The sequence below is a fragment of the Streptomyces sp. NPDC031225 genome (genome assembly GCF_055570355.1).
Genome location: NZ_JBVIHJ010000034.1, coordinates 1 through 42,033, shown reverse-complemented (window position 1 = coordinate 42,033; position 42,033 = coordinate 1). Strand labels below are relative to the sequence as shown.

Here is a 42,033-nt window from a genome sequence, read left to right as displayed (position 1 = left end):
TCACCCGCGCCCGCAGGAATAGCCCTACTGCCCCGCCCCCCCCCCCCTCCCCCCCCCCCCCCCCCCCCCCCCCCCCCCCCCCCCTTCCCCTTCCCCCCCCCCCCCCCCCCCCCCCCCCCCCACCGCCGACCCCGACGAGCGGCGGCTGGGCCGCACGCCCGTCGCAGCCGCCAGACAGAACGGACCGGCAGCCATGACAAGCGAGGCGATCGCCGTCGTCGAGGCGTACTTCGAGGCCTTCGGCACGCGCGACATGGAGCGCGTCCTGTCCCACTTCGCACCCGAGGCGACCTGGACGATTCCGGGCGATCAGGCCCTGACCCCCTGGGCCGGGAGCCGCACCGGTCCGCAGGAGATCCGGCAGTCCCTCACCGCATTCTTCGCCGCCGTCGAGCCACTCTCATTCGAGCTGGGCACCGCGGTGGAGGCCGACGGACAGGTCTTTGCACCGGGCCGGTACACCTCCCGGTTCCACCCCTCAGGACAGGTACTCGGAAGCGAGATGATCATGCGCTTCACCGTCGCCGACGGAATGATCAACGACTATCGCGTTTTCGAGGACTCCCTCAGCGTCACCCGCACCTACCTCGGTGAGCCGCTCACCACAACTCCCACCTGACCACGAGTCTTCCGGCACCCTCCATCACAGCGGCACCGCCTCATGCCCTGCTTGGCCTCCGGAGTTCCCGCATGTCCGCCCCGCTCGCCGCCCCCTCGACCGGAGAACACCGATGACGCAATGGACGAACGACGAGCTCGACCGCATCGCCGCGGCCGACGAGCTGGAGATGGCGCCGCGCCGCGGTGACAACACACTGCGAGGTCCGGTGCCGATCTGGGTCGTCCGCGCCGGCGACGACCTGTACGTCCGCTCCTTCCGCGGGACGGACGGCGGCTGGTGGCGCACGGCCCGCGCCGGCCACGAAGGGCACATCCGCTCCGGCGGCGTCGACAAGGACGTCACCTTCGTCCACGTGGCGGACTCCGAGATCAACGACCGCGTCGACACCGCATACCGGAACAAGTACGGCCGTTTCGGCGGCACATACGTCAACCCCATGGTCGCGGCGCGCGCCACGACACTGCGACTGGTGCCCCGATGACCAGGACGATCCCGGTGGAAGCCGCTCAGCCACCACCCACAGCCAGTCCCGCACAGGAGTAAGCACCATGCTCGGTCTCGAACTCGTCGTCGTCCTGGGTGCGGCCGTGCTGGTGGGCAACGTTCTGGGGCAGCGCCTCCGCGTCGCGCCGCCCGTCGTGCTGCTCGTCGTGGGCGCGCTCATCGGTCTCGTCCCGGCCGTCCGCCAGACCCAACTCCCGCCCGAAGTGGTGTTGTTGCTCTTCCTTCCCGTGTTGCTGTACTGGGAGAGCCTGACCACGTCGATGCGGGAGATTCGTACGAACCTGCGCGGCATCGTCCTGCTGAGCACGGTCCTGGTGATCCTCACCGCAGGGGCCGTGGCGGTCGCCGGGCACGCGCTGGGGCTGCCGTGGGGACCGGCGTGGGCTCTGGGCGCGGCCGTCGCTCCCACCGACGCCACAGCGGTCGGCGCGCTGGCCGGCTCTCTCCCCCGACGTCAGATCACCGTGCTGCGCGCGGAAAGCCTCGTCAACGACGGCACCGCACTGGTCATCTACGGCCTGGCGGTCGGTATCACCGTCGGCGAGGAGCACCTCACCCTTCCGCACGTCGGAGCGCTGTTCCTGCTGGCCTACGGCGGCGGGGCCGCGGTCGGAGTGGCGGTCGCCTGGGTCAACATGAACCTGCGGCGCCGGCTGGACGATCCCCTGCTGGGCAATCTCGTCATGATTCTGGCCCCGTTCACGGCGTATCTGCTGGCCGAACAGATCCATGCCTCCGGCGTCCTCGCGGTCGTCGTGAGCGGACTGATCATGGCCCAGGTGGCTCCGAGCCTCATCCGCGCCGATCACCGCCGCCAGGCACTGGCCTTCTGGCCACTGGCCACGTTCATCATCAACGGCGCGCTGTTCGTCCTGGTCGGGGTGGAACTGCAATACGCACTCCGTCACCTGAGCCGCTCCGACCTCCAGGATGCCCTGATCGCGATCGGAGCGATCAGCGTGGTCCTGGTCGCGGTCCGGTTCGCGTTCCTGTTCTCGTCCGCCTACCTGATCCGCGTGATCGACCGGCGTCCCGAGCAGCGGCTGCGGAGAATGAGTGACCGGGCCCGCGTGGTCAGCGGGTTGGCCGGCTTCCGGGGCGCGGTGTCGCTGGCCGTGGCGCTCTCCGTACCGGAGACCCTCGACTCGGGTGCGCCGTTCCCCGGCCGAGCGTTCATTGTCTTCGTCACCTCGGGCGTCATCGTGGTGACCCTCGTGGTGCAGGGGCTGCTGCTGCCGGGTGTGGTGCGCTGGGCCCGGCTGCCGCGCGACACGTCCGTCGACGAGGAGCAGGTCCTCGCCGAGACCACAGCCACCGAGGAAGCCATCAAGGCGCTGCCCCGGCTCGCGGCCGAACTGGGCACCACCCCCAAGGTCATGGAGTGGCTGCGCCAGGAGTACGAGGCCAACCTGGCGACCGCACGAGCAAGGGGCGCCGGCACCCACGACGATCCCGCGCTGCTCCACAACCGCCACTACACCGACCTCCGCCTCGCCCTCATCGCCACAAAGCGTGCGACTGTCGTCCGCCTGCGCGACGAGTCGCAGATCGACGACACCGTGCTCCGCCGGCTCCAGGCAACCCTGGACAACGAGGAGGTCCGGTTGGCCGGAGGCGAGCAGGTGGAGTAGGCCGATTGCGGTGTTTGCCTTGACGACGCGATCCCCACGAGAAGGAATCCCGCTGCCATGTCCTCCAGTCTCATCGATGTCCACGCCCATCTGCTTCCCGACTTCTACGTCCAGCAGGCGACGGCGGCCGGCCACGCCCACCCCGACGGCATGGGCGGCTGGCCGTCATGGTCCGTGCAAGCCCATCTCGATCTGATGGACCGCAATGACATCGAGACCGCGATGCTCTCCATGTCCTCCCCCGGTGTGCACTTCGGCGACGACAAGGCAGCCCGCCTCCTTGCCCGGCGCGTCAACGAGTACACCGCCGAACTGACCCGGGACCACCCGGGCCGTTTCGGCAATTTCGTGTCGCTTCCGCTGCCGGATGTCGACGGTGCGCTGGAGGAGATCGCCTTCTCCTTCGACGAACTCGACGCCGACGGCGTGGCGTTGCTGACTCACACCCACGGGGTGTACCTGGGCGACCAGCGCCTGGACCCGGTGTTCGCCGAGCTCGACCGGCGGCGGGCCGTGGTCTTCCTGCACCCCACCTCCCCCGTGTGCTGGGAACAGTCGGCGCTCGGCAGACCGCGTCCGATGGTCGAGTACATCTTCGACACGGCCCGCACCGTCACGGACCTGGTGATGGCGGGCGTCCTGACGCGTCACCCGAACATGCGGGTGATCGTCCCGCACTGCGGCGGCTCGATTCCCGTCCTGGCCGACCGCATCAACGAGTTCATGAGCCTGTTCCTGCATGCGCGGCAGCCGCCCAGCCCCGACGCGGTGCAGCAACTCCGCGGCCTGTACTACGACATGGCGGGCACAGCGTTCCCACGCCAGGTCCCCGCACTGCTGAAGCTCGTCGGCCCTGACCGCGTGCTCTTCGGCAGCGACTACTGCTGGACGCCTGCGCCGCTGGCCGACGCCCACATCGCGGCGATCGACGCGGCCGAACCACCGGCGCAGGACACGACATGGCGATCGCTCACGACCGAGAACGCCAAGCGCCTGTTTCCGCGCACAACGCGGTGAACGGAAGTACGCCGGCCCCCAGCGCGATCACACTCCTGACGTGGCCTGCACGATGGCCACCACCAGAGCTGCGACCAAGCCGTCACGACGAACTCCGCGGTCAGGCTGAGGCACGGTCGTCCCGCTCTGTACAAAAGCCGGCGCGCCCGACGCGCTAAGGAAAAGCAACTCGCGACGAATCCGGATGCGGCGGCGGCCCGCCCACGGCCTGGAGCCCACCCACCGGTATTGCCAGCAACGAGGAGGAACAATGCACACCCGAACACTCGGACGCGACCTGCATGTCTCCGCCATCGGTCTCGGGGTCATGGGAATGTCCCAGAGCTACGGCCCCAACCCCGGCGATCGCACCGACATGATCGCCGTACTGCGTGGCGCCGTCGACCGCGGAGTCACGTTCTTCGACACCGCGGAGGTGTACGGCCCCTACGTCAACGAAGAGCTCCTCGGAGAAGCCCTCGCTCCAGTGCGGGAGCAGGCAGTGATCGCCACCAAGTTCGGATTCCGCATCGAGAACGGCGCCTCCGCCGGACTCAACAGCCGGCCCGAGCAGATCCGCGCCGTCGCGACGGCCTCCCTGAAACGGCTCAGGGTCGAAACGCTCGACCTGTTCTACCAGCACCGCGTTGATCCGGATGTGCCGATCGAAGACGTCGCCGGAACCGTGGGGGAGCTCGTGCAGGAAGGCAAGGTGCGCTGCTTCGGGCTTTCGGAAGCCAGTGCAAGGACCATCCGCCGCGCCCACTCGGTCCACCCGGTGACGGCAGTACAGAGCGAGTACTCGCTGTGGACACGGGACCCCGAGCATGAGGTTCTGCCGACCTGCTCGGAACTCGGCATCGGATTCGTACCCTTCAGCCCGCTCGGCAAGGGGTTCCTGACCGGGACTGTGGACGCCACCACTCCCTTCACCGCCGACGACGTCCGCACGAACATTCCACGGTTCACAGCCGAGAACCGGGCGACGAACCAAGCCCTCGTCGACCACGTCACACGGCTTGCGCAGGCCAAGGACGCCACACCGGGCCAGGTCGCGCTCGCCTGGCTGCTCGCGCAGCATCCGTCGATCGTTCCGATCCCCGGAACCCGGCGCACCGCACGCATCGAGGAGAACATCGGCGCGACCCAACTGCCCCTCTCCGCCGACGAACTGGCCGACCTCAACGAACTCGCCAGCCGCATAGGGGTACAGGGAAACCGCTACAACGAGCACCACATGTCCCTGGTCGACAAGTAGCTCGGCCTGTCCACTCCGCCAAGCCGCTTTCCTGCACCGCTCCTTCTCCCGGCCCACCCAGTGGCCAGGTTCTCGGCGAACAGTTCGCTGAGGGCGGTCGAAAAGCTGTCGCGGCACACCACCAGTGCGACTCCGCGCCGAGCGTGTTCCAGTCCCCTGCCGGAAGCCTTCGTAGCGACGACCCTGCACCAGCCAAACCCGCATCCGCCCCCCTTCCCCTTCCCCTTCCCTCGACCATTGAGGAACCCCTTCATGCGCATCGACACGCACGCGCACGTCTACCCCAGCGACTACCTGGACTTCCTGGCCGACTCCGGCGTCACCACCACCCGCGGGCAGCGCGGGCTCGGGGCCGACGACACAGACAAGGAACTCGAGGCCCGCTTCTCCCTGATGGACCAGGCCGGTGTGGACAGGCAGGTGATCTCCGCCTCCCCGCTGACGGGCGCACTGCCGGATCCGGATCACGCCACGGCGGCCGCACGCATGATCAACGACCGGTACGTCGACCTGGTGGACCGCCACCCCGACCGCTTCCTGGCCTTCGTCGTGCTTCCTCTCCCGCACGTCGACGCGGCCCTGGCCGAACTCGACCGCGTCCTCGACGCGCCGGGGGTGGTGGGCGTGGCCCTGACCACCTCGGCCGCGGGCCGGGCCCTGACCGACCCGGCCTTCGCACCGGTGTGGCAGGAACTCGACCGCCGCGGCACCGTGATGTACCTCCACCCCGCCGGCGACGGCGTCGCCTCGCCGCAGATCACCGACCACAACCTCACCTGGATGGTCGGCGCGCCCGTGGAGGACACCGTCGTAGCGGCCCAGCTCATCACCCGTGGGTTCATCACGCGCTATCCCCGTGTGCGCATCCTCAACTCCCACTTCGGCGGCGCGTTGCCCATGCTGCTGGAACGGTGGGACAACCTTGCCCGCTTCGAGGCACCTGATGCTCTTCTCCCGCCGAGCCAGGCGGCGCGCCGGATGTGGTACGACACCGTCGCCCACAGTTCCCAGGCGGCACTGCGAGCCGCGGTCCAGGCGGTCGGTGCGGACCGACTCGTGCTGGGCAGCGACTTCCCGTACCAGGGTGGCGAGCACTACCTCGACACCGTCGCCTACATCGAACGGGCCGGCCTCGACGCAGAGGACACCCAGGGCATCCTGGCCGGCAACGCCGAAGCGCTTCTTGGACTGGCCTGATCCTCGGGGGGCTGTCGAGACCATCCGGGCCGACAGGACAGCTGTGGCCGGATGTCGGGACGGGATAGGGGTGGGACCGGCGGACGCCGGGGGTCAGCTGGAGGCGGGAGTCCGGCCGGCTCCGGGGATGTCTGCCTGCGGTAGCCGCAAGGTGAACGTTGCTCCCTTGCCCAGCCCGTCGGATTCCGCGGTGATGTCTCCTCCGTGGGCCCGGGCGATGCCACGGGCGATGGTCAGTCCGATGCCGCTGCCGCCGACGGCAGCGGGTCTGCCGGGATGTTCGAGGCGCTCGAAGCGGTGGAAGATGCGCTCTAGGTCGTGTTCAGCGATGCCGATGCCGTCGTCCACAACGCGGACGATCACGTGGTGCCCGGGCGACGGTTCAGCGTGAACGGAGAGCGCCACTTGCCCGTGCGGATCGGACGCGGCCAGTGCGTTGCCGAGCTGGTTCACCAGGACCTGGGTGATCCGGTCCGGGTCGCAGAAGGCGACGACGGGTCCGTCTGCTTCAACGATGAGGGTGACCTTCTGGTCGTCGTACTGGGGGCGCAGTCGCTCGGCTGTGCTCCGAGCCAGCATGGCCACGTCGGTGGACTTGCGGTGGAGATCGAAGGCACCTTCCTCCGAGCGTGACAGGCTGGAGAGATCACCGGCAAGGCGCTGCAGCCGGTCGAGGTCATCGGCGAGGGAGGCGAACATCGCCTCGTCGGGGGTGAAGATGCCGTCGGCGATGCCCTCGATCTGGCCGCGAAGAATGGTGATCGGGGTGCGCATCTCGTGGGCGACCTCAGAGATCAGCCGGGCGCGGCGGCGCTCGGTGTCGGCGAGGGCGGCCGCCAGCGTGTTGACGTCTTGGACCAGCGCTGCCAGGTCCGGCTCACTGGGGAGTTCGAGAACATCGTCGTAGTGTCCTTCGGCCAGTCGGCGCGTGGCGGCGCGCACCCTGTCGAGCGGACGCAGCAGAAACCGGGACAGGGCGACGGACGCCGAGAAGGCCGCGGCCCCTCCGAACAGAAGGCCGACCTGCAGGACCACGTCGCCTTCGATGTCGTCGAATCCGAGCCACACCTCGATCAGCGCGCTGATCGCCGCCATGGCCGCCAGCGCCAGGAGCAGCACCATGACGTGCGAGAGCACCAGCCGGTTGCGCAGCGACAGACGCTCCTTGATCCGTCGCAGCCGCACACGAGACCGGTGGTAGGCCGGAAAGTTGGAGGCAGGCATGCGTCGGTGTCCTTCCTGGCCGCTAGGCAGGGCTCCCGATGAACCGGTAGCCGATGGTGCGGACGGTCCCCACGAACCGAGGTGCGCCCGCATCGTCGCCCAGTGCGCGCCGCAGAGTGCGGATGTGCACGTCCACGACGCGCTCGTCACCGAAGAAGTCATCGCCCCACACCTGGGCCAGCAGACCGCGCCGAGTGAAGACCCGCCCGGGGGAACGCGCCATCGCGAACAGGAGATCGAAGTCGAGGGCGGAAAGCTCCACCGTTCGATCGGCATCGACCAGGACGGTCCGTGTCTCGGGATCGACCGTCAGTCCCTGGAAGCGCAGCACCCCGTCCTCGGGGTCCGCCTCCGACCGGCTGTCGGTGCGGCGCAGGATGGCGCGTACGCGCAGTGCCAGTTCGCGGGGGCTGAACGGCTTGGTGACGTAGTCGTCGCTGCCGGTGGTGAAGCCGATCAGCCGGTCGACCTCCTCGTCGCGGGCGGTCAGCATGATCACCGGAATCTGGCTCGCCTCCCGGATGCGGCGCAGGACCTGGAATCCGTCCAGTCCCGGAAGCATCACGTCGAGCACCACGAGGTCCGGCCGGTCGCGGGTGACCGCCTGCAGGGCGGACGGCCCGTCCGCGGCTTCGACGACGTGGAACCCGTCCGCCTCAAGGTAGCCGCGCACGGTCATGCGGATCTTGGGCTCGTCATCGACGACCAGAACCCGCTGCGTACTCATCGTCCTCGCTTCCATCGCCGAGGTGGGAGGGGGACGGCCGCTTTGGCCGCGGGGTGACCGGCAGCATCAAGGCAGAGGGATCGAATGCGGCCAGCGTACGGTGTCCGTCGCGGCCGGCGACGGGGTGAGGGCTGGTCTCCGCTTGATCAGGACCAGCGTGGGAAGGGGATCGCGGTGCCTCGGCTGACCTTCCACCGCACCCCGCTCCGTCCCGCGGGCCTCCCCCGTCAACCGGCCCCGGCATTTTGCGCAGGTCCCCGCCCGCGCCCCTGGGCGGGGCAGCGGCGGGGTGGGCCGCGGTGGGAGCGCGGTTCAGCGCGAACCGGCGCGGCGTATACGTGCCTTCAGCTTCGGGAACTGCTCAAGCGCGTTGGTCCGTTCGAGCGCGATCCGCTCGCGCCGACTGTAGATCTCGTCGACGGTCGGTTCGGGGTCGCCCGCCTTGAGGAGCGGCAGGCTGCCCTTGAGGAAGGGCATCGTCTCGACGTTGTCGGCCGCGTAGAGGTGGCGGGTCGCCGGCCAGTCGCTGCCGAACATGATGTGGTCGGCGGGCACTAGGGACGACAGCGGCTGCAACTGCGCGGCGGTGAACGCCTGTGCGTTGTCGAAGAACAGCCGCTTGATGTAGGTGAGGGGGCCTTCCGGCAGCACCTCGTTGAACGGCGGGAAGGCGGAGTGCCGGGTCGCGAGCCGGTAGGCCAGGAACGGCAGTGCCCCGCCGCTGTGGGTGAAGTGCCAGCGGATGTTCGGGTAGTCCCGCAGGACGCCGTTGTAGATGAGGCTCGTCATCGCACGGGTCGCGTCGAAGGTGTACTCGAAGACGTTGTTGCCGGCTGGGATGTCGGGGCCGAAGCAGAGCTTGGGAGCCGGGTTGTTCTCCGGACCCGTCGGGTGGACGTAGACGTAGGCACCGCGGTCATTGAGGATCTCGTACAGCGGCGCGAAGGACGGATCCCCCAGGTAGGTGCCCTTGTAGTTGGTGAGCAGGCAGATGCCGTCGAGATCCAGTTCGCCGAGCGCGCGGTCCACCTCGGCCACGGAGCCCTCGATGTCAGGCATCGGGGTGACCGCGAAGATCCCGAACCGGTCACCGCGGGTCTGCACGAGGTCGCGGGCGTAGTTGTTGACCGCGCGGGCGGTGGCGCGCCGGTCGTCGACCGGTCCGACGGTGACCTGGAGGTCGCCGAACGACAGGACGCTGGCCTGGATCCGGTACTGGTCCATGAAGGCCAGGTGCCGGTCGACCGACCACGGACCGTACGCCCCGGTGATCGCGCCGAGGAGGCCGTAGCGCTTCAGGTAGTCGTTGTACACGTCCGGGGAGTAGTGCGCGTGGGTGTCGATACGCCAGTTGCCCTTCGGCAGTCCCGGACCGGCCGATGCCGACTCGGGACTGGCCATGGCAGCGGGCACCGTGGCCGCAGCCGCCGTGACGAGCGCCGCGGCCGACGCCCCTTCAATCATCCTTCGACGCGAGATGTTCCGTCGCAGGTTCATTTCGGGTACTCCACTTCGCTCTGTGTGCGAGTCAGGTCGTATGTGCGTGCGTCACGGTGCTGTCGCCAGGCCGGCACGGCTCCAGGCCGAACGGGGAGCGCAAGCGGCCAAGTCGTTTCTCGGCCGGGCGGGTTGCCGCCAACAGATCGGTCCAGCGCTCAGGCGTGGGCACCGGCCGGCAGTCGGCTTCGGAGCGGCTGCGAGCAAACGTGGCCGAGACCGCTGCCGAACAGGCCGGCGGTTTCTTCATGCAGCGCCTCGTCGCCGGCCTCGGGCCCAGCCTGGTCCACGTGCTGGCCGGCCCAAGCCGAAGGAACGTGCCGCACAGCAGGGTGATCAACGTTGTCCATCGGCGGGACGAGGAGTACGTGCATGACCGTCAGACAACAGGCGGCCCATAAAGCACCTACCACTCAGCGCATGAAGCTTCTATGAAGCCAATCGGCGGCCGTGCAGGCTGCGAGTGTTGCCCCGCTGCGGCGGCGAGTCTCACTCGGCAACGGTGGCGAGACCGGCGGACACGAATACGCCTCGGTGACCGCTCCTGGGCATCCTGCGCCGTCGAAGGCATCTGCGAAGGCGAATGACGACCGCTGAGGAGATGGCGGCGAGCGCCGTCACACCGCCTCGACGGCGCCCGCCTCGCCGCGGACGACATCCCGCAGACGCTTCTTGTCGATCTTCCCGACCTTTGTCAGCGGCAACTCGTCCACGACCAGCAGGTCTTCGGGGAGCTTGTATCGCGCCACCTGCATCGCGGTGAGGGCGGCACGGACCGACTCGAGGCTCAGGTGAGTCCCCGGCTCGACGACCACGACCGCGCACACCCGCTCCCCCAGGTCGGGGTCGGCCTTCGCGACGGCCGCGACGCGGGCGACACCGGGCAGGCGGTAGATGAGGTTCTCGACCTCCTCGGCGGAGATCTTCTCGCCGCCCCGGTTGATGAGGTCCTTGTCCCGTCCCTCGACGACGAGATTGCCCGACGGGTGCAGCCGGACGACGTCACCGGTGCGGTACCAGCCGTCTGGGGTGAACGCACGGGCGTTGTGCTCGGCGGCCCGGTAGTAGCCGCGCGGGGTGTACGGCCCGCGGGTGAGCATGGCGCCCATCTCGCCGGGCGGGACCGGGGCGTCGGAGGCGTCGACGACGAGGATCTCGTCGTCCGGGCACATGGGGCGCCCCTGCGTCTCGATCTTGATGTCGTCGGGGTCGTCGGGGCGTGTGTAGTTCAGCAGCCCCTCCGCCATGCCGAACACCTGCTGGAGTGTGCCGCCGAGCACGGGTTCGGCGCGGCGGGCGATCTCCGGCGCGAGGCGGGCGCCCCCCACCTGCAACAGCCGTAGTGCGGGCGGGGCGGGGTGGCGGCCGGAGGCCACCGCGTCGATCCAGCGCTGGACGACGGCCGGCACAGCGGCGGTGGCCGTCACGCCCTCGGCGGCCATCAGCGGCAGCACCTTGCCGGGTTCCGGGGTCCGGGCCAGGACGACCCGGCCGCCGTTCATGAGGGTGCCCAGGATGCCGGGGCAGGCCAGGGGGAAGTTGTGTCCGGCAGGCAGTGCCACCAGGTAGACGGAATCGGAGTCGAGGCCGCAGACCTCGGCGCTGCGCCGCGCGTTGTACTCGTAGTCGTCATGGGTGCGGGTGATGAGCTTCGGCAGTCCGGTCGTGCCGCCGGAGAGCAGGAAGACGGCGATGTCGCCGCTGTCTGGGGCGATCCGGTCGAGCCGGGCCCGTGCGGCGACCGGGTCGTCGGCCGGTTCGGCCAGGGCGCGCAGATCCGTGGCGTCGGTGCCGGCCCTGCCACCCGCGACGAGCAACAGCCGTACGCTCGGGGTGTCTTCGGCGATCTCCCGGCCCAGGGCCTGGTGGTCGAAGTCGCCGATTCGGTCCGGTACGGCGATCGAGGTGACCTCGGCATGTGCGGCCAGGTAGCGCAGTTCGTGACCGCGGTGGGCGGGCATCGCCATCACGGGAGCGATTCCGGCCCGCAGACAGGCAAGGGCGAGTGTGACGAACTCCCACCCGTTGGGCAGCTGGATGAGCATCGCGTCACCGGGGTTGAGACCACTGTCCAGCAGACGGCATGCCAATCCATCGGCCCGGTCGACGAGTTGACGGTACGTCAGGCGTATGTCGCCATCCACGACGGCCACTGTGTCGCCGTAGGTCTCGGCCCATTCGTGGAGGTACGAGCCGAGCGGCCTGCCACGCCAGTACCCGGCCTCGCGGTAGCGGTCGGCCGCCTCCTTGGGCCAGGGCACGAATCCCTCACGCGTCATCGGATCCTCCTTGATCCCGGGGGTCACGCAGCAGCAGTACGGCGTCGAGCGCGACGACATCGCCGTCGGGCAGGACGCGCAAAGGGTTGATCTCGCACTCGGCCACGGCGTTGTCGGCGGCGAGGGAGGCGAGGGCCAGCAGCACGTGGGCGAGTCGCGCACGGTCGACCGGCGTGGCGCCCCGCGCGCCGAGAAACATCGCGCGGGTGGCGAGTTCGTCGAGCATGGCGTGCGCCTCGTGCGCGGACAGGGGCGCGAGGCGCAGGGAGACGTCGCCCAGGATTTCGGCGGCTGTTCCCCCGGCGCCCAGAGCCAGCACGGGGCCGAAGACCGGGTCGCGGCGTACGCCGACGATGAGTTCGGGTCCTGCGGGGGCCATCTGTTCGACCAGCAGCGCGGGGCTCGCGGGCATGCGGGCGAGGGCGTCGTCGAGCTCCTCGTGCATGCGGATGCCGACTCGGACCCCGCCGACCTCCGTCTTGTGCAGGATCTCCGCGTCGAGGATCTTCACGACGACCGGCCCGCCGAGCTCGTCGAGGGCCGCGTGCGCCGCGGCGGGGTCGGCGCACACGCGCCGTACGGGCGTACGGATGCCCAGGTCCGCGAGGACGTCCTTGGCGGTGTGTTCGTCGACCGGGCCCGGCGGCAGGGTGGGTGTGTCGGAGGCCGCGACGACGTTGGCCTCAAGGCGGGTGCGGGCGGCCGCGTCCTCGACGAGCGCGCGCACCATGACCGATCCGGAGGCCGGTGTGGCCGCGCAGGGAATGCCGGCTTCGCCGAGTTCTCGGCGGGTCCGCCGCGCCTGCTCCACGGGTCCGCCGACGACGGCGACGAGCGGGGTGGCCGTGCGGGCGGCGGCCAGCACGGCCGGGAGGTCCACGACGGTGGGTTCCAGCAGCCCGTACACGGCGGTGACGTCAATGCCGGGATCCTCCGAGACCCGCTCCACGACCTGCGTGAGCGCGGGCGAGGGGCGGCCGGTGTCGACGGGGTTGTTCAGGTAGGTGAGGGCCGGGAGCAGCTCGCGCAGCTCCTTCACCGTCCGCTCGATCAGGGGCGGGACCTGGATGCCGTGGGAGCGCAGGTCGTCCGTGAGCAGCAGTCCGGGTCCGGCCTGGGCGGTGACCACGCCGATGCCGGGGCGTGGGTTGGCCGGGAGCCGTACGCGGCTGAGCGCGGTGACGGCGTCGACGAGGTCGCGTTCGTCGTCGACGAGGACGGCTCCGGCCTGGCGCAGGGCCGTCCTGGTCACGCGCCAGGAGGTGGCCAGGGCGCCGGTGTGGGAGCGGGCGAAGTCGCCGATGTCGCTGCGGCCCACGACCAGGGCCACCACGGGGACACGATCGGTCAGGCGGCGTACCGCTTCGGTGAGGCGGCGGCCTTCCGCGGCGGTCTCCACGTGCAGGGCGACGGCGCGTACGCCGTCGTCCTCGGCGAGGTGGTTCAGCACGTCGGCCTGGGTGACGTCCAGGCTGTTGCCGAGGCCGATGCCGAGGCGTAGGCCGACGCCGGCCTCGGCGAGGGCGAAGGCCAGCGCGTGGTTCACCCCGCCGCTGGCAGCCACTACCGCCACCGGACCCGGTTCCAGGTCGGCCACACCCGGGACGAAACTGGCGGTGAGATGTCGGTGGGGGGCGAGGAAGCCCGAGGTGTTCGGTCCGAGGACACGGATGCCGGTGTCCCGCACCACCTCGGCCAGGGCCTGTTGGTGCAGCGCACCGTCGCCGCCCGCTTCGGCGAAGCCGCCGGCGCACACCAGGGCGGCACGGGCTCCCGCGCCGGCCGCGTCGCGGACGGCTCCGGCGGTGGCGGCGGCCGGGATACAGGTCACCACCAGATCGGGTGCGATGCCGTGGGCCGCGGCGGCGTCGGCGACGGTCGGGAAGAAGCCCCGGTCGGGATCAGGCCGGCCGGCGTTGACCTTCAGCACCGGTCCGGGGAACGAGGCGAGGGAGTCGGTCATCGCCGCGCCGAGCTTTCCGGGTGTGGCGGAGGCACCGAGCACGGCGATGGCCCGGGGGGCGAACAGCGGTTCCAGGGCAGTCACTTGGCGCCTCCGACGAGGTCGGTCCGGCCGGACAGCAAGAGCGTGGTCGCGGTGTCGTCGTCGTAGGGGCCGATGACCGCGGCGGGCAGGCCGTGCGCGAGCCTGGCCTCCTCGGCGACGAGCACACGGGTCAGCGTCGTACCGCCGCGTACGCCGATGAGCGGGGCGCCTGCCTCTGCCGCCTCCCGCACCTGGTCGAGGGCGAGCGGCATTCCCTCCTCGGTGTCCGGGGCGTCGATCCACACGCCCGCGCTCGACGGCTCACCGCTGAAGGGGAGCATCGGGATCGCTGTACCGTCGGCCCCGGTCAGGAGATCGTCGCCGGCCGTGACACGGCGTGAGGGAAGCCGGAAAGGCCCGCCACTGAACGGTGTCTCCAAGGGCGGTGTCCCGTGGTGTTGCCGCCACCATCCGTCGACGCGGTCCACGTACGCCGTGTCGCGCACGACGAGTTTGCCGCGCGGGATGCTGCGGGTGAGGAAGTGGAAGGCGAACTGTGTCGGGTCGTCGAGCGTCCGGACGTAGCGTCCGAAGTGCTCCCACCAGGACAGGCTGGGCCGCGCCGAGTTCTGGATCCTCTCGACCTTGGGTCGGCGGCGCGACTCGTAGGCCTCCAGTGCCTCCGGCACGCTGTGCGGCGCCCCTTTCAGGGCTTCGGCGAGGGCGACGGCGTCCTCCATGGCCATCTTGGTGCCGGACCCGACGGAGAAGTGGGCGGTGTGCGCCGCGTCGCCCAGCAGTACCCACTTCCCGTGCCGCCACGAACTGGCTTTGCGGGTGGCGAAGTTGGCCCAGCGGGAGTTGTTGCCGACCAGCGGATGTCCGTCGATCTGTTCGCGGAAGAGGTCTTCCAGGTAGCTCTTGGTCTTCTCGTCGCTCGTGCCCGGTGGGGTCGACGGATCGAAGACGTCGAGTCCGGCCCTGGCCCAGGAGTCGGCGTCGGTCTCGACGATGAAGGTGCTCAGGGAGTCGCTGATGGGGTAGGCGTGGGCGGCGAAGACACCGTGGGGGCCGTCCTGGTGGACGAAGGTGAGCCCGTCGAACATGTAAGTGGTGCCGAACCAGATGAACTTCGCGCTCGCCACCTCGGCGGTCGGTCCGAAGTCGTCGGCGAACAGGGTGCGGAAGCGGCTGTTGGCGCCGTCACAGACGACGACCAGGTCGAAGTCGTCCAGTTCGGCGCGATCACGGACCTCGTGCTGGAAGCGCATCTGGACGCCCTCGGCGCGGGCTCGTTCCTGCAGCAGGCTCAGCAGCGTCTTACGAATGACCGCCGCCATGCCCATGCCTCCGACGCGTTCCCGGGCGCCGTGTACCCGCACCTCGATGTCGTCCCAGTGCCTGCCGTGCTTGTCCAGTGCCTCGCTGAGTACGGGATCGGCGGCGTCGATGGCGTCGAGGGTGGCGTCGGAGAAGACCACCCCGAAGCCGAACGTGTCGTCGGGACGGTTGCGTTCGAACACCACGACCTCGGCTCCGGGCAGGCTCCGTTTCAGCAGTGTGGCGAAGAACAGCCCTCCGGGTCCCGCACCGATGCAGGCAACTTTCATGATCTTTCCTTCGCGCTCACAGCCACGCGGGCAGTTGGGGTACGGAACAGCCGTCGGCGGGGTGCAGGGGGCCGGGCACGGGACGCCCGGTCGCGTAGGCGGCCAGTCTGGTCAGGTCACCGCTCACCACGACGGGCTCCGCGCCGCCGGGCGCTCCCAGGAGCCAGGTGCGGTCGGCGTCCTCGGCCCGCAGTTCGACGGGAGGACAGTCGGGGCGGGCCCGGAAGGAGGCACTCACGTCGTCGAGGAGCGCGTCGCACACCTCGTGCGGCACATCGTCGAAGGTGGAGTCGATGTCCAGGTCGACGGCGTGGACCCACACCTCACGCACCCGCATCCAGGCCACCTGGGAGGCGGGCACCTCACGCCCTCGCGCGGTGCGGACCGTCGCCGCCCAGCACTCGTCGGGCAGTGCGGCGAGTTCCGCGGCAAGCCGGCCGTCGGCCGCGAACAGTGCCGCCCGTAGTTCTGCGGCCGGCCGCCGGGCGCCCTCCTCTATCTCACGCGCCCGCTGGTCCCCACTGGCGTACATGGGCGTCTCGACACCGGTCCGCGCCCAGGTCAGCAGGTTGACGAGCGCGTCGGCGTTGCGGGCGACATGGGCGACGAGGTGGGCCCTGCTCCAGCCCGGCAGGTACGAGGCCCTGGTGAATCCCGGGCCGGTCAGCCGGTGCACGGCGGCTTCGAAGGCCACCGTGCCCTTGGCCGCCTGCTCCAGCATCACTGCCGGGCGTGCGCTCACCGAGTCTCCCGGCGGCAGGTGTTGCGGGTCTCGCCGATGCCCTCGATCCGGGTGACGAGGCGCGTACCGTCCTGCAGATAGCGGGCCGGCTTGCGGGCGTGGCCGACCCCGCCCGGAGTACCGGTGGCGATGACGTCGCCGGGCACAAGGGTGACGATCTCGGACAGGTACGCGACGAGAGTGGCCGGGTCGAAGACGAGGTCACCGGTGTCGGCCTTCTGGACCGTGTCGCCGTCGACCTCACAGGTCAGGCTCATGCCCTGGGCGGACGCCGCGGGGTCGTCGGCCGTGACCAGCCAGGGTCCGATGGGGGTGGTGGCCTCGAAGGTCTTGCCCTGGTCCCACTGGGTGGTGCGGTACTGCCAGTCGCGGGCGGTCACGTCGTTGAGCACGGTGTACCCGGCGATCGCGGCCCGTGCCTGCTCCGTGTCGGCGTGCCGGACCTCGGCCCCGATGACGACGCCCAGTTCGGCTTCCCAGTCCATCTGTGTGGAGGCGGCGGGCAGGGTCACGTCGTCGTAGGCGCCGACCAGCGCTCGCGCGAACTTGGAGAAGAGTGTGGGGTGCGAGGGGAGCTCGCGGCCCATCTCCAGTATGTGGGTGCGGTAGTTGAGACCGACGCACACAACCTTCTCCGGCGCGACAACGACTGGGGCGTAGTCCAGGGCACCTTCGTAGGTGTCACCGTCAGCCTCCGCGGCGCGCGCCGCCCAGTCGGTGTGGCGCAGGAAGGCCACCAGGTCGTTCTCGCCGAGGTCCACGGCCTTGTCCTCGTCGACGCGGACGGCGCGTGTGGTGCCGTTGACACGGATGGTGGCGAGCTTCACTGCTGTTCTCCTCGGGAGGTGCGGGCGAGGCCCAGGGCCTCGTAGACGGGCTCGTCGCTGAAACGGAAGAGGTCGACCTGGGTACGGGCGGACAGCGAGACCTCACACCAGGACGGGACGACGAACAGGTCCCCCTTGGCGATCTCGAAGACCTTGTCGCCCACCGTGGCGATTGCCTCGCCCTCGAACACCTGCCAGACCGCGGAGCCGACGGTGCGTACCGGGACGGTCCGGGTACCGGCCCGCAGTCGGCGCATCTCGGTGCGCATCGTGACCAGGGCGTCCCTGCCGGTGGTGGGGTTCGAGAAGCGGATCCCGGCGTGCCCGGGCTCGATCACGCCGGGAACGCCTTCCTCCTCCAGTTCCAGCTGGGCGGTCAGGGCGGCGTCGGTGTGTTCCCAGCGGTAGGCGTTCAGCGGGGAGTTGGGCTGGTCGGGCCGGCTGATCGGGCGCAGTCCGGGCTGTCCCCACAGCCGTTCGCCGCGCGATCGCTCGGGGGTTTCGCGGGTGGACAGCTCATCCGGGCCGAACTCGAAGAAGCCGCCGTCGAGTTTGGAGACGAGCGGGATGTCGAGGCCGTCGAGCCAGGCCATCGGCTCGTCGGTGACGTTCTGGTGCTCGTGGAAGGCCCAGCTCGGCGTGAGCAGCAGGTCACCGCGGCGCATCGCCACCGCGTCCCCGTCGACGTTGGTCCACACGCCTTCGCCTTCGAGCACGAACCGGAAGGCTCCCTGGCTGTGCCGGTGCGAGGGGGCGACCTCGCGCGGGCCCAGGTACTGGATCGCGGTCCACAGGGTCGGAGTGGCGTAAGGAAGGCCCGGAAGTCCGGGGTTGGACAGGGCCATGGCACGGCGCTCGCCGCCACGACCCACCGGTACGAGTTCTCCGGAACGCTGCGCGATGGGCAGCAGGTCCGTCCACCGCCACAGGTGTGGCACCACTGCGGGCTGCGGCGACATCGGCATGAGGTCGTCCACCTGGGTCCACAGCGGGATCAGACCCGCGTCCTCGAAGTCCGCGTACAGCTCGTCGAGCAGCTTGCGCTCGGTCTGTTCGCTGGTGGTATCGGTCACGGAAACCTCCACGTCGTGTGTTCGGCGACCGCCGTAACAAGCGCGCATCCTGCGGCGCTGTTTCCTGACGTTACGCCGACGTTTCCCCTCATCGGAATCCTTGAAGGGTAGGATTCCGCTATGGAGAATTCAGTGGAGCGTTCGCCCGGCCCGTCGTATCCGGTGAGCGCCGCCGGCAACGCCCTGCGCGTCGTACGGCTGCTGCACGAGCTCGACGAGCTGCGGGTGATGGACGTCGCGGACCGGCTCGGTGTCGCGCGCTCGACCGCGCACCGGATCCTGGCGATGCTGGTCTTCGAGGGATTCGCCGTGCAGGACCGCCACAAGGTGTACCGGCCGGGGCCGGCTTTGCAGGCGATCAGGGGAAGCCAGGCGGCCCCTCCTCCGGACCTGATCACCATCGCCCACCCTCACCTGCGACGACTGGCGGACGCCGTCCGGGAAACGACCCACCTGATGGTGCTCGAGGGCAACGGCAGCCGCTTCCTGGACGGCGTTGAGGGCTCCCAGGCGCTGCGCGTCAGTTACCGCACCGGCACACTCCTGCCCGCCCACGTGACCTCGGGCGGCAAGGCCCTGCTCGCGGCACTGACCCCTGACCGGCTCCGAGCCCTCTACCCCAACGGACTCCCTGCCGACGGGGCCAAAGCCCCCAAGGACTTCGAGAGCCTGCTGAACGAGCTGGTGTCCGTGCGTCGCCACGGCTACGCCCTCAACTTTCAGGAGAGCGAGCGCGGAGTGCACGCCGTCGGCGCGTGTGTGCGGGACCGCACCGGCGCCGCAGTGGCCGCCGTGGTCGTGGCGGCCCCGTCCGTCCGCTGCACCCGTGCACGGCTCGCTGAATTGTCCCAGCCTCTCCTCATAACCGCGCGGGACATCGGTCAGGGACTGTGAACGGCAGCGGCGCACGCCACCTCAACCCACAGGGTGGCGCGCGCCGTAGCGGTCTTCGAGGAATGCCACACGACCTCTTCGAAGGGTGTCCTGCTGAACGCGCGGTTGCAGTTGTTCGCCAGGGCGGCCCCGTCCGGCACTGCCCTGCTCGCCCACCGCGCGCGACTGCTGGTCATCGACAGGGATGAGACCCCGTCAGAGCTTGCGCACGATCTTTGCTCACAGTCCCAGAATGCGGTCGGCGTTGCCGTGCGCGATGCGTGCGAGGTCGGCCGGTGCGTGCGGTGCCGAACGCAGGAACTTCACTGCCTCGGCACTGGACTCGAACGGGTAGTCGATGGAAAACAGCACCCGGTCAGCGCCAACGGCATGGACGGCTCCCAGCAGCGCGGCATGCGACATGACTCCGCTGGTCGTGACGTACACGTTGTTGCGCAGGTAGTACGAGGGCAGGTGCCGCAACCGGTGCTCGGCGGGCACCTGGTCGTAGCGACTGTCGAGCCGGGCCATCTGGAACGGCAGCAGCTCACCCATGTGCCCCAGCATCACCGACGCACGCGGGAACTGGTCGAACACCCCGCCGTAGATCAAACGCAGCGCATGGGCACCCGTCGTCGCAGTCCAGCCCCACGACGGCCCCACCAGCACCGGATACCCGTCAAAGACACGCCAGTTGTCGGCCGGGATCACAGCCGGGTGCAGATACAGCGTCACGCCAAGACGCTCCAGCTCCGCCCACACCGGCCTGAACTGCGGCTCGTCCAGGTAGTGACCGCGCACATGGTCGTTGTACAGCACACCCTTGAGCCCGAGTTCCTCCACCGCCCGGCGCAGCTCCACGACCGCGGCCTTGGGATCCTGCAACGGAAGGACCGCGAAACCCGCGAACCGCTTCGGATTTGCGGCCACCGCCTTGGCCAGGAAGTCGTTGACCCGCCGCGCGACAGCCACCGCCTCCGCCGGATCCTCGATCACTTCCAGACCCGGCGTCGAATACGACAGGACCTGGACATCGACGCCGTTGGCATCCATGTCCGCAAGCCGCAGCTCGGTCAGATCATCCAGACGCCGGAACCACTCCTGCTTGATCGCCTCCGGCGCGTGCAGGCGCTGACGGATCGCCGCCTCCTGCCGGATAGCTCCAGGAATGGAGAACGCCTCTTCCACGGCCACAATGCGCATCTTCTTCTCCCTTTTGGCGTTCCGATGGTCCTTCGAGCCGCCGACCGTCGCAGAGACACGGCCACCGGGCGCCGCCTCGGCAGCGAACGCGGGCTGTCCCGAGGCGAGACCGCCGACCACGGCGGCTCCTCCGGCAGCGGTAGTCGCGGCGATAAATCTTCGCCGGGTGGACCCGGCAGGAGGCTTGGTGCGGTGCTCGGCGGGCGGAGTCTTTGCTTGGAAGGAACGGTCGTCGGGCATGTCCACTCTCCCTTTGGGGTGCGCGGGTGATCGCCAGGGTCACGCCAATGGCTGTCGCGCTCCGCGAGGGTGCGCGTCGTTCGCGATGGGGCCGATGGCCCTTCGAGCCGCAGCCGTTGAAGGCATGGCGCCGGCCAGGGGCTGGTTGTAGCCGACTGGTCGCGGTCAGCTCGCAGAGTCGGCGGGCCGCGTCCGTCGACCTGGCCCGAGGGTGAGTGCACCCTCTTGGGCCGAGCTCCTGCCCGCACGAGGTCAGGCACTCAACTCGGCACCTCGCCGGCGCCCATCCCTGTGCGCCACCTGACCATCAGCGCCTGAGCAGCGGAAGGGTCGGCTCTTGCCGCTCCAGAGCGCTCCTGGGTGAAGTGGGGACCGCCGCCCCCTTCTCTCTTGAACTGGAGCCAAGCTAGTTCTAGGGTACTTTCCAGTCAAGACCAGTAAAGAGGTCAGATAGGCACGGGCTTGTCTCATGACCCGCAGTCAAGAGTCCGGCAGTCTGTCAACCTGTACCGACCGCCACGGCCGGGCCACGCGACGGGGCACCCCAGATCGTCGGACTGGTCATTTTCCTGGTCCGCCCCGGGTGAACCGCCTGGTCGGGATCCGCTCGCACAGGGCCTTCCCGGGCGCGTGAGGTGCTGGCGGCTGTGCCGGGCCTGCGATGAACCGCTTAACGATCTGAAGGAACACAAGAGTGGAACAGACCATGATGGCGGTCCGCCTGTTCGAACATGGCGGGCCCGAGGTGCTCAAGTACGTAGAGGCACCGATCCCCGACGTCGGCCCCGACGACGTCTTGTTGCGCGTGCACGCCACGGCCGTCAACAGCTGGGACCTGCGCTACCGCGCGGGCAACCTGCCGCAGCCCCTCCCGGGACGGCCGGCCTGGCCCCTGCCGTTCCAGCTCGGCCGCGACGCGGCCGGTGAGATCGTCGCCACCGGCGAGAACGTCACCCGCTGGCGCCCCGGCGACAGGGCGGTCCAGCTCCCGCACCCGCCATGCCGCAACTGCGCCCTGTGCGTACGCGGACTCGAGAACCTGTGTATAGACACCGCCTACCCCGGACACCAGGTCTTCGGCGGATACGCCCAGTACGTCGCGCGCCGCCAGGACGCCGTCCTGCCCATTCCCGACGGCGTCGATTACGAGACGGCCGCAGCCACCATGTGGACCTACACCACTCCGCTCAACTGCGCCAGGCAAGCGCCCGTCGGCCCCGGCGACACGGTGGTCATCACCGGCGCCAGCGGCGGAATGGCGATCGCCTGCGCACAACTGGCCAAGCTGAGCGGCGCCACCGTCATCGGCACCACCACCAAGCCGGACCGCGACGAAGCACTCAGGAAGCTCGGCTACGACCACATCGTGCACTCCACCGATCCCCGGATGCCGGCACAGGTACGGGAGCTGACCCATGGTCTGGGCGCCGACGCCGTCTGGGACTGCGTCGGCGGCAACGACTTCTTCCAGCTCTCTCTTGCCTGCACACGCCTCGGCGGCACCGTCATCGTCCTTGGCACACCGACCGACCAGGGGTCCCGCCTCGAACTGGACGCACTCGCCCTCATCGGCCAACAGGTCAAGATCGCCAGCGTGCGCGGCGCCACCCTGCGCGACCAACAACTGTGCCTGGAACTGCTGGCAGACAAAAAGATCACCCCGATCATCGACCGCGCCTACCCCCTCGAAGAAGCAGCCGAAGCCCACACCTACCTCGAAAGCCAACGACAGACCGGCAAGGTAATCCTCCTGCCCTGACGCCCAGCCAACTGCCGAAGGAGTACGGGTGGAGTCCGGACTGGCCGGCGGCCTTCACAGCGATGTACGGAGTGCGCCGAGGTGAGCGCGGGTCCATGAGGCGCCGGTGGCGATCGCGCCCTTGCCTGCCGCGGGCAGGCGGGAAGCCGTGGAGCCCGTCACTGTTCGCTGCATGACCCCACCCATGCCGTGCCGCCTGGTCCGCCCGAGCCCCTGCCGCCGCCACGTGGCCATTGCGATGCGGGTGGGTGACGCCGTTCGTTGGCCTGCGTGCCGGGTCTTCGCACGCACCGTGCACAGCCGGGCCTGACCAGCCGGCACGCGCGTCCCGGCACGCCTGCGTGACGCACCCAGGTCCGACGCCGACAAGCATCCGGAGCAGCAGGAATGTACGGCTTCCCTCTCGGCGGGGGGGGGTGAGAACCGCAAGCGCTACATGTCGAGACACAGGTGGGTGCTGCCCCGGGGGCAGAGGCATTGCGCGGACGTGCGACATTCACCGCTGCGCTGCGAGCGAAAGGCCGGAAGGGCACTGTCCGAACAGTTCGTCGACACACTGCTCCACGGCCTACGGACCGTTGCCTCCCCGCGCGGTTGAACACGTCGCCACCGAGGGCAGGCCCGCTGCCACCCGACTCCGGCGCACCGCACCCGGCTGGAGCGCGCACCACGCATAGTGGTGACCCCGGCCATACGTCTGAAGAGAGCATGCGCATTCGCTGGACGCCTCACGGCGCAGGTCACCGTGTTGGCGAGCACGAGCAGCCCTCGGTGCCATGGCGGTTTTACGTTGCAGTCGCTGCGCGGGGTGTCTCCCCTGGTTCAGGGGAGACACCCCGACTGCGTGGTGAGCGCTCAGCCTCGCGCGGCGAACGCGGTGGCCGCTTCTTCGAAGGACGCGGGTTCACGGCCGAGCAGCATCCGCAGGACGTTGCTATTGCCGCGCAGGCCGTGCCGGTCATAGTCCTGCCACATGGCGCGCATGTCCGAGGCCCGGGACGCGGAGTCGGCCACGCCCGGCGGGAGCGGTGCGTCCGCCCAGCGCACCGTCCTCGCCTCCAGATCCACTCCTCGTGCCCGCCCGGCGAAGCGCACCGCGTCGGCCAACGTCAGGGCAGGTCCGGCGAGTTCGTAGGTCGCCGAGTCGTGCCCCTGCTGGGAGAGCACCTTGACGCCGGTTTCCCCGAGGTCACGCAAGTCGATGAACGAGAACTCGTTGTCGACGTTGAACGGCACCTCGACGGGGCCGGCCGGAGCCTTCCCCCACGTCGACAGGACGATCTGCGCGAACATCGAGGGCTGCAGGATCGTCCAGTTCAGCCGCGAGGCCCGCACCGCGGCCTCGGCGTTCGCCTTGCGCAGGTGGTGGCGCAGCCCGGGAGTGTGCGGGTGGAGGACCGACAGGTACACGAACCGGCGCGCGCCCTCGTGCACAGCCGCCTCAAGTGCCCTGACCGCGAGCACGTCTTCCTCCGGATGGAATGCCGGCGGAATCATGAACACGAAGTCGGCGCTCTCCAGCGCCTGACGGACGGTGTCCGGCTTCTCCAGGTCGGCCTCGACGATGTCGTCCACGCCCAGGGCAGCGACTCGGTCCCGCCCTGCCGGGCCGTGCACCACGGCCCGGACCCGCAATGGAGCTCGCAGCGCGGCCTCCAGCACGTACGTACCGCAGAGCCCGGCCGCCCCGATCACCGCGATCAGGGGCGGCTCCTGGCTGCGTACGGCTTCTGATTCGGACACTTTCCGGCTTCCTCTCACTGTTCTGAGGCGACTCCGCGGAGCCGTGACGCGTGCGTGCGTCGGGTCATGGATTGATCACGGTCATCCACATGGGGTCCTCGACGCGTTGCTGCATTGCGTCCATGGCCTTGAGCGCTTCCGTGAGCGGGAACCGGTGGGTGATGAGTTCGTCTGCCGTGAGGGTGCCCGCCGCGAGCAGACGCAGGACATCCGTCGCGTCCTGGCGGGTGTAGGCGCGCGTGGAGACGAAGCGCCAGCAGTGCATCATCAGGGCGATGGGGGGCAGCGCCAGCGGGGTGGAGTTGCCGCCCATGTGTACGAGTGTGCCGCCGGTGGCCATAGCGGCCATGGCCTGGCCGAGGGCGGGCCCCTCCGGGATGAAGTCGATGACGGCATGGGCTCCCCCGGGTGCCAGCTCGCGCAGCCGACGGGTGAGAGAACCGTCGGTCGACCAGTTCTTAGGAAGTTCGCCGATTGCAACGACGTCGGTCGGTATGCCGCCAGCGAGCCCCGCCACACGGTGGAGGCGCTCGCTGTCGCGGCCGACGAGGATCAGACGGGCGACTTTGAAGTGCTCCGCGAGTTTGACCGTCGCGGTTCCCATGGTGCCGGTCGCGGCGGTGACCACGAGCGTGGCCCGTTCCGGAAGGTCGGCGCACTTGAGTGCGCGCACGGCGTTGGCCAGATCCTGGACCTTGGCCGCGACATCGAAGCCGACGGAGTCCGGCAGCGAATCGATCAGCCAGTGCGGGACACGGACGTACTCCGCGAGTCCGCCGTCGTGGTACTGCTCGTACAGAGGCATCGCGGCATCGCCGAAGGCGGCGTGGCCGAGCATGGCCTGCTGGGCGCACATCATGTCCCGGTCGGTACGGCAGTACTCGCACTCACGGCAGTTCAGCAGAGGGTGCACCCGCACCCGGTCGCCGACCGCGTGGCCGGTGACGTCCCGGCCGACGGCGGAGATGACGCCTGCGGCCTCGTGGCCGAGGGTGGTGGGCAGGTGCTTGAGCGCTCCCATCCGAAGCAGGCGCATGATGCCCGGCGCCAAACCGGCGGAGGCGACCTTCACCACCACGTCGAGCGGACCCGGGTCGGGGACGGGCACCTCCTCAAGGACGAGCGCTTCGGCACCCTTGTGCGCACGCAGGGCAAGCATCGTGGCCATCAGCGGACCTCCACGGTGAGGCTCGGGAGCCGTTCCGGCGTGTACGCGTCCGCCGTACGCGCGGTCTCGGCGACCTGGGGCAGTTCCTGGTGCGAGAGAAGACTGACGTAGTGACCGGGCTCGGTCACGACGCTGGCGTGGGAGATGCCGAGCGGGATGCGCACGAAATCACCCGGCTCAAGGTCGACGATGCCCCGCTGGGTGATCAGCGTGCGGTGGCCATGGGCCTGGTACTGGATTTCGTCGGCGTCGAGGGTGCGCCGGTAGCGGCGCTGCCCGCCAGGAACGGTGGTGACCATGCCGAGGCGGATGCGATCGGTCGAATACAGCCAGGTCACGTCCTGAGCGGGATCGGCCCGCAGCACCGTCATCCGCCGCTCCTCCTGGTGCACCTGCTCGAGCAGGAGCTGTTCGTCGGCCCCGAAGACGGTGATGTCGTGACCCGCCGCGGCCATGCACTGCGTGATCGCCTCGTTGGTCTCGCCGGGCTGCCAACCGGGGAACGGCGGGATCATGGCCTCTGACTCCCGCTGGGCCAGTGCGAGTTCGGTGACCGGTGCGGGGATGTAGAACAGCAGGTGGCTGTCCTCGCGACCGTAGTTGTCGTGGGCGACGCCGCGCGGGATGCGGGAGAACTCGCCGGTCTGGAACTCGATCACACCGAGCTCGGACATCAGCGTCCGCTCGCCACCGATCTGGTAGGAGATCTCGTCGACGTCGCAATTGCGGTGGTAGAACGGCTGCCGGCCGTCCATTTTCTGCCACTCGACACGGATCTCGTCGTTCTCGTAGACACCGCGCGGCGGGGCGAACACCTCCGGCTCGTACTGCTGCGGATAGTGCACCACGGTCAGCGGCGGGTGCTCCCCCCACAACTTGACGGGCACCTTCGGGGGATGCGGCGGCGAGAGCAGCAGGTGCTCGTCGCGGACGATACTGCGCAACGGATGGTCGGAGCCCAGAACCATGACGTCTTCAACGACACTCACGGGGACCTCCTCGTCCTTGGGTGAAGGGGTGGATCGACTCTGGTGACGGGGAGGGAACGCGTGCCGCGGCCCCTTGCCCCAAGCCTGTGGCAGTGGTCACCGCTTTCGGCCCCAGTACATCTCGATGCCCTTCCATTCCATCAGCTGGGGGCTGTCGACCTTGTCCCCGAACGCCTCACGGATCTGTTCTCCGGAGTAGTAGGGGATGTCGTCCACGGGGACGTGCGCGAAGAGTTTGTCGAACCACTGCCGAAGGTGGACATCAGAGTTGATACGGGAGGTGAACGTCGTTCCCTTCAGGACCGCTTCGGCCAGCACGATGCGTCGGCCGGGCTTCATCACCCGCAGCAGGTCCGCGGCCGTCTCGTGCCAGTCGTCGGAGTGTTGTGTGGCCTGCAACACGGCGACGCAGTCGTATGCCTCATCGTCCACCGCGTCCGTGTACGACCAGCGCCAACAGCCGATCTGGCCGTTCCGGCCGGGGACCTTGCCCAGGACGGCGTTTCGTCCGTCCTTGATGATCTCCACGGTGTCGATGACGCCGTCCGGCCCCACAATGGCCTGCATGTCCTCGACCCATCCGGCGGGCGCGATGCCCTCACCGATGAGCAGAACCCGGTCTCCGGCACGGAGTTCGAGGAGACCGTAGACGATCTCGGAGATCGGCCGGGCCAGCTCCTGCCAGATGTACGGCAGACCACCGGCGATGGCCATGGTCATTTCCCATTTCACCCGCTGGTTGACGTCGTGGATCTCCGAACCGAAACGCTCCTCGTCCCACGGCTGGATGTACTTCCAGGGGTCTCCGCCACCGAAGCTGTCCTCAGCTTGTGTACTCATGTCATGGCCTCCGTAGCCTGCCGGAATCGTGTGATGAGGGCGGCATTTCTCCGGCTGGAATGCCGCCCCGGAAAGCGCCCGGTCCATCAAGCGCTGATGTTGACGAGGGCGCCGATCCCTTCGATCTCGATACGCACCTCGGTGCCGGACCGCAGGAAGAGTCCCTGCTTGTGGCCGACACCAGCGGGGGTTCCGGTGCTGATCACGTCGCCGGGTTCGAGGGTCGTCTGCCGAGAGAGACAAGAGACCAGCGCTGGAACAGGGTGGATGCGCTGCGAGGTGCGCGCGTCCTGGCGCAGCTCGCCATCGACCCAGGTGCGCAGGCGCAGGTCGTCGGGGTCGGGTAATTCGTCGAGCGTGGCAAGGGCGGGCCCCATGGGGGTGAAGGTGTCGAAGCTCTTGGCGGCGGTGACATCGGCCGACCGGCCTGGGATACGGCGGCCCTTCTGCACGTCACGGGCGCTGACGTCGTTGACGATCGTGAAGCCGGCGACGAAGGCGTACTCCTCCACCTCGGACACGTCGGTCGCGCGTCGGCCGATGACGACCGCGAGCTCGCCTTCGTGGTCGACCGCGTCGGGGGCTGCCTTCGGGAAACGGATCCGCTCTCCAGTACCGAGGACCGAGGACGGTGCCTTCAGGAAGACGACCGGCTCGGCCGGGCTCGGCGGGGCGTCCGGATCGAAAGTCCGCTCGTAGAACGGACCGTGCCCGAGAACGTGGGTGCAGAAGGCGGCCATGTCGTCGTAGCGCGCGGTCTTGAGCACCAGCTCTGAGAGCTGCAGCGCGACGGCTTGTGTCCCGTCGGCCCCTGTCTCGGTCTGAGGGGTCGTCGTCATCGTGAGGGCCTCCTTGCCCGTCAATCTGTGCGGCGCAACGGCCTTGTGGTGCGGCGCGTGATGCACCGCTGCCCGCGGTCCAGGACGTACGCACCATCGGGCTTCCGCATACGGGCAGTCACGCGGACGGTCTGCCGTCTACCAGCAGGTCGATCCCGGCAGCGGCCCGGCCTCCGTCGAAGGCGTGGTGGTATCCGACAACCAGAGCCAGGCAGCAGCTCCCGGCATCGCTGTGATCAGCGGGAATCACCAACACGCTCCCTCTCTCTTGAACGCAAGACGAGCGTAACACCGCACACGAGCGGTCAGAAGTCTTGTGTTTTTCCAGGTCTTCCCTATGGCGACATGCTCGTGTAACTCTGACCCAGGTTCAAGAGATGGGACCATCAACGCTCCGCCCCTTGCTCAGGAAGGCAGATCTTCAATGTCCGACCAGCACGAGACAGCCGCATCCGGGCGCGTCCTGGTCGTGGGAGCAGGGCCTGTAGGCCTCGCCCTCGCGACCGAGTTGGGATGGCGTGGTATCCCGGTCACCGTGATCGATCAGGGCGACGGCCGCGTGCCCTTTCCCGCAGGCGAGGCGATCTTTTCGCGCACCATGGAACACCTGCGCCGCTGGGGTTGCGCGGAAGAAGCACGCACGAAGTCCGCGCCGCCCCCGGACTACCCGCACCGAACGGTGTTCGCCACCTCCGCCACGGGGCAGGTCCTCACCGACTTCGACTACGGGGTCACCAACCGCTCTGCGGGCGTCTACACCCCGCTGACGCCGGAGGGTCCCGCGTTCCTGTCCAAGTTCTCCTTCGTTCCGTTGCTCGCACGCACGGCCAGTGAACTGCCGGGAGTCGAGATCAGGTACGGCGCCCGCCTGGAGACGATGGAGCAGGACTCCGAGGGTGTCCTGGCCGTGGTGCGCGACGTGGCGAGCGGCGCCACTGAGACGCTGGCCGGCACGTACCTGGTGGCCTGCGACGGGGGCCGCAGCGGCATCCGTCGGGCGCTCGGCATCGAGTTCGAGGGCATGTTCGCCCAGGGACACAATTTCGCTGTGCACTTCCGTGCGCCGCAGCTACTGGACCTGCTGCAACAGCGGCTGGGTGGCCCCGCGGTACAGATCCACACCCTGTCATCGGCACGCAGGCCCTACATCACTGTCGTCAACGGCGTGGACGAATGGCGGCTCTCGGTCTACCTGGACGACGAGCCCGACCTCGACGACGCGGTCGCCTGGGTGCACGAGGCCGCCGGGGCGCCGATCGACGTGGAGATCCTCGCAGCACAGCCCTGGAGCGGACACTGCGTCGTGGCCCGCACCTACCGTGACGGGCGGGTCTTCCTCGCGGGCGACGCGGCGCATCTGCTGTGGCCCAAGGGCGGCTTCGGCGCCAACACAGGGATCGGCGACGCCGTGGACCTCGGCTGGAAGCTCGCCGCGACCCTCCAGGGATGGGGAGGCCCGGCGCTCCTGGACAGCTACGAACAGGAGCGGCGGCCGATCGCCGTCCGCAACGTCACGGAAGCCTCCAGCAACTGGAGAGCCGACGCGCAGCTCGTCCCCGATCCGGTGCTCGACCGCATGGACGCGGAAGGCGAACGGCTCCGCCGTGAGATGGGCCATGAGATCCACCGGTCCCGGGCCAAGGAGTTCCGCTGCACGGGGGTCCAGCTCGGATACCGCTACAGCGGCTCCCCGGTCTGCGTGCCTGACGGCAGTCCGGAACCGCCCGACCAGCCGGACGAGTACGTGCCGTCGACGTGGCCCGGCTGCCGCGCACCGCACGTGTGGCTGCCCGACGGCAGTTCGGTGCTCGACCACTTCGGACGCGGGTTCACGCTCGTGGTCTCGGGCTCCGCGGACCCGACGCCGCTGGTGCAGGCCGCCCGCGGGTGTGGTGTGCCGTTGACGGTGCTGCGCCTCGCCGATCCGGCCGCCGCCGAGCTGTACGAGCGGCCATTCGTCCTCGTCCGCCCGGACGGCCACGTCGGCTGGCGGGGTCGGCAGGCTCCCGCGGATCCCGTCTCCGTGCTCGACATGCTCCGCGGGGCGATGCTCACGCCCGTGGACGCCAAAGCGGCCGGTGCAGGGCAGGCGGTATCAGCGGGCGTCGGGACTCACCTCGTCTGAGGCACTGCGCTCAGCGCTTCCGCCCCTTGGCCGCTGAGCTCCTGGCCACGACGGACTCCAGCAGAAACCGGATCATCTCGTGGGCCGGTCTGTTCCAGTCATTGGGCACGTGCGCCCCTTCGAAGACGGCGATCGCGACATCGCGGACGAGCTCGGCATCGATGTCAGGGATGTCGTCGAGGCCGCGCTCGGCCATGAATTCGTCGACCAGTCCGACGATCCAGTTCAGGAAGGTGTTGTGAGCCTCGCGAACTGCCTCCGAATGGGGAAGCCGGTCGTGCATGGCCTGGTGCAGCGGCCGGGAATAGCGCATGTCGGACAGCCCGCGCACCAGGCGGCTCAGCGGGTCGGCACCGGCCTGCTCCTCGTTCAGGATGCGGATCTCGCGACTGAGCATGCGGTTGATGACGGCGGCGAAGATGTGGTCCTTGGAGTCGAAGTACCAATAGACGTTGCCCCGGGCCACCCCGGCGGCGGAACTGATGTCCGCCATCGTGGTCTTGTCGTAGCCCCTCGCCAGAAAGAGCTCGGTGGCCGCGGCTAGCAGATCACCCGTGCGCTCCTCCCGGGGGATCTGTTGGCGGTTCCGCGGCATCCCGACTCCTCCCATGCGTTCACCACATCTCACGTGAGTCTAGACACCCGGCAGACCGCCCCCTGCCCAGGAGAAGGAGCGCTGTGCCCACCAGGCCCGGCAAGGAGTCCCTGCGGCGGTCACCGATGGCACTACAAAAGGCGCCTTACAGTTGGCGCCCAGTTCCCAGGCCAACGGCGTTCCTCCAGGCGGCCTCCGCCCGTCGGTTCACTCCACAGTGGGCCGGGCGAGGCCGTGGTCGTAGGCGAAGATCACCGCCTGGATGCGGTCACGGGCCCCGATCTTGGCCAGGACACGGCCGACATGCGTCTTGACCGTGGACTCGGACAGAACGAACCGCGCGGCGATCTCCCCGTTGGTCCAGCCCTTGCCGACAGCCACGAGGATCTCTCGCTCACGGTCGGTCAGCGAGGTGAGCCTCGGATCCTCGGCGGGGTCGGTTCTGTGGGAGGGGACGTACTGGGCGAACTCCTCAAGGAGGCGACGGGTGAGAGCGGGCGCGATGACGGCGTCGCCCACCGCGACCGCGCGGATCCCGGCAAGGAGTTCCTCGGGGCGCGCGTCCTTGAGGAGGAACCCGCTCGCGCCGGCCCTCAGGGCGGCATGGACGTACTCGTCGAGGTCGAAGGTGGTGAGCACGAGGACATGTGAGCGGCCGCCGGCGGCGACGATGCGGCGGGTGGCCTCGATGCCGTCCATGCCGGGCATGCGGACGTCCATCAGGACGACGTCCGGGCGCAGTTCGGCCGTCTTGCGGACCGCTTCGGCGCCGTGGGCGGCCTCGCCGACGACGTCGGTCTCGGGGACGGAGTCCAGGAGCAGGTGGAAGCCGTAGCGTTGCAGCGGCTGGTCGTCCACGATGAGCACGGTGGTCATCGGTCACCGCCGCTTCCAGGTGTGAGGTCGAGGACGGCCTCGACGCTCCATCCTCCGCCGCTCGCCGGTCCGGCGCTGACGGTGCCGCCGTACAGGGCCGCTCTCTCCCGCATCCCCACCAGCCCGTGTCCTTCCTCGTTCGGCCGTCCGGACGGTGTGGCCGGACCGGTGTCCTGGGCCCGGATGGTCAGCCAGTTGTCCTCGACGAGGATCGCCAGGTGCACCCGGGTGCCGGAGTCGGCGTGCTTCAGGGTGTTGGTGAGGGCTTCCTGGACAATGCGGTACACCGTCAGCTGCACCCCGCTGTCCAGGGCATCCACGTCACCGTAGGTCCGGTAGATGACCTCCAGTCCCACGGCGCGCACCTTGGCGCACAACGCGCCGATGTCCACGACGCCGGGCTGCGGGCTGAGTTCGGGACCACCCGTGGGGCCGTCCGCGGCCTCGCGCAGCACACCGAGGACCCGCCGCAACTCGCCGAGTGCCTGACGGCCGGTGTCGCCGATGAGTTGGAGGGCCTCCTTGCCGCGTTCGGGGGCGCTGTCGGTGGCGTAGGCGCCGGCGTCGGCGAGCGTGATGATGACGGACAGGTTGTGGCCGACGATGTCGTGCATCTCGCGGGCGACACGGGTGCGTTCGGTGGCCGTGGCCAGCCGGCTGCGCTGGTCGCGCTCGATCTCCAGCCGCGCGGCCCTCTCACGCAGTACGGCGAGCTGGGCCCGGCGGATCCGGACCACCATGCCGACCGCGAGCGCCGCAGTCGCCGTGCTCAGCAGGAAGAACAGCGCGTCCCAGACCGACACCACCGAGGACACACGCACCGCGACCAGCACCATGGCACCCGCCATCGCCGCACACGCCCACGGCAGTTGGCGCAGCCGCCCGTGCAGGGCCAGGCTGTACAGGGCGACGAAGAGTGCGATGTCCGCGCGCATCGCGGCGCCCAGGGACCATTGGAGGACGAACACCACGGCGATGACGCCGAAGGCCAACGCGGGCGTGCGCCGCCGATACAGCAGGGGCAGTATCAGTCCGGCCTGCAGGACCAGCATGCCCGCGATGGGCAGGTGAGTGAAGGCGCCCCGGACACGGGGCGGGCTGTCGGCGTCGTCCACACCGCCGTGGATCAGGTCGGGCAGGCAGAACATCAGGAAGACCAGGACGACGACCGCGGTGTCCAGCACCCACGGATGTGTCCGGTCGGCCTGCCGCAGCCGCTGGCCGCCCCGGGACAGCCGGGCGACCAGCGGCCCCATCCCGCTGATGTCATCGGTGGTCACGGACGTCACCTGACGATGGCGCGGGCGTCAGACGTCACTGCGCACGAGCCGGTATGCCGCGCCGCCCAACGCCAGCACCGTCCAGCACAGGAACACCAGCAGTCCTGCGCCCGGCGACAGGGTCGTGGAGTCGTGGGTCAGGGCGAACATCGCCTGCCCCGCGTTGGACGGCAGGTAGGGGCTGATGTCGTCCTGCCAGGAGCTCGGCAGCAGGGAGATCAGTCCGGGGATCAGCATCAGGGTGGCCACCAGGACCGAGATCCCGCCGGCCACCGACCGCAGCAGTGCGCCCAGGGCGGCTCCGATCACCCCGACCAGGCCGAGGTAGAGCCCTGCGCCCAGCAGACTCCGCAGGACACCCGCGTGCGAGAGGCTCATGGCCGCGGGCGTGCCCGAGACGATTCCGCTCCCGATCAGGAAGGTGACGAACGCACCCAGCGTCCCCACCACCAGCGCGACCAGCCCGAACACCGCCGCTTTGGACCACAGCACGGGCAGTCGCCGGGGCACCGCCGCCAGCGTCGAGCGGATCATCCCGGTCGAGTACTCCCCCGCCGTGACCAGCACCCCGAGCACGCCCAGAGCCAGCTGTGCGAAGTTCGTACCGAAGAGGGACAGGCTCACGGTCGTCGAATCGGCGAAGTCCGAGTCGAGGTTGCCGGAGTCGATCCCCGACTTGTAGCGGCTCGCGGCGATCAGGCCGAAGGCCACCACGAACAGCAGACCCAGGCCCAAGGTGATCCAGGTCGAGCGCAGAGACCACAGTTTGGCCCACTCGGAGGACAGCACGCGCCGTCCGGTCACCCGGTAGACGGGCCGGGCGGGGGTGGTCCGGGGTTCCTCGGCGGTTGCGGTGAGGGTGCTCATGCGGTCCTCCCGACGGCATCGAGGGGCTCGATCCCGGTCGTGGAGCCGTGGTACTCCACGGCATCCCTGGTCAGCTCCATGAATGCCTCCTCCAGCGAAACCGTCCGCGCGCTCAGCTCGAACAGGGCGATCCCGTGCTCAGCCGCCTTCAACCCGATCTCGCGGGCCGACAGCCCAGTCACCTGGAGCTCCTCGGAACCGATCCGCCCGGTGACGTCGACACCCGGCCCGGACAGGACGTCCCGCAGCCGCGCCGGGTCCTGCGTCACCACCTTCACCGTGTCCCCGCCCGCCTCGCGGATCAGGTCCGCAACGGTCGTGTCGGCCAGCAGCCGACCCCGCCCCACGACGATCAGGTGGTCCGCCACCAGAGCCATCTCGCTCATCAGGTGGGACGACACGAACACCGTCCGCCCCTCGTCTGCGAGCCCCTTGAGCAGGTTGCGGATCCAGAGCACCCCCTCCGGGTCCAGCCCGTTGACCGGCTCGTCCAGCATCACCGTCTGCGGATCGCCCAGCAGCGCCGCCGCGATGCCCAGCCGCTGGCCCATGCCGAGCGAGAAGGCTCCGGCCCGCTTCTTCGCCACGCTGCCGAGTCCGGCGAGGTCGATCACCTCGTCGACCCGGCGGCCCGGGATGCCGTGCGTCAGCGCGAGTGCCCTGAGGTGGTTGTACGCCGAGCGGCCCGGGTGGATCGACTTCGCCTCCAGGAGGGCGCCGACCTCCTGGAGCGGCGCCTGGTGGCGGGCGTAGGGGCGGCCGTTCACGGTGACGGAGCCGCTCGTCGGGGCGTCGAGGCCAACGATCATGCGCATGGTCGTGGACTTGCCCGCGCCGTTGGGCCCCAGAAAGCCCGTCACCGTGCCCGGCTTCACGACGAAGTCCAGCCCGTCGACGGCCGTCTTCTCGCCGTATTTCTTGGTCAACTGCCGTGCGTCGATCATTCGCGTTCTTTCTGTCGGGCTCCGGCGTCCGTCACTTCGACGCCTCACTGGCAACGCTAGGTGCCGAATCACCCGGCCCGGTGGTACCGAGAGGCTGATCTGCGCCGTCCGCGTGGTACCGCGGTACTACGCGCGCACCTGCGGTACTTTCCATCCGCGTCGGCTCCGCGGTGGTCGCAGCAGGCATCCGGCAACCGAGGAGTGCGACCCGCCGACGCCACACTCGGCGCCCCGACACGCGTGGCGCAGTGGGCCCATTCGTTCCGCGCTCGACCAGGCGTAGCTGACCCTCCGTCACTCACGGCTGGGCGATGAGAAGACGATGACCACGGCCGGGCGCGGTTCGCTGCGCCTCACGCCCGTCATCACGACGATGCTGGTGACGGTTGCCCCTGAGGCGTTTCGACAGCCCTCGGTGTCAGGAGAGGTCGGCGAGGTCTTCCTCGCTGAGGGTGATCCCGGCGACGGCCATGTTGTCCTCCAGGTGTGACAGAGACCCTGTGCCAGGAATTGCCAGGGTCGCCGGCGAGGAGGCCAGCAGCCAGGCCAGGCCGATCTGCGACACGGCGGCGCCGTGCCGGGCCGCGACCTTCGCCAGCCGCTCGTCGTCGAGTTCCCGCCCGCCACCGAGTGGGAAGAAGGGCACGAATGCGATGTCGGCCTCCTCGCAGGCCGCCAACAGCTGCACGTCGTCGCGCTTGGCGGCGTGGAACTGGTTCTGCACCGCCACGACCGGGGCGATCGCGCGAGCCTCCGTGAGATGGGCGGTGTCGATGTTGCTCAGGCCGAGGTGACGGATCAATCCCTCCTCCCGCAGCGCAGCGAGCGCCTCGAAGCGCTCGGCGAGCGACTCTCCGTGCGGGGGCTCCATCCGACCGATGCGCAGGTAGACCAAATCGAGGCGGTCCACGCCCAGGCCATCGAGGTTGGCTTCCACCAAGCCGCGCAGGTCGGCCGGGGTGGCGGCCTGGCGGAAGCCGTCGGGGCGGCGGATGGGGCCCACCTTGGCGGCGATGACCAGGTCGGCCGCGTAGGGATGGAGAGCCTCGCGAATCAGGGTGTTCGCGCGCACCGCTCCACCGGCACTGACGTAGAAGTCGGCGGTGTCGATGTGGTTCACGCCCAGTTCGACAGCGCGGCGAAGTACGGCACGGCCGGTCTCGGGGTCACGGGCCGCCCCTCCCATGCCCTCCCTGGACGGCAAGCGCATAGCACCGAAGCCGAGCCGGTTGACGACCAGGTCGCGTCCTAGTCGGAATTCGTTACTCATCGGCGGCCCTTCCTGTACGGCTCCACAACGTGCTGACAAGGAGTGTTATTGATCATGAATTTTCCCACTTTCTCGTGGCCGCCTGCACTGTTCAGCGTCCGTCCTGGGCGCGCGTGAGGTCGGACAGAGCGAAAGCACTGGTGAGGGTGCTGGTCTTGGCCTTGCCGCCCACGCACCAGGAGTCCGAGGTCTCGAACTGCCCCCACCCACGCGTCGGGCGGGCTGGGAGCCCAAGTCCTGTCAGCCGGAGTCGGTGCGGGGACGGCTCCAACCCGGGCTGGTTTTCTCCTGCCCAGGACGCAGCGAGTCCGTCCGCTCCCCCGTTTCCGGCGGCAGGCGGCTGGCGGCTGCTGGTTGCTGGTTGGACCAGCGGTTCACCTTCTGCCGGCGCGGCGGCTGGCAGTCGGGAACAGGTCCCAGCCCCGATGGCCGAGTTGGTCGGCCTCGCCTTCGACCAGCACGCGGGAGTCACGGAGCGCCCGGATATTGGCCGCCAACGTCTCGTCCGTATTGCACGGCGCGCCGCTGTCGGAGCCGTAGACCAGGTGTTCACGCGGGACCATGGCGAGCGCCGGCGCGAGACTGGCGTCGGCTCCCGCGTTGCCGGTGTCGAGGTACAGCCTGGCCAGATGCTCGCGGATCTCATCCCGGGTGATGTTCTGCGAGTTGGGCACCCAGGGCTCCGCCCCCAACTGCCCCAGCCGTCCGGACATCGCAGGCAGCGCTCCACCGGCATGGGCAAGGATCACGGTCAGGTCAGGGTAACGGCGGAACACCCCGGCGTAGAGCATGTCGACAACGCTCCGGGCGGTCTCGAACGCCACGTCCATCAAGACGGCAGGGAGGCCGAGTTGCGCCGGCGCGATCGTATTCGGGTGGGCGAAGACAACGGCACGGCGGCGGTTCAGCTCGGCCCACACCGGTTCCAGCCGCTCGTCACCGAGAAACACCCCGTTGTACCGGGCGCTCACCGCGTATCCGTCAGCGTGCAGGTCAGATTGGGCCCGTTCGATCTCGGCCAGCGCCGCCTCAGGATCGTCGGTGGGAAGTGCTGCCAACAACCCGAACCTGGCCGGATGGTCCGCGACGATCTTCGCTCCGTAGTCGTTGGAATCACTCAATGCCTGCAGCGAGGGGGTATGGATGTTGCTGAGCAGCTGCATGGCGACACCGGTCCGGTCCATGTAATCCAAGGCGGACTCCGGACTCCAGCCATACGGCTGCGTCGCCAGGAACCGCATGGCGCGCAGGCCTTCCCACTGCTTGAGCCGCTGCTCTTCCGTGAGCGGCGGCAAGAAGTGCGCGTGAACATCCACCCACCCATTGACCAACGTCATGCTTCCTGTCCTTCCGTCAGCACAGCCGTCGACGATCGCGCTCCACTCCATGACTCTGGGAAGCCCCGTCTACCGGAGCGGAGAATTCCGATCTGAACGCGGCACTGGTTCATGTCTGTTCGCTTCGCATCCCGGGCTGACGCCATCGAACTGAAGCCGGCAGAGGTGCCGAAGTACCGCCTCCCACAGCGTCGACGGTTGGCGGGCACCTGCCTACGGCTGTCATGCATCTGGTTTTCCGTCATGCGCGCGTACGCCGCCGAGGAAGCCACCCATGAACAACACCATCATTCTGGGGCGGGACAACTTCATGCACTGCTCGGCCACAACGCCCGCGCAGGGCTGTTGCAAAGTCAGTTGATCTTGTGTCTGGTCAGCGGCCGTGTCCGGGATCTTCCAAGCCCCTCAGTTGGAAGAATCGCGTGTCGAATGCCTGCTCCTGCTGGGACATCCCCTGGCATCCGGACCGGTTCGCACCGAGCAGCTCGTTCACTGGGCTCGTCCGGTGACTTCGAGGGCCGGCGCCCAGCGCGGGATCTCGCCCCTGCCGGAGACCAGCCGGATGTTCTTGCTGTAGCCGTACTCATGCAGGGTTTGCGCCGACGTTTCTCGGCCGTAGCCGCTCGCACCGACTCCGCCGAACGGCACGCCCGTGAAGTTCCGGTTGTAGTTGTTCACAAAGACGAACCCGGTATGCAGGGCGCGGCTGACCCGCAGTGCGCGCTCGGAGTCCGTCGTGAACACCGCGGCGACCAGGCCGAAGTCGGTGCCGTTGGCGATCTTGACGGCCTCGTCCTCGTCGTGGAACGGGATCATCGAGATGACCGGGCCGAAGATCTCCTCCTGCGCGATGCGCATGTCCGGGCGTACGCCGGTGAACAGCGTCGGCGCGACGTAGAAGCCGCCCGCCAGCTCCGGGTCGTCGGGGAGCGGCGCCTGCGCCGCGATCGTGGCGCCCTCCTGGACGCCTATGTCGATGTAGTCCAGAACCCGCTTGCGCTGGGCCGCGGACACCATCGGACCGATGTGCGTGCCGGGATCGACGCCGTTACCGACGCGCAGCCGCTTCACCGCGTCGCCGTAGCGGCGCGCCACCTCGTCGTAGATGTCGGCGTGTACCAGGACGCGGGACGCCGAGGTGCACGCCTCACCCTGGTTGTAGAGCCCGCCCTCGATCGCCCACGGCAGCGCCAGGTCGAGGTCCGCGTCCTCAAAGATGATGAACGGGTCCTTGCCGCCGAGCTCCATCAGAGTCGGCGTCAGGTTGTCGGCCGCGGTCTTGATGACCGAGACGCCGGTGGTGGGTGACCCGGTGAACGAGATTTTGCCGACGAGCGGGTGGCCGGCGAGCCGGGACCCGATCGAGCCGGTGCCGGGAATGACGTGGACCACGTCGTCGGGCAGGACGGACTGGATGATCTCCACCATGCGCTTGGAGGAGAGCGGGGCCTGCTCCGGCGGCTTGATGACCACCGCGTTGCCGACGGCCAGTGCCGGGGCCAGCTTGCTGGCGGTGTGAATCGGCGGCCAGTTGAACGGCACGATCGCGGCGACGACACCGTAGGGTTCGAGCACCGTGATGTCCAGCAGACTTCCGCCGTCATTGACCTGGCCCGGCATGGAGTCGCACAGGCTCGCGAAGAATTCGAAGACCCCGATCGCCGCGTTCACGTCCCCGTTGCGCGCCTGGGTCAGTGGTTTGCCGTTGTCGCTGCACTCCAGGGCCGCGATCTCGTCGGCGTGCTCGCGCACCGCCTGAGCGATCTTGCGCAGCCAACTGCCGCGCTCGCGGGCCGTGCGGGCCTTCCAGGAGAAGTGCGCGTCGTAGGCCGCCTGTACGGCCTGGTCGACTTCCTTGTCGCCTGCGCCGTGCACGACAGCCAGCGGCGCGCCGGTCGCGGGGTTGTCGACGGTGAACTGATCGGTGACGTCCTCGGACGACCACCGGGTACGGATCTCGGGTTGTGACGACCTTGCCATGGTCTTGCTCCGTTCAGGAGTTCGCTTCGTTTGGACGACTCGTGCGCGAGACGCGGCGGCCGCCGGTGGATGAGGGCCCTCATGGCCAGAGAACGATCTCGGTGTTCGTGTGTCGGCGTTCCAGCTCCCGGAATGCCTCGCGGACGTCATCGAGCCGGTGGACGCCTGCAATGGGGATCTCCAGATCCCCATTTGGAACTGGCGCTGGAACTCGGCGTACCCAGTGGACGGATCAACACGATCATCGGCTTCCCGGGTACGGCGAGGCACGGCACCAAGGCGGAGGACAGCGCGGCCGCATCGAGCGCCGACGTACTGCAGGAGCTCGCCCCACTCATCGCGCCGGCAGGTGAGTCCACCCCGCCGGCGGCACCGGAGACGACGACGGTCTCGCCGCGCTTGACCCTGTTGGCGTGCACCGCATCGTGGCTCCTCACGTCGCACTGCGGGTGAGGAACATGTGGGACTACGTGGACTGTCGGTCGTTCACAGTCCCAGAATGCGGTCGGCGTTGCCGTGCGCGATGCGTGCGAGGTCGGCCGGTGCGTACGGTGCGGAATGCAGGAACGCCACTGCTCCGGCGCTGGACTCGAACGGGTAGTCCATGGAGAACAACACCCGGTCGGCTCTGGCCGCCGGTTGGTCAGGCGGTCTTCTTGTCGCCCTCGGCCAGGATCCTGCCGCGTACGGCGGCGAGGGCTCCCGCCATCGCGCCCGCGGGCCTGCCGAAGGTGGTCGCCGAGAACTGGGCGGGGCCGGTCTTGGCGGTGAAGGAGTGCGGGTAGGCGAACTCCCGGAGTCCTTCCTCGCCCTGCTTGCGCCCGTAGCCGCTGTCGCCGCGACCGCCGAAGGGCACGGCGGGGTTGATGGAGAACACCAGGGCGTCGTTGATGCTGGTCATTCCGACGCGGAGTTGACGGGCGATGGCTTCGCCGCGGTCGCGGCTGAAGACGGCGCTGCCCAGTCCGTAGCGGCTGGCGTTGATGTGCGCGATGGCTTCCTCGGTGTCGGCGACCTTGACGACGGCGAGCGTGGGTCCGAACGTCTCCTCGGTCACCGCCAGGGCGTCGGGGCTCACGCCGACGAGGATGGTGGGGGTGACATAGCGCTCCCCCACTGCCTCGATGCCACCGACCGTGGCTGTGGCGCCGCGATCGAGAGCGTCCTGGATGTGCTCCCGGATGATCGGGATCTGAGTGGGCAGGGGAACCGGCCCGATCTCCGCGTCCTCGTCGCTGCCGACGCGCACCTGCTTGGCGAGGTCGCTGATCTTCTCGACGAACTCGTCGTGCACCGACTCGACGACGTAGGCCACTTCGAGGCTGATGCAGCCGTGTCCGGTGTTCTGTATGGCGCCCCATACGACGTGCTTGGCGGCTTCGTCCAAGTCGGCGTCTTCGGCAACAACGACGCCGTCCTTTCCGCCGAGTTCCAGCAGAACGGGGGTCAGGGTCTGCGCGCACTGGGCGGCCACCGTCTTGCCCGTGGCGACGCTGCCGGTGAAAGCGAGCTTGTTCAGACCGGCCTCGATGAGCGCCCCGCCGGTGGCCCCGAACCCGTTGAGACACTGGAGGACGTTCGGAAGGTCGGGGACCGCACGCTGCCAGGTCCGGACGAGCCACTCCCCGACGCCTGGCGTGATCTGGCTGGGCTTGAGGATGGCCGCGTTTCCGGCCGCGACCGCCTCGATCAGGATGGCCCCCGGCGTCAGGAGAGGGAAGTTCCACGGACCGATGACACCGACGACGCCGTAGGGCTGGTATTCGACCCACGCTCGCTGGTTGGGCACGGACGGGCTGGCGGGGACGTCCCGCCGACCCAGCACGCGCTCGGCGTTTTCGATGGCGTACTGCACGTGCTCCAGAATCCCCAGCACTTCAACGCGGGCGTCGTCGAGGGGCTTGCCGTTTTCGGCGTGGATGAGGGAGGCCCCCTCCTCGCCACCTACGGCTATCTCCCGCCGCCATGCGCGCAGACGCTCCGTGCGGCCCTCGAATCCGAGGTCCCACCAGGGTCCGGCGGACGAGCGTGCGGCAGCGACAGCCGCGGCGGCCTCTTCCTTGCCGGCCACGGGGTACCGGGCGAACTCTGCGCCGGTGGCCTGGTCAACGGTGACCACCTCGCTCCCGTCCTGTCCGATGACTCCGTCACGCGTGACCGTTGGAGTGTTGTTGGTCATGTTTTCTCCCACTTTGTTACGACCGCCTCCTGCCGAGCAGCACCCCGAGGGTGATGGGCAGGTGACGGACGTTGCGCTCGGCGCAATGAAGGGCCGCCATGTGACAGCAGGGGCACGCCGACGCGAACGACTTCAGCGATGGCTCGAAGGTCCTTGGCAAGTACTAGGTTATCAACCTAGTGATTGATGTCAAGCATTTGATAGCAGGCAGGCGCTTGGGGATCAGTCAGTCAGGTCGAGGGCAGCGCGGACAACGCTGTCCGCATCGACTCCGTGCTCGCGGTAAACGTCCTCCAGCGATCCTGACTGCCCATCCGCGATGGCCCAGGGAGGCAACAGGCCCACAATTGACGGCGGTACAGGGCTGTCGGACCAACCGAAAACCGCTGGGCCAAAGAACAGACCCAGTAGGTCAACAATGGACTGCTTGACCTGCTAGGCAAGGAGCCGGCGACCGTTCCGCACGACGGCGGGGTCATCGTGATCGACGACCCCGGGGACCGCACGGACGGCACCGCGACCGCACATGTGGGCCGGAAGCGGGTGGGCCGGTGTACGCAACTCCCTACACCCCCGCCCGCCACTTCCCCTCGGGGCCGGCGGGAAGGAGGCGGGCTTTTCCTGCCGGGCAGTGGCCGCCGACTACGCCTACTCCGTCAGCGAGGTCGGGGGGGGGGGGGGGGGGGGGGGGGGGGGGGGGGGGGAGGGGGGGGGGGGGGGGGGGGCAGGGGGGGGGGGCCACGGGGAGAAGA

General features: G+C 69.1%; 34 protein-coding genes and 1 pseudogene. 11 read left to right on the top strand and 24 right to left on the bottom strand.

Annotated elements, in window-relative coordinates:
• Positions 1–193 precede the first annotated feature (193 nt).
• The 6 genes from ACZ48Z_RS40150 (at position 194) to ACZ48Z_RS40125 (ending at position 6,208) form a co-directional block, all read left to right on the top strand.
• Positions 194–619 carry a nuclear transport factor 2 family protein gene (locus ACZ48Z_RS40150; protein WP_468740866.1) on the top strand — a complete coding sequence of 142 codons (426 nt, stop codon included), beginning with the start codon at positions 194–196 and terminating at the stop codon, positions 617–619.
• A 112-nt stretch (positions 620–731) separates the two neighbouring features.
• Complete coding sequence (locus ACZ48Z_RS40145) at positions 732–1,103, top strand: DUF2255 family protein (protein ID WP_468740865.1); 372 nt, start codon at positions 732–734, stop codon at positions 1,101–1,103.
• Positions 1,104–1,170: 67 nt separating this feature from the next.
• Entirely contained in the window at positions 1,171–2,757 is a 1,587-nt protein-coding gene (locus tag ACZ48Z_RS40140; protein ID WP_468740864.1) for a Na+/H+ antiporter, read from the top strand.
• 57 nt (positions 2,758–2,814) lie between these two features.
• The gene (locus ACZ48Z_RS40135) at positions 2,815–3,774 is read left to right on the top strand and encodes an amidohydrolase family protein (protein WP_468740863.1); all 960 of its coding nucleotides are present in this window, start codon (positions 2,815–2,817) and stop codon (positions 3,772–3,774) included.
• A 250-nt stretch (positions 3,775–4,024) separates the two neighbouring features.
• Positions 4,025–5,011, top strand: a complete 987-nt coding sequence (locus ACZ48Z_RS40130) for an aldo/keto reductase (protein ID WP_468740862.1) — start codon at positions 4,025–4,027, stop codon at positions 5,009–5,011.
• A 252-nt stretch (positions 5,012–5,263) separates the two neighbouring features.
• A complete protein-coding gene (locus ACZ48Z_RS40125) occupies positions 5,264–6,208 on the top strand; it encodes an amidohydrolase family protein (protein ID WP_468740861.1) in 945 nt (314 codons plus the stop codon).
• A gap of 93 nt (positions 6,209–6,301) precedes the next feature.
• Here the strand turns inward: ACZ48Z_RS40125 and ACZ48Z_RS40120 are convergent, their stop codons facing one another.
• From ACZ48Z_RS40120 to ACZ48Z_RS40080, 9 genes are all read right to left on the bottom strand, one after another.
• Positions 6,302–7,432: a sensor histidine kinase gene (locus ACZ48Z_RS40120; protein ID WP_468740860.1), complete on the bottom strand. Its 1,131-nt coding sequence runs from the start codon at positions 7,430–7,432 to the stop codon at positions 6,302–6,304.
• A 22-nt stretch (positions 7,433–7,454) separates the two neighbouring features.
• Positions 7,455–8,159: a response regulator transcription factor gene (locus tag ACZ48Z_RS40115; protein WP_468740859.1), complete on the bottom strand. Its 705-nt coding sequence runs from the start codon at positions 8,157–8,159 to the stop codon at positions 7,455–7,457.
• Between the two features lie 312 nt (positions 8,160–8,471).
• Complete coding sequence (locus tag ACZ48Z_RS40110; RefSeq protein ID WP_468740858.1) at positions 8,472–9,560, bottom strand: amidohydrolase family protein; 1,089 nt, start codon at positions 9,558–9,560, stop codon at positions 8,472–8,474.
• 713 nt (positions 9,561–10,273) lie between these two features.
• The gene (locus ACZ48Z_RS40105) at positions 10,274–11,935 is read right to left on the bottom strand and encodes a (2,3-dihydroxybenzoyl)adenylate synthase (protein WP_468740857.1); all 1,662 of its coding nucleotides are present in this window, start codon (positions 11,933–11,935) and stop codon (positions 10,274–10,276) included.
• The gene (locus ACZ48Z_RS40100; protein ID WP_468740856.1) at positions 11,925–13,982 is read right to left on the bottom strand and encodes an acetate--CoA ligase family protein; all 2,058 of its coding nucleotides are present in this window, start codon (positions 13,980–13,982) and stop codon (positions 11,925–11,927) included. Before ACZ48Z_RS40100 ends, ACZ48Z_RS40105 begins: the two co-directional genes overlap by 11 nt.
• Positions 13,979–15,532 (bottom strand): FAD-dependent monooxygenase, encoded by a 1,554-nt coding sequence (locus tag ACZ48Z_RS40095; protein ID WP_468740855.1) that lies wholly within the window; start codon positions 15,530–15,532, stop codon positions 13,979–13,981. Before ACZ48Z_RS40095 ends, ACZ48Z_RS40100 begins: the two co-directional genes overlap by 4 nt.
• 16 nt (positions 15,533–15,548) lie before the next feature.
• Entirely contained in the window at positions 15,549–16,274 is a 726-nt protein-coding gene (locus tag ACZ48Z_RS40090) for a maleylpyruvate isomerase family mycothiol-dependent enzyme (RefSeq protein ID WP_468740854.1), read from the bottom strand.
• Positions 16,271–17,101: a fumarylacetoacetate hydrolase family protein gene (locus ACZ48Z_RS40085; RefSeq protein ID WP_468740853.1), complete on the bottom strand. Its 831-nt coding sequence runs from the start codon at positions 17,099–17,101 to the stop codon at positions 16,271–16,273. The genes ACZ48Z_RS40090 and ACZ48Z_RS40085 overlap by 4 nt, the downstream gene beginning before the upstream one ends.
• The gene (locus ACZ48Z_RS40080; protein WP_468740852.1) at positions 17,098–18,174 is read right to left on the bottom strand and encodes a cupin domain-containing protein; all 1,077 of its coding nucleotides are present in this window, start codon (positions 18,172–18,174) and stop codon (positions 17,098–17,100) included. Before ACZ48Z_RS40080 ends, ACZ48Z_RS40085 begins: the two co-directional genes overlap by 4 nt.
• 120 nt (positions 18,175–18,294) lie before the next feature.
• On the opposite strand from ACZ48Z_RS40080, the gene ACZ48Z_RS40075 reads away from it, so the two are divergent.
• Positions 18,295–19,068, top strand: coding sequence for an IclR family transcriptional regulator (locus ACZ48Z_RS40075; protein WP_468740851.1), 774 nt, complete (start codon positions 18,295–18,297; stop codon positions 19,066–19,068).
• Between the two features lie 219 nt (positions 19,069–19,287).
• Here the strand turns inward: ACZ48Z_RS40075 and ACZ48Z_RS40070 are convergent, their stop codons facing one another.
• On the bottom strand, positions 19,288–20,490 hold the full coding sequence (locus ACZ48Z_RS40070) for an amidohydrolase family protein (RefSeq protein ID WP_468740850.1): 1,203 nt from the start codon (positions 20,488–20,490) through the stop codon (positions 19,288–19,290).
• A 694-nt stretch (positions 20,491–21,184) separates the two neighbouring features.
• On the opposite strand from ACZ48Z_RS40070, the gene ACZ48Z_RS40065 reads away from it, so the two are divergent.
• On the top strand, positions 21,185–22,249 hold the full coding sequence (locus ACZ48Z_RS40065; RefSeq protein ID WP_468740849.1) for a quinone oxidoreductase family protein: 1,065 nt from the start codon (positions 21,185–21,187) through the stop codon (positions 22,247–22,249).
• 855 nt (positions 22,250–23,104) lie between these two features.
• Here ACZ48Z_RS40065 and ACZ48Z_RS40060 read toward each other — a convergent pair.
• From ACZ48Z_RS40060 to ACZ48Z_RS40040, 5 genes are all read right to left on the bottom strand, one after another.
• Positions 23,105–23,992: an SDR family oxidoreductase gene (locus tag ACZ48Z_RS40060; protein WP_468740848.1), complete on the bottom strand. Its 888-nt coding sequence runs from the start codon at positions 23,990–23,992 to the stop codon at positions 23,105–23,107.
• Between the two features lie 64 nt (positions 23,993–24,056).
• Positions 24,057–25,160 carry an alcohol dehydrogenase catalytic domain-containing protein gene (locus tag ACZ48Z_RS40055; RefSeq protein WP_468740847.1) on the bottom strand — a complete coding sequence of 368 codons (1,104 nt, stop codon included), beginning with the start codon at positions 25,158–25,160 and terminating at the stop codon, positions 24,057–24,059.
• Entirely contained in the window at positions 25,160–26,149 is a 990-nt protein-coding gene (locus tag ACZ48Z_RS40050; protein ID WP_468740846.1) for a hypothetical protein, read from the bottom strand. Before ACZ48Z_RS40050 ends, ACZ48Z_RS40055 begins: the two co-directional genes overlap by 1 nt.
• Positions 26,150–26,245: 96 nt before the next feature.
• Positions 26,246–26,989 carry a methyltransferase domain-containing protein gene (locus ACZ48Z_RS40045; RefSeq protein ID WP_468740845.1) on the bottom strand — a complete coding sequence of 248 codons (744 nt, stop codon included), beginning with the start codon at positions 26,987–26,989 and terminating at the stop codon, positions 26,246–26,248.
• An 86-nt stretch (positions 26,990–27,075) separates the two neighbouring features.
• Positions 27,076–27,828 (bottom strand): fumarylacetoacetate hydrolase family protein, encoded by a 753-nt coding sequence (locus ACZ48Z_RS40040; RefSeq protein WP_468740844.1) that lies wholly within the window; start codon positions 27,826–27,828, stop codon positions 27,076–27,078.
• A gap of 424 nt (positions 27,829–28,252) precedes the next feature.
• On the opposite strand from ACZ48Z_RS40040, the gene ACZ48Z_RS40035 reads away from it, so the two are divergent.
• Positions 28,253–29,953, top strand: a complete 1,701-nt coding sequence (locus ACZ48Z_RS40035; protein ID WP_468740843.1) for an FAD-dependent monooxygenase — start codon at positions 28,253–28,255, stop codon at positions 29,951–29,953.
• A 10-nt stretch (positions 29,954–29,963) separates the two neighbouring features.
• Here the strand turns inward: ACZ48Z_RS40035 and ACZ48Z_RS40030 are convergent, their stop codons facing one another.
• The 8 genes from ACZ48Z_RS40030 to ACZ48Z_RS39995 all read right to left on the bottom strand — a co-directional run bounded on the left by ACZ48Z_RS40030 (position 29,964) and on the right by ACZ48Z_RS39995 (position 39,102).
• Complete coding sequence (locus ACZ48Z_RS40030; protein WP_356038730.1) at positions 29,964–30,548, bottom strand: TetR/AcrR family transcriptional regulator; 585 nt, start codon at positions 30,546–30,548, stop codon at positions 29,964–29,966.
• A 207-nt stretch (positions 30,549–30,755) separates the two neighbouring features.
• A complete protein-coding gene (locus tag ACZ48Z_RS40025) occupies positions 30,756–31,424 on the bottom strand; it encodes a response regulator (protein ID WP_402172263.1) in 669 nt (222 codons plus the stop codon).
• Positions 31,421–32,704 (bottom strand): sensor histidine kinase, encoded by a 1,284-nt coding sequence (locus ACZ48Z_RS40020; RefSeq protein ID WP_468740842.1) that lies wholly within the window; start codon positions 32,702–32,704, stop codon positions 31,421–31,423. The genes ACZ48Z_RS40025 and ACZ48Z_RS40020 overlap by 4 nt, the downstream gene beginning before the upstream one ends.
• A gap of 27 nt (positions 32,705–32,731) precedes the next feature.
• On the bottom strand, positions 32,732–33,571 hold the full coding sequence (locus ACZ48Z_RS40015; RefSeq protein ID WP_356038725.1) for an ABC transporter permease: 840 nt from the start codon (positions 33,569–33,571) through the stop codon (positions 32,732–32,734).
• Positions 33,568–34,515, bottom strand: coding sequence for an ABC transporter ATP-binding protein (locus tag ACZ48Z_RS40010; RefSeq protein WP_468740841.1), 948 nt, complete (start codon positions 34,513–34,515; stop codon positions 33,568–33,570). The genes ACZ48Z_RS40015 and ACZ48Z_RS40010 overlap by 4 nt, the downstream gene beginning before the upstream one ends.
• A 418-nt stretch (positions 34,516–34,933) precedes the next feature.
• A complete protein-coding gene (locus ACZ48Z_RS40005; RefSeq protein WP_468740840.1) occupies positions 34,934–35,785 on the bottom strand; it encodes an aldo/keto reductase in 852 nt (283 codons plus the stop codon).
• Positions 35,786–36,159: 374 nt separating this feature from the next.
• The gene (locus ACZ48Z_RS40000) at positions 36,160–37,122 is read right to left on the bottom strand and encodes an amidohydrolase family protein (RefSeq protein WP_468740839.1); all 963 of its coding nucleotides are present in this window, start codon (positions 37,120–37,122) and stop codon (positions 36,160–36,162) included.
• Positions 37,123–37,611: 489 nt separating this feature from the next.
• Positions 37,612–39,102, bottom strand: coding sequence for an aldehyde dehydrogenase family protein (locus tag ACZ48Z_RS39995; protein ID WP_468740838.1), 1,491 nt, complete (start codon positions 39,100–39,102; stop codon positions 37,612–37,614).
• Positions 39,103–39,294: 192 nt separating this feature from the next.
• Between ACZ48Z_RS39995 and ACZ48Z_RS39990 the strand changes: the two genes are divergently transcribed.
• On the top strand, positions 39,295–39,555 hold the full coding sequence (locus ACZ48Z_RS39990) for a hypothetical protein (RefSeq protein ID WP_468740837.1): 261 nt from the start codon (positions 39,295–39,297) through the stop codon (positions 39,553–39,555).
• Between the two features lie 190 nt (positions 39,556–39,745).
• On the opposite strand, the gene ACZ48Z_RS39985 is transcribed toward ACZ48Z_RS39990, so the two are convergent.
• Positions 39,746–41,281: an aldehyde dehydrogenase family protein gene (locus tag ACZ48Z_RS39985; RefSeq protein ID WP_468740836.1), complete on the bottom strand. Its 1,536-nt coding sequence runs from the start codon at positions 41,279–41,281 to the stop codon at positions 39,746–39,748.
• A gap of 411 nt (positions 41,282–41,692) precedes the next feature.
• Between ACZ48Z_RS39985 and ACZ48Z_RS39980 the strand changes: the two are divergent.
• A pseudogene (locus ACZ48Z_RS39980) lies at positions 41,693–41,945 on the top strand (IS701 family transposase); the annotation flags it as partial.
• Positions 41,946–42,033: the final 88 nt, after the last annotated feature.

Bases quoted from the DNA above. Each gene is read 5' to 3' on its own strand.
- ACZ48Z_RS40015 (WP_356038725.1), bottom strand. From the start codon at position 33,571: ATGAGCACCCTCACCGCAACCGCCGAGGAACCCCGGACCACCCCCGCC.
- ACZ48Z_RS40135 (WP_468740863.1), top strand. From the start codon at position 2,815: ATGTCCTCCAGTCTCATCGATGTCCACGCCCATCTGCTTCCCGACTTC.
- ACZ48Z_RS40040 (WP_468740844.1), bottom strand. From the start codon at position 27,828: ATGACGACGACCCCTCAGACCGAGACAGGGGCCGACGGGACACAAGCC.
- ACZ48Z_RS39985 (WP_468740836.1), bottom strand. From the start codon at position 41,281: ATGACCAACAACACTCCAACGGTCACGCGTGACGGAGTCATCGGACAG.
- ACZ48Z_RS40045 (WP_468740845.1), bottom strand. From the start codon at position 26,989: ATGAGTACACAAGCTGAGGACAGCTTCGGTGGCGGAGACCCCTGGAAG.
- ACZ48Z_RS40000 (WP_468740839.1), bottom strand. From the start codon at position 37,122: ATGACGTTGGTCAATGGGTGGGTGGATGTTCACGCGCACTTCTTGCCG.
- ACZ48Z_RS40120 (WP_468740860.1), bottom strand. From the start codon at position 7,432: ATGCCTGCCTCCAACTTTCCGGCCTACCACCGGTCTCGTGTGCGGCTG.
- ACZ48Z_RS40145 (WP_468740865.1), top strand. From the start codon at position 732: ATGACGCAATGGACGAACGACGAGCTCGACCGCATCGCCGCGGCCGAC.
- ACZ48Z_RS40025 (WP_402172263.1), bottom strand. From the start codon at position 31,424: ATGACCACCGTGCTCATCGTGGACGACCAGCCGCTGCAACGCTACGGC.
- ACZ48Z_RS39995 (WP_468740838.1), bottom strand. From the start codon at position 39,102: ATGGCAAGGTCGTCACAACCCGAGATCCGTACCCGGTGGTCGTCCGAG.
- ACZ48Z_RS40125 (WP_468740861.1), top strand. From the start codon at position 5,264: ATGCGCATCGACACGCACGCGCACGTCTACCCCAGCGACTACCTGGAC.
- ACZ48Z_RS40110 (WP_468740858.1), bottom strand. From the start codon at position 9,560: ATGGCCAGTCCCGAGTCGGCATCGGCCGGTCCGGGACTGCCGAAGGGC.
- ACZ48Z_RS40115 (WP_468740859.1), bottom strand. From the start codon at position 8,159: ATGAGTACGCAGCGGGTTCTGGTCGTCGATGACGAGCCCAAGATCCGC.
- ACZ48Z_RS40075 (WP_468740851.1), top strand. From the start codon at position 18,295: ATGGAGAATTCAGTGGAGCGTTCGCCCGGCCCGTCGTATCCGGTGAGC.
- ACZ48Z_RS40105 (WP_468740857.1), bottom strand. From the start codon at position 11,935: ATGACGCGTGAGGGATTCGTGCCCTGGCCCAAGGAGGCGGCCGACCGC.
- ACZ48Z_RS40010 (WP_468740841.1), bottom strand. From the start codon at position 34,515: ATGATCGACGCACGGCAGTTGACCAAGAAATACGGCGAGAAGACGGCC.
- ACZ48Z_RS40070 (WP_468740850.1), bottom strand. From the start codon at position 20,490: ATGCCCGACGACCGTTCCTTCCAAGCAAAGACTCCGCCCGCCGAGCAC.
- ACZ48Z_RS40055 (WP_468740847.1), bottom strand. From the start codon at position 25,160: ATGGCCACGATGCTTGCCCTGCGTGCGCACAAGGGTGCCGAAGCGCTC.
- ACZ48Z_RS40035 (WP_468740843.1), top strand. From the start codon at position 28,253: ATGTCCGACCAGCACGAGACAGCCGCATCCGGGCGCGTCCTGGTCGTG.
- ACZ48Z_RS40030 (WP_356038730.1), bottom strand. From the start codon at position 30,548: ATGCCGCGGAACCGCCAACAGATCCCCCGGGAGGAGCGCACGGGTGAT.
- ACZ48Z_RS40130 (WP_468740862.1), top strand. From the start codon at position 4,025: ATGCACACCCGAACACTCGGACGCGACCTGCATGTCTCCGCCATCGGT.
- ACZ48Z_RS40095 (WP_468740855.1), bottom strand. From the start codon at position 15,532: ATGAAAGTTGCCTGCATCGGTGCGGGACCCGGAGGGCTGTTCTTCGCC.
- ACZ48Z_RS40150 (WP_468740866.1), top strand. From the start codon at position 194: ATGACAAGCGAGGCGATCGCCGTCGTCGAGGCGTACTTCGAGGCCTTC.
- ACZ48Z_RS40005 (WP_468740840.1), bottom strand. From the start codon at position 35,785: ATGAGTAACGAATTCCGACTAGGACGCGACCTGGTCGTCAACCGGCTC.
- ACZ48Z_RS40140 (WP_468740864.1), top strand. From the start codon at position 1,171: ATGCTCGGTCTCGAACTCGTCGTCGTCCTGGGTGCGGCCGTGCTGGTG.